This window comes from Aminobacter aganoensis (genome assembly GCF_014206975.1).
In the GTDB taxonomy this organism is placed as follows: Bacteria; Pseudomonadota; Alphaproteobacteria; order Rhizobiales; family Rhizobiaceae; genus Aminobacter; species Aminobacter aganoensis.
The window spans coordinates 1-41,858 of record NZ_JACHOU010000028.1 but is presented as its reverse complement, the minus strand read 5'-3'; the positions used below and the strand labels follow the sequence as shown (position 1 = coordinate 41,858).

Genomic DNA, 41,858 nt, shown 5'->3' with positions numbered 1-41,858 from the left:
CGCGTCTGGACCGGCCACGGCCGCAGCCTCGACTGGCCAACCGCACAAGGCGAAGCCTTCCTCCGCCGTGCCGTCGAAGTGAAGAACGTCTGGGTGCCGTACGGAGACTGAGCATAGGGCTCCTGATGCCCCGGGCTTTTGTCATTTCTTCAGAACGAGAACGATTACCGATGAAAATCTACCTGGCCGGCCCCGAAGTCTTCCTGTCCAACGCCCGCGAGGTGCTCGACCGCAAGATCGATTTGACCCGGCGCTACGGCTTCGTCCCGGTCTCGCCGGGCGACCTCGAGGTACCGGCAACCGATGCCAAGAGGGCAAAGGGGCTGGCCATCAGTTCGATCAACGAGCGCCTGATGATGAGCGCCGACATGATCATCGCCAATCTCACGCCGTTCCGCGGCGTCGCTGCCGATGTCGGCACGGCCTTCGAGCTTGGCTTCATGTGCGCCCGCGGCTGCCCTGCCTATGCATTCTCGAACGTGCTTGGCGACCATTACGCACGGGTTTCATGCCTGCATGACGGCCGTATCGAGCCTGATGCCCACGGCAGGCCGCGCGGACCGGACGGACTGGCGGTGGAAGATTTCGACATGGTCGACAACCTCATGCTGGACGGCGGCATCGAGGCGCGTGGCGGCATGGTCATCACGCGCGAGGTCGCGCCCGCCGAGCTGTACACGGACCATCAGGCGTTCGAGGAATGCCTGAGGCAGGCGGCTGCCAAATTCCTGCTCTGAGGTCCGCGTTGCAACTGGGAGGTATTCTGATGGATCGTGCCGATATCGTCGTGCTTGGAACCTTTGTCGCTGACCTGGCCTTCAAGGCCGAGCGTCTGCCGGTGATCGGGGAAACGCTGCTTGGCCGGGGCTTTGCCATGGGGCCGGGCGGCAAGGGCTCGAACCAGGTCATCGCGGCAGCGCGCGCCGGCGCGCGTTCGGCCATGATCACCCGCGTCGGGCAGGATGCCTTCGGTGAAATGGCGCGGCAGACCTGGTCTGGTGATGGAGTGAACACCTCCCACGTCCTGATCGACGAGACCGCGCCCACCGGGGCCGCGTTCATCTTCGTCTCCTCCGAGACCGGCGACAACGCGATCATCATCGAAAGCGGTGCTGCCGCCAATCTGAGCGCCGCAGATGTCCGCGCTGCCGCCCAGTTGATCTCCGGCGCAAAGGTCTTCGTCACGCAGTTCGAGCAGCCCATCGAGGCTGCCATCGAAGGGCTTCGGCTGGCGCGCAGCCATGGCGTCACGACCATCCTCAATCCTGCCCCGGCACTCCCCGTCGAGGCGTCGATCTACGCCCATTGCGACTACGTGACGCCCAACGAGACAGAGGCCGCGACGCTGACCGGCATCGATACGACCACGGAAGAGGGGGCGGTGCGTGCCGCTGCCCGGCTGGTCGAGCTTGGCGCCGCCAATGCGTTGATCACCCTGGGATCGAAGGGCGCGTTGTTGCATGGCGCGGCGGGTACCCATTTTGTGCCTGCGTTCCGCGTCGCGAAGGTTGTCGACACCACCGGCGCCGGCGACGCCTTCAACGGCGGCTTCGCCGTCGCGATCGCCGAAGGCCGTCCACCGCTCGAGGCAATTCGCTTCGGATCGGCGCTCGCCGCGTTGTCGGTGCAGAAGCCTGGCACGGCGCCATCCATGCCGACACGCGCGGAAATCGACGCTTTTCTCCGCGCGAAGGGATAGAAACCAGGCCGGTCGGACAGCGGATCGGTCAGCGATAGCTGGTGAACGGCTTTGGCGGCGCGGTCCGGTCCGCATTGGTTGCGAAGGAGTTCGGTCATCCTGGCTCCGTAAATGGCATCGGAGAATGTGGGCAATGGCGTGCGGGACTTGCCATGTGCAAGTCGAGGAAACAGCAGTTTCGCTTGGGAATCCGAGCATACCTGAGAACGACATGCTGAACGTACCGCGTGCAAGCTCTCGTGCTTCGACTTGCCAGTCTGCTCGCACAGCTCGACATTACGATCCGAGCTGTCCGCGTGGCCGAGATTTCCCGGACGAGCCACCAGATCATTCTCGGCGACGGCAGCCGCTGCGGCTACGACCATCCCATCCTCGCAACAGGTGCCCGTAATGTCGTGCCGCCCGCCCGACCTTGGTTCATTGCTGCCGCAAACCTGCCGCGCAGCCGCGAATTTGCGCATGGCTTCCGCCCCACAATTCTTCCTGAGAGATCAGCGCATGTGCTCTGCTGTAGAGGGAGTTGCGCGAAAAATCAGGGCGCGGCGGGGCTCTCCGGTTCGTCGTTCACCGAATCGGCGAACTTGCGCATGAGCCGGATGAGCTCGTCGATGTCGCGGGCATCCCAGGTCGCGAAGATGGCGCGGGCGTTCCTCTCGCGCGCGGCGTCGATCTTGTCGGTCATCGCCTTGCCCTTCGGGGTGACAACGGCCTCGTTCACGCGGCGGTCGGCCGCGCTCTGCCGGCGTTCGGCGAGGCCAAGACTTTCCAGCTTGGCGACCTGGCGGCTGACGGTGGTGTAATCGCGACCGGCGCGGTCGGCGAGGTCCACGATGCCGATTGGCCCCAGCCGTTCTATGCCAACCAGCAGGGGAAACAGCGCGCGGTCGAGCGAGATGCCGGCTTCGCGCACCAAGCTCTCGTCGCGCTGGGGCCTGTTCATGATGCTGACGATTTCGACCAGTGCACCGTGGAGCTCACGAATCTGGCGGCTCTCGATATGTGTATTTTTCACATTTTTTCTTGACGGCATTCCGAATCTCCTACTATGTGCATAATACACATAAGGAGGCGACCATGACAAACGGTTTCACTGCGGACGTGCTCATCTGCGGGGCGGGTGCGTCCGGCCTGACGCTGGCGATCGAGCTTGCGCGGCGCGGCGTTTCCTTCCGGCTGATCGAGAAGCGGGAAGGATCCTTCCGGGGCTCGCGCGGGAAGGGCATCCAGCCGAGGACGCAGGAGATCTTCGAGGACCTCGGCATTCTCGACAAGGTGGTCGCCGCCGGCGGCATCTATCCGCCGGTGCGCGCGTATCGCAGTGACGGCAGCCATACCGAAAAGGACATCGGCGAGCGGCCCGATCCGACGCCGGCCGAGCCTTACCACATCGCGCTGATGATCCCGCAATTCCGCACCGAGGAGATCATGCGGGAGCGGTTGGGCGAACTCGGCCACGAGGTCGAGTTCGGATGCGAGTTGGTCGAGGTCGAGCAAGACGCGGACGGCGTCATGGCCCGCCTTGCGGGACCACATGGCGGGCAAACCGTTCGCGCCCGCTATCTCGTCGGGGCCGACGGCGGCCGCAGCTTCGTGCGGGACGCGCTCTGCGTGGGTTTCCCCGGCAAGACGCTGGGCGTGCGGGCGATCGTGGCGGATGTGGAATTGACGGGGCTGGACCGCGATGCCTGGCACCAGTTCAACGACGGCGACATGGAACGCATGGTCGTGATCTGTCCGCTGGCCGGAACCGATCTCTTCCAGCTTCAGGCGCCGATTCCGCCCGACGGCGAAGCCGACCTCTCGGCCGAAGGGCTGGCACGGATGATCGGCGAGCGGACAGGGCGCGGCGACATACCTGTGCATTCGGTCTCCTGGGCTTCGGCCTATGCCATGAACGCGCGGCTTGCCGATCGCTACCGGGTCGGACGGCTGTTCCTCGTCGGCGACGCCGCCCATATCCATCCGCCGACCGGCGGCCAGGGCCTGAACACCAGCGTGCAGGATGCCTACAATCTCGGCTGGAAACTCGCCGCCGTTCTCGGCGGCGGCGAGGATTTCCTGCTCGACACCTATGAGTTCGAGCGGCGGCCGGTGGCGGAATCGATGCTCGGCCTCGCGTCCCGGCTGCTCGATGCGCAGAAGCAGGGTGAAATGCGCCGGGGGCGAGAGGTGCGCCAGCTCGATATCGGCTATCCGGACTCGCCGCTTTCCAGGCAACTGGCCGAACGCAGCGGCAGTCTGCGTCCGGGCGACCGTGCGCCGGACGCCCCGATCATGGGTGCGGCGGGCCAGCCGTCGCGGCTGTTCCAACTGTTCCGGGGGACGCATTGGACGCTGCTCGTCCATGAGGGGGAAAGAGAGATGGTCGGGCCAAGGCCTGGGCTGCATGTCCGCCACATCGGCCCGCAGGGCGACGTCATCGACGCCTGGGGGCACGTCCGCGATGCCTACGAACTGGCGCTGGGCGAGGGCGTGCTGATCCGCCCGGACGGCTATGTCGGCGCGTTCCTGATGCTTGGCGCAGAGCGGACGGCGAAGCTTGAAAGATATCTGGGCCACGTGGGCGTCGGTCCGCTCGAAGAGGAAACGAAGTGAGCGCCGGGATATGTTCGAAGCATGAGGCCGGCCTGTCGGACAGGCTCGACTGGCGGCTGATGCTGCCGCTGTTCGCCATAGTCACCCTCTATGCCGCGGGCATCGGCGCGGTTCTGCCCGTCCTGCCTTTCTATCTGCGTGAGATGGGGGCGAGTCCGCTGGTCTTCGGCATCGTCCTTGCCACCGAAGCATTGAGCCTGTCCGCCGCATCGCCTTTGCTCGGCCAGCTTTCCGACCGTTTCGGACGCAGGCGGGTGCTTTTGGCCAGCCAGGTCGTGGCGGTCGTCAGCCTGCTCCTGCTCGCCCTTGCGCAGAGTATCTTCACCGTGCTCCTGGCGCGCTTCCTGTTCGGACTGACTGCGGGCAACTTCTCGGCTGCGGCCGCCTACGCCGCAGACAACAGTTCGCCGACGACCCGACGCCAGGCGATCGGCGTCGTGAACGCCGCACTCGGTCTCGGCGCGATCGTCGGCGCAGGACTTTCAAGCGTCCTGTCCGATATCTCGCTGACCGCCCCGATCTACATGGCGCTCGCCCTGTCGGCATCCGGCGTCGTCGTGACGACGTTCGGCCTGAAAGGCGGCAAGGTGGTGCGACAGGCCACCGACGAACCCGATCGCGAGCGCATTTCGTTGCGGGCGATCACTGGCCATCCGGTCATCCGCGTGCTCGTCATCGTCATGCTGTGCCATTTCTTCGCCTATGGAATGTATACCTCGCAGCTTCCGATCTACCTTGCCGACCGGTTTGTCTGGAACGGCCACGCTCTCGGGCCGCGCGAATTTGCCTACATCATCGCGGCGGACGGTGTGATCAACATTCTCGTCCAGCTTTTCCTGCTCGGATTGCTCGGCCGGTTCTTCTCGGAGCGCCGGCTGATCATCCTGATCTTCGCCCTTTTCTGCATCGGCTTCCTCACTGCCGGACTGGCGAGCACCATTCCCGTCCTCGCCTTTGCCGTGCTCTGCATCAGCACCGCCGACGCCCTTGCAAAGCCGACCTATCTCGCGGCGCTGTCGGTCCATGTCCCGTCCGAGCGGCAGGGGGTGGTCATGGGAACAGGCCAGGCGCTGGTCGCGGTGACGGATATCGCTTCTCCGGTCATGGCGGGCTTTATCGTCGGGCTGGGCCTCTATGGGGCGTGGATCGGCGCGGTGGTGGCGATCGCGATCACCGGAGCCGTCATCGCAGCCACCCGTCTTCCCCGCCAAAGCGATTCCGAGACCGGGACACCCGCGCCACCAGGATGATGATGCAATCGCGGATCTCGCCGGCCGTGCGTGCGGAACCACGTACGGTCGATCAACTCGGCATCGTCGCGCGAAGGCTGCGAGACGGCGATGACTCCCACTCGACAGTCGTCACGGCGGTTCCTGATAGTTCGCCTCCGATGCGGACCCGTCTGACCAAGGTCCGTTTGCCCACGGATTTATGATTGCGCCGACAGAGGTAAATTATCGAACTGTTAAGCATAAAGCTCTCAAACGTTGCTTAGTGTTTGAATCATTTTGGTTTTCGATGTTGATGAATCGCCGCCCATCCGGGGCTTTCCAACCGTCCCGTCGCTTGTCTATGGTTGTCGCGCCTTTGGCCTTGATGCTGGCGAGTGCGCCAGTGTCGGCCCAGCAGGTCATCCTGAGTGGCGACGCCGATCCTTCGGACCCGACGAGCATCACCGGCGGTGACGATCTGGAGATCGGCCGCACCGGCATTGGCGCCTTGACCATCCTGAATGGCGGTGCGCTGACCAATAGGCAGGGCTCGGTCGGCAGCAATATCGGCGGCGATGGCGCAGTCACCGTCACCGGGCGCGATGGCGCAGGCAATGCCTCCACCTGGACCAACACGGATCTTCTCCATGTCGGCGGTCAGGGCACCGGGACCCTCGACATTCTCGATGGCGGCGTGGTGACGGATAGCGGCGGCTATGTCGGCTATGAGACTGGCAGCACCGGTTCGGTCACGGTTTCCGGCCAAGGTTCATGGTGGAACAATGTTGGTGACGTCGTCATCGGGCAGCTTGGCAATGGAACGCTCGATGTCCTGGCGGGCGGGCGCGTCAGCAGCGAGACCGGCTATATCGGCGCCAGCCCGGGCGGCGTCGGTGTCGTGACCGTGTCGGGCAACGACGGACAGGGCAATGCCTCGACCTGGACCCAGCAAAACAACCTTTACATCGGCGATGAGGGGAACGGCACATTGAACGTTGCCCGTGGCGGCCGCGTCGTGACGAACGGCCGGATCAACATTGGCAATTTCGGTCAGGGCCAAATTACCGTCTCCGACGGCGCCACTGTCTCGAGCAACGACGCAATCGTCGGCGTCGGCGGATATGGCGAGGCGCTGCTGACATCGGGCGGGTCCTGGACCATGACGGACCAGCTTACGATCGGCCTGGGCGGCCAAGGCGTCCTGCGGATCGAGGACGGCGCCCGAGTGATCAGCAACCAGGGCTATGTGGGCGCCAATCCCGGTGGCGACGGCAGCGTCACGGTGACAGGCGCTGGGTCGACCTGGGAGATGACCGGCTCCAATCTCACCTTGGGCAATTACGGCGTCGGCGCCATGGCCATCGAAGACGGCGCCCGGGTTTTTGCGCATAGCGGCGTCTATCTCGGCATGTCGAATGCCACGGCAAGCGGCACGCTGAATGTGCTGGGCACCCCAGGTGCGCGCGGGGTTCTGGAAACCAGTGGTTTCCGCGGTGGCGCGGGCACGGCAAATGTAACCATGGACGGGGGCATCATCCGGGCAATCGACAACAATGCGACGTTCTTCCGCAACTATGGTGCTCAACAGGTCACCCTTGGCGCCGCTGGCGGTATCTTCGATACCAACGGCTACAGTATCGGCATCGCCCCCGAAATGACGGGCGTCGGTGGTCTGACCAAGGAGGGGCTGGGTACGCTGACCTTGAGCGGCGCCAATAGCTATGCCGGCGGCACGACCGTCGCATCGGGGGTGCTGGCAGCGGGGGCGGCGAACGTTTTCAGCGCCGGGTCGGCGCATATGGTTCTCGGCGGCGGCACGCTTGCGCTCAACGGCTTTGATCAGGTTGTCGCGTCGCTGAACAACGCCGGTCGCATGACGTTCGGCCGCGTTCCCGGCACGACGCTGACCGTCGCCGGCGACTATACCGGTAATGGCGGTGCGCTCGAGATTACGGCCGAGCTCGGCACGGACAACGCGCCGACGGACCTGCTCGTCATCACCGGCAACAGCATTCGTGGCAGCGGTGCCACGCTGGTCAGCGTCATCAATGTCGGCGGCACGGGTGGCCTGACCACCGCCGACGGCATCCGCATCGTCCAGGTCGATGGCATCTCCGATGCCGGGGCCTTTGCGCTCGCCGGACCGGCCATCGCCGGCGCCTATCGCTATGGCCTTTACCACAACGGCATTGCCGACCCCGCCGACGGCGACTGGTATCTGCGCTCGTCCGGCCTGGCGCCGACCTTGCCGGTCTACGAGACCTATCCGCAATTGCTGCTCGGCATGGTCGAACTGCCCACCCTGCAGCAGCGCGTCGGCGCTCGCTATTGGACGGAGCTGGACGGTGGCGCCCCGAGCGGCGGCGGCGCTGCGAGCGCCATCTGGGCGCGCATCGAGGGCGCGCATGGCCGCGTCAAATCAGGCGCTTCGACCAGCGGCGACGCCGCCTTCGACACCACAGGCTTGCTGTTGCAGGCAGGCCTCGACGGCCAGCTGGCCGCCAACGCCGCGGGCATCTGGGTCGGCGGGCTGACGGCGCAATATGGCCGCGCCAGCGCCGACATCTTCTCCGGCCTCGGCGACGGATCCAACTCGACCACCAGCTACGGCATCGGCGCGACGCTGAGCTGGTATGGCGAGAACGGCTTTTATGTCGACGGCCAGGCGCAGATAGCCATGTTGCGCAGCGACCTGGATGCCGCCGGCATCGGCAGGGTCGGTGACGGCATTCACGGCAGCGGCCATGCGCTGAGCCTGGAGGCCGGTCGGAAAGTCGCGCTGGGCGACGGCTGGTCGCTGACGCCCCAGGCGCAGCTTGCCTGGTCGTCCGTCGACTTCGACAGCTTCACCGACCGGTTCGGCGCGATCGTCTCGCTGAAGGACGGCGACAGCCTGAAGGGCCGTATCGGCATCGCCGCCAACTATGAAGAAGGGCCGGCCGGAACCCAGGTCTACGGTATCGCCAACCTGACCTACGAGTTCCTCGACGGGACAAGCGTGATGGTGTCAGGCTTGGATACGTCTTTCGCAGCGCAGCGTTTTGGCGGCGAACTCGGTTTCGGCGGAACCTATCGGTGGGCCGACGGCAAATATGCCCTGCATGGAGAGGCGCTTGGCTCCACCAGCTTCGCCGGCAGCCATGGCATCAAGGGAACGGTCGGGTTTGCCATGAACTTCTGAGAGGACCCGGCAACGGCTGGGCCGCGCCTTGGCTAGGTGACTGCGTATGTCGTCTACTAGCCTGCTGGCGAAGTTGACTGTCAGCGTCGGTCATGGCTCTGCGTCCGGAGATACTGAACGAACGGCAGGTTTCGAGCGAAGACGGAAGCAATTCGAACGGCGACATCCGCCGTGATCGCAATGCCGAACGCCATGACTGCCGCCCGTAAAAGTTTGGCCAGTTTACGCGAAAATCTCTGCAAGCTCCTTCACATCGGCGCCTTCCTTGACGTAGCGCAGCTCGACATAGGAAACGGCGACGGCGATCGAGATGATCCCCGAAAGAACGGCCGACAGCATGGTCGCCACCCCGGTGGCGACGACGGCACCGAGCAGAGGCACGATCGCCAGTGGCAGAAGTCCCAGCGCGATCTGAAGGAGCCACAACGACACGTAACTGGCCTCATATCTTGGATTTGGCCTTCGGCTTTGCGGTGTGGATCAACTGGACGCTGCGTTACGCGCTCTATGAGAGCGTCGATCCCAGAGTGATCGAGTCAAACGATCATTGGCCGCATTGGGACCCTAAGACAAATAATTGGATAGGGCGCACCCACTGGTTAGCGATTGTAGCGGGGCTTGCATCGGTCGCCTGCGTGTTGGCTGCAGCGACAGCAGCATATTGCCGGATGAATATCGGTTAGTGGCTCACACCCTCAACCTGCGCCATCCCACGCGCCTAGCTTCTGCTTCCGAGCAAAACCAGCGTTCGCCCTGCGATTGCGAGGTTCGCGTTTCCTCGCAATAACGCTGCCCTTGCACATGATAGATGCGCTGGCCGTTGTTCTGGCTAACGTTGCCTTTGATGTTGCAAACCTGAGCCGGCAGGGCGGCAGCAATGCTGTTCGCAGGCACCCCACTAGAGAGCGCTACAGCGCCAAAAACGCCCCAGCAACATGATACCGGGGAACGCCGGCCATGGCGTCCTGCGCAACCTGTGGCCTTGCGCGGCCCAATGCGTCCTATGATGGCGTTTCGGCGCCATCATGCACGTATAGCGTGATGATGCTTGCCGGGCGGCCAACGAAGCCAAAAACGCTGTTCTAGAATTTGCCGACATTTCGTCCGGTGAATTCATCTAAATAGCTGATTTTGGGTGATTAAGTAAGAATGGCTGGGGAACCTGGACAGTAATCCAAGAAAAATTAAGCCTATGTTTTTGTGCAATATATTGCGCAGTAAGGGTTTTTTAGTCTAGAACTGTTCCGGTTTGATGTTCCGGAATGGTGCTACGGAAGGACCGTGATGGCAAGGCTGACATACTTGGAGCGGCGCGGCGCAACCTATTATGCTCGTGTCGACATTCCTGTGGATTTGGTTCCCCTTTACGGCACCACGACCCGCAAGAAATCGCTGCGCACGAAAGACGAGACGACGGCCAAAACGCGTTTGTGGCCGGTAATCGAGGCTTGGCGCGCAGAATTCGAAGGCACCCGAGCCCGGGGCATTCTGACGGTGGACGATAAGGCCGATGCCGTTTGGCAGCACTACACGGACACTCTTGAGCGCTACGAGCAGGCACAACAGCAGATGCCGACCCAAGCCGAGATCGGCGTGGCAATGGAGCAGGCGATTGAGCGCGTTCAACGTGAAGGCATCGATCACAGCGACCCGTTGGCAATGTTCGATGTATCCCTTGATGTCGCTGCCCTGAAGGATCGTAGGAAGTTCGATGCCAATAGCAGGCGCGTGAAGCTGCTCGCGTTGCGCAAGCATCTCGTGGAAGGTGAAACTGCTCTGATCGACTATGAGGTGGACGACTATCTTGAGCGCAACAAGCTGCTGATCGATCCCTTGTCACCGGATCGGGGCGATATTGCCCGCCGCTTGATCAGGGCTGAGATCGAGGCCCTTGAACGCACTCTTGAGCGCGACAAGGGCAACTATGGCGGCTCTCCGAAGGACCCCATAGTAGTGCCCGCCACCGGCACTATTCGTGAGCAGGCGAAGCCCGGCGAAACCCTCATGGAGCTGTTCGAGCAATACGCTGCCGAAAACCCAAAGGGCATCGCGGCGGATACGATTGCCCAGGCTCGGCGCGATGTCGGCACTTTTGTCGACTACGTCGGGAGCACTTGCCTTGTTCATAGGGTCGACAAGAAGGCCGTCCGTGAATGGAAGGCACTGCTGCTGAAGTATCCAGTGAAGGCGACGGACAGCAATGCCTTCGCAGGGATGAAACTGGCGCAGATTGTCCGGCACAATGAGAAAGTCGGCAAGCCGGTTATCACCGTGCGCACCGTGAACCGCTACCTTGCGGGGCTGAGCGCCTTCTGTAGCTGGTTGGTTGCCCATGGCTATCTGGACGGCAATCCAACGGATGGCATGTTCCTGAAAAAGCCGAAAGATAAGACGACGCTGCCGTTTACGACTGACCAGTTGAATGTGCTCTTCAAGTCGCCGCTGTTCACTGGATGTCAGAGCGCCGATGAATGGCGCAACGTTGCCAGGCCGGGCAACGTCCGTATTCGTGATCATCGTTACTGGGTGCCGCTGGTTATGCTGTTCTCCGGTGCTCGCCCAGCGGAGATTGCCCAGCTTTCCGTTGCGGATGTGCGCCAAGAGCACGGCCATTGGATTATGCATATCACCACGGAAGGCGACGGCGACAAGAGCGTAAAGACGCAAGGTTCGATGCGCGTCGTCCCGGTGCACCCCGAGCTGATCCGGCTCGGTTTCATCAAATATCGCGACGGCATGGAGGAGGCCGGGCACAGTCGCCTATTCCCAGAGGCCAAACGCAACGAGCGCGGCCAGATGATCGCCGAGTTCTCGCGTGAGTTCGGTCGCTACCTTACGCGGCTTGAGATCAAGCACGGGCGCGGACTGTCGCTATACAGCTTCCGGCATGGTGCGGCCGACGCCTTGCGCAGGGCAGGGCATCTAGACGAGCAATTCGGCTTCATCCTTGGACACACTAGCGCGACCATGACTGGCCGTTACGGCATCATGCCACAGGGCATGCTTGAGCGGCGCGTTGATCTGGTGAACTCCATCGCCTATTCCGAGTTGCACCTTGATCACCTCTACTAGGTCTTTGGTGTCAGCCAGCGGTTCGGCACCATGCGTCGAACTTCAGCCCTTCTGTAGATGCGAAGCAAAAATATCCACCTTATGAATGAGTTGTTTCTTTTTAGGTTTATTGGAATCGCAAGAAAAAGAACTATAGAAAATGGAGCTATCATAGATATTATAGATATAATTGAAAGAGCATCACCAAAGGCAACGTAACTGTGTCCCAAGATGTATTCTGACATAAATGAAAAGCAGTAATAATATATAATAATATAGGAAATTATTACAGGCAAAAATAAAATAGATATTACAATAATCGATTTTATTGCGTGGTATGTGTTTGTGGATAGAAATCGAAACTGAATACTGAGGCCATGAGACCATGCGCTAGATGGATCATATATTGTTGCTCTGGCGGAGGCGTTGTCAAAATTTAGTATTTTATCAGAAAATATGCGCTGGTATTCGTTAAGGGTAAAGCAATTTACTAACTCAATAATCGAAAATGAAGAAATCACAGAAAGAGCAAATACTGCGTAGATCTTCATGATGCTGATGTCGGATATCGGCGTTTTTATTCTTATGAGTAGATTTGAGTCAGTTGAAGAAATTATCATTAACAACAAGATAGAATACAAAAGGCCTTTGCCGCAGGCATTCGCGCTCCGTCGTCTTGCCTCAGAAAGGTCGGCGAAAATCTTCTCTGGTTCCACGAATTTCGTCATTGAGCGCATTGCGCGCAAGAACTCGTGCGCGCCTAGCCGGTAAGGAGAAGCTCTTATTTCTTTCATGCCATCCACCTATGGACGAGTCGTGGAGATTTACAATGTTGGGGTATTCGACCTGGCGAGGGTTTGTAAGGCGATTTGAAACTTTATAGGATTACTTTCCTTTTTTTATTGACCGCAAGAATCGCAGTATGAGACAATATTCCTAGGTTCAATCTTAGGTGTTTGTCTGTAGTGCTGCGTAAGGCGTTCAACGGCGTAAAGAAGTCACTTGGTTATGGATCGGAGCAGAAGGCGCTGCCTCTGTCCGATCCTGCCATTGCTGAATTGTTCGGCGTCATTCCGTCCGCCTCTGGCGTGGCTGTTACTGCCAGCACTGCCTTGCGCGTCCCGGCAGTGCTTCAAGCCGTCCGACTTATCTCTGAAACTGTCGGATCGCTCCCCTGCAAGCTCTACCGCGAGGAAGGCGACAGCAAGGAAGCTGCCAAGGACACCGCTTACAAGCTCACCCATAACCGCGCGAACGACTGGACCAGCGCCGGTCAGCTTCGCGTTGACCTAACCGCCGATGCCCTCATGCACGGTGCAGGATACGCCCAGGTTGCCCGCACCAGCGATGACCGGCCTTTCGAGCTTCATCGGCTCGCACCTGGCACCGTGCAACGCCGCTTCGAAGATGACGGCGAGCCCTTTTATCTGGTGCAGCAAGCGAATAACCGGCAGGTGCGCCTGTCCTATCGCGACGTGCTCTATCTGCCTGCCTTCGGCTGTGCATCGCCCATTACGCTCGGCAAAGAGGCCATCGGCGTTGCCATGGTGCTTGAGCGCCATGCGTCACAGTTCTTCGGCTCTGGTGCTCGACCGTCCGGCGTTATCTCCAATGAGGGCAAGGCGCTCGGCGGCGACGACAGCGGCGCGAAGACCATCGGCAACATTCTAAAGTCATTCCGAAACTGGAGGCAGAGCGCCAACGGCGACCCGCTGATTCTCGATGGTGGCTGGAAATTCGACCAGCCGGCCATGACCTCGACCGACGCGCAGTTCCTTGAGAATCGCCTGGAGCAGGTGCGCGAGATCGCCCGAATCTTCGGCGTGCCGCCGCACATGCTCTATGAGCTTTCTCGCGCGACGTGGAGCAACGCCGAACAGATGGCGGCGAGCTTCCTTCAGCTTTGCCTTCGGCCTTGGCTCGACCGTTGGCAGGACGCCTACGCGACTGTGCTTCTGACCGACGACGAGCGCGACGACCTCTATTTCGAATTCGTCATTGATGACCTTCAGCGCGCCGACGCGGCGGGCAGGGCGGAAATCTTCGGCAAGCTGGTCGCTATGCGCGCCATGACCCCGAACGAAGTCCGCGCGGCCATGAACCTGCCGGCCATCGCAGGCGGCGACGAGCTTGCCAATCCCTACACCACGACCAGCGCGCCGGCCGGGAAGATTCCTGCCGGTGACAACGACAACGCCGGTGCAAAGGACGCAGCCTAATGAAGCACGTCGCCTTTTTCGGGGATGGCGAAAAGACCTTCGCCCTGCCGTCTGACCAGATTCAGGAGCTTGAGCGCAAGACCGGAGCGGCCATCGGCGCGATCTACACGCGCGTCATGACCGGGCAGTTTCAATATGCCGACATCATCGAAACAATCCGGCTCGGCCTGATCGGCGGCGGCATGTCGCCGAAGGATGCGCACGAGCTTGTCGAGGCTTACGCTCGACCGACGCCGATCATTGAGGCGTTCCAGCTTGCGGCCGATATTCTTGAGGCCCGGTGGAGCGGCACGCCGGCCATTTCCGAAACTGTTTCGGACTTGCCCCAGGCCGCAGCAACCGGCGACCTCGCCGCCGCAATCCGCGAAGCATATGCGGATGTGCCGGCATGACCGAACGCCTCGAAATCAAGGCCGCGCTCACCGTTGACGACACCGGCGAGATTACCGGCCTCGCTTGGCCGTTCGGCTCGCCTGATCGTGTCGGCGATGTGATCGAAAAGGGCGCTTTCACCGCGCCGACTTCAGTGCCGATGCTGTTTGCGCACGACCAGCGCGACACTATTGGCGTCTGGGACCAGATCACCGAAACCGCCGAGGGCCTCACCGTAAAGGGTCGCTTGCTGGTCGATGACGTGGCGCGCGCCCGCGAGGTTCGCGCCATGATCAAGGCCAAGGCCGTTACCGGCCTGTCCATCGGCTTTGTTACCAAGAGCGCCAAACCCCGCCGCAACGGCCGGACGATCACGGCGCTCGACCTTCACGAAATCTCTGTTGTCGCGGTCCCCTGCCATCCGGGCGCGCAAATCACGACGATCAAAGCCGCCGATGGCGCGGCACCTGTCAAGGAGAATGAAATGGCAAATGAAGCAGTCAACGAGCTGGAAGCGAAGGCTGACCCGGTGATTGAAAAGAAGGAATTCGACGCGCTCAAGGCCCGTCTCGACAAGATCGAGGCCAAGGCCAATCGCCCGATTGCGGCGAACAACAATCATCCGGCCGCCGAGAACGACAATGACGAGCGCAAGGCGTTCCGTTCGTATCTTCGCCACGGCAAGGATGCGACCGAACTCAAGGCGCTTGTCGTGTCGAATGACGCGCGGGGCGGCTATCTCGCACCGGCCGAAATCTCGTCTGAGTTCATTCGCGATCTTGTCGAGTTCTCGCCTATGCGCGCGCTCGCCACCGTTCGCCAGACGGCCGCCCCGGCTGTAACCCTGCCCAAGCGCATCGGTCGCACCAACGCCCTGTGGAAGGGCGAAACCCAGGCCACTACCGGCAGCGAGCCGTCTTTCGGGCAGATCGAACTGCCGGTGAAGGAAATCGGCACCCTGGTCGATATTTCGAACTGGCTTGAAGAGGATGCACCGGCCGCCGAGGCCGAAGTGCGCATGTCGCTTGCCGAAGACTTTGGTCAGAAGGAAGACGCGGCATTCGTCAACGGCGACGGCGTTCTCGCGCCGCGCGGTTTCATGACCGCCGACGATATCGACGTTACGCTCAACGGCCATGCAGCCAATCTGTCGGCCGATGCGCTGATCTCGCTTATGTATGCAATGCCTGCCGGCTATCGGAACCGTGGCACTTGGGCCATGAGCGGCACGACGCTTGCCACCATCCGTAAGCTGAAGGATGGCCAGGGCAACTACCTCTGGCAGCCGTCCTATCAGGCAGGACAGCCCGAAACCATTCTCGGCCGCCCTGTGGTCGAAATGATCGACATGCCGGATATCGAGGCCGACGAGTTCCCGATTGCGTTTGGCGACTTCGCCACCGCCTACCGCATCTATGATCGCCTGTCGGGGCTTTCGGTGTTCTCGAATCCGTATCTGCTTGCGACGGAAGGCCTGATCCGCATTCACGCCCGCCACCGCGTTGGTGGCGACGTGGTGCAGCCGAAGGCGCTGCGCAAGCTCAAGATGGCAACGAGCTAAGGCGGCGACCATGCGTGATCTTGCAAACAATATCGCGGTTGTGAGCGTCATCGCTCCGCAGAGTATAGGCGACTCTCTTACCAGCGAGGCAATTGATGTTCGCGACTTTGGGAGCCTGACAATCGCTATCTCGACCGGTGATGTGGACTCTCCATATGGAGTGAATGTCACTTTTTGGGGTAGCGATGTCCTGGACGCCGAATTTGCCGCGCCCCTCGATCCTGAGCCCACCGGAAAGTATGTCGAGCTTAGGCCAAAACTGGAACTTCCCGCAAACAGCACCGTTCACATCGGCAACGGCACGCATCATCGCTACATCAAAGTCAGGGTTTCCGGCTCCGGCAATGTGAGCGTGGTCGCAATCAAGGGTCGCCCGAGGGTTCGCCCTATTGTGCAGCCTACGTTGGCATAGCGCCATGACCTTCCGGCCCGCAATCGACGAGATCACGCTTGCGCTCGGTGGCCACACCGTCCGATTGCGCCCGTCCTTGCGGGCTGCTTCCCGCCTTGAGCGTGTTCATGACGGTTTCGCTGGCCTGCTTCGGCATGTCAGCGAATTCCATGTTGGCACTGTTCGAACTGCCATCATGGCCACCGCAACCGACCGCCGAGAGGCAACGGCCTTCCTCGACCAGATAGACAGCACGCCGCTCAAGGGCGCTGCCGACGCCATTACCGCACCGTTGCTCGCATTATGCGCCGGGTTCATCCCGGTATCCGATAACGACACCAAGCCCCAATCCAACATCAAGCCGATGCCCTGGCCTGACTTCTACCGCCAGCTTTTCCGCACGGCGACAGGCGCACTCCACTGGGCGCCGGAAGTTGCGTGGAACGCCACGCCGACAGAAATCAATGAGGCCTTCGCCGGCCACATCGCCATGCTTAGAACCATCCACGGCAGCCCCGACGACGCAGATCCCAAGTCGGATGATCCGCGCCAGGAAATTGCCCCTGAGAAGGTAAAGGCCGGGATATCGAAACTGCGCGGTCTAGCCAAGCAGAGGGCAACATGAGCCGCCCACCGCACCTTTGCACCTGTGGCCGTATCGTGCCGCACGGCGTTCGTTGTGAGTGCCAGCGCCAAGCCGCCCGCGAGCGTAACACCCGCCACGATGCACGCCGCGAGAACGCCAGCCGTCGCGGTTATGACCGTGCATGGGAGGAAGCCGCCCGCGCCTTCCTTCAGCTTCCCGGCAATAAGCACTGTGAATGCGGCGCACCGGCAACGCTTGTCCGACATATTGTCAGCATCCGCCGGCACCCCGAGCTTCGCATGGTGCGCGCCAACTGGCGTCCCGGTTGCCGGCGCTGCAATGCCCGCGATTACATTCGCGAAGGTGCGCCAATGACACCCGCCGAAACTTATAGGAACCAACGCCAATGATCCGCCTCTACGAATTCCGTGGCCACCGCTACCTGCTTCGCGAGCTTTCCGAAATATCCGGCGTCGAGCACAAGGTGATCTATGCCCGCCTGAAGGAGGGTTGGAGCGTCGAGCAGGCTGTTTGCATTCCGAGCGTCCAGCAGCGCCGAGCGGGGGTGGTGTTCAACTTTCTGCCTGTCGAGGGGACCGGCGCGGGGAGCACCGCACAAGAGAGTCCCGAAATAACTTTTTCAGAAAAGGCCGAAAACGCATGAGCATCGTGACCCTTGCGCTCGCCAAGGCGCACATGAATGTCGACGGTTCGACCGACGATGACCTGATTTCCCTCTACCTCGACGCGGCCGACGCCTACCTGTCCAATTACATCGGTAAGCCGCTCGCCGACATTGACCCACTGCCGGCTGACCTCAAGCTTGCAGCGCTGAAGCTGGTTGCGTTCCATTACGAGCAGCGCGAGGCCGTCGCTTTCGGCGGCACCATGCAGATCGCGCCTTTCAGCGTGACCAGTATCGCCGATGCCTACCGCGAAAACTGGTTTGGCGAAGATGCCGCCTAAGAACGACAACGGCCTTGCCTCGACCCTGGCTGCTATCGAGCGCGCCCGTAAGGCACCGCGCGCAGCCGTTATGCCGGCGCTTCTTAAGTCCGGTGACGAACTCGCCGACGCACAGCGCTCGCTGGCAGAAAGCTCCCGCGACACCGGCGCGTTGATCGACAGCATCGCTGTCACACAGCCCGGCCAATCGACGCTGCCGTATTCGCAGCCCGGCGGCTCGCGTGTTGCTGGTGAGACGGAAGTGATCGTGACTGCCGGCAACACCGATGTTCGCTACGCGCACCTTGTCGAGTTCGGCACGGCCCAGGCTGAAGCACAGCCGTTCTTTTGGCCTGCCTTTCGGTTGCTTCGCCTGCGCCTTCAGAACCGCCTCAACCGTGCGGCTAGGAAAGCCGTGCGTGACGAATGGAATGGAAAATGATCGAACCGACGCTTGCCCTACAGACCGCCATCCGTTCGGCACTGGTTGCCTCGCCGGCCGTCGCCGCGCTTGTGCCCGTTGATCATATCCGCGCCGGCTCGACGCGGCCGGACAAGCTGCCGTCGATCATCATGAGCGGTGGCCAGACCATTTTTCTCGGCAACGCTTCCGGCTCGCAATATGTCGCGCGCGTATTCCTCGACCTTCATATTTGGGCGCTGGAAGACGGCGCTGACACTGCCAAGGCCATTGGCTTTGCCGTGTCCAACGTGCTGAAGCAAGCGCCCGACGCAACCAGCTTCGCCTTCGATGAATTCAGCCTGCCGGCCATCCGGTGGATGCGCGACCCTAATCCGGCCCAAGCTTACACCCACGGCGTTATCACCGTGGAAGCCGTCATGCGGTGGAGCGTATGATGCGCGCCGGCAAGCTTGATCGCACGATCACCATTGAACGCAAATCCGAAGCCGTTTCGGACTCGGGCGCGGTGGTCGCTGCCTGGACGCCCGTCGCCACGGTGCGCGCCGAGATCGTGACATCGGCGGCATCAGAGTTCCTGACCGGCTTCGGGGAGGCGGAAAGCGGCAACATCGCGTTCCGTATCCGCTATCTCGCCGGCATCACCACGGCCGACCGCGTGACCTATGCCGGACAGGTCTATGACCTCAAGGAAGTGACCGAGATCGGCCGCCGACGCGGCCTTGAGCTTAGGGCGGTGGCTACCGCATGACGCACCTTCGCGGCGTCAAGCCGGCTCTGTCCACCGACCATCAGGCGCTGACCAAGGTCCCTGTCGCCCCGGCGCGGATGAATGATTACGCGCGCGCCGAATGGAAGCGCGTCATGCCGCAATTGATCACCCGCCGGATCGTCACCAAGGCCGATCTTGCTGGCGTCGTGAACTATTGCGTTGCCGTCGGCGTGGTGGACCAGATCACCGAACTTATGGCCGAAATGCCTATTCCCGACCTGAAGCTTGGCGGCTTGCAGATTCGCTACATGCAAACAGCCCGGCAGCTTGCCGCCGAATACGGGCTAACGCCTACGTCGCGTGCTCGCGTCGGTTCTGCCGACGCCGACGATGACGACGACAACCCGCTCGCGGTGACGTGATGGCGAGCACCTATCCCGAATGGCTGTTCGACAATTCGCCGATTCCCGATCCGCTCGGCTACGGGGAGCGCGCCGTTGAGTTCCTTCGCCGCCTGAAGCATCCGAACAGCAGCGCACCCGGCCACGCTTTTCAGCTTTACCGGCCATTTGAGCGTATGGTGCGCGGTATCTATGGACCGCGCCACCCCGACGGCCGGCGCATCGTGGAAACTGCCTTCTGGATGGTTCCACGCGGGAACCGTAAGACCAGCCTCGCCGCTGCGCTCGCGCTCTTGCACACCATCGGCCCGGAGAAGGTTCCAGCCGGACAGGTGATCTTTGCCGCGTCCGACCGCGAGCAAGCCGGCCTTGGTTTCAAGGAAGCCGCAAACATCGTGCGGATGGACAAGCGCCTTGTCGCCGCGACCCGCATCTATGACGCGCACAACAGCGCGAAGAAAATCACCTTCAAGGCGCAAGGCGTCGAGCTTCAGGCTATTTCCAGCGACGGCGCTGCGCAGCACGGCAAGACACCGGCCTTCGTGCTTGTAGATGAAATCCACGTGTGGAAGGGCCGTGACCTCTGGGAAGCCTTGAAGTCCGGCATGGTGAAGACCAGCGGCACGCTTTTGGTGATCGCCACCACGGCCGGCCGTGGATCCGAGAACATCGGCTTTGACCAATACGAATATGCGCGGCGCGTGGCGCGCGGCGAGATCGACAATCCGGCCTATCTGCCGATCATCTTTGAGGCGGCCAACGACAACGATTGGCAGGATGAGGCGCTTTGGCATCGCGTCAACCCCGGCCTTGCGCACGGCTTCCCGAACCTCGACGCTCTGCGCACGGCTGCGAAAGAAGCCGAGCATCGGCCGGCAGATCGTGCCGCCTTCAAGCAATTCAACCTGAATATCTGGCAGGCGCATTCCCGCGACCCGCTGTTCGACATGGCGACCTATGACGCTGGCAAGATGTCGCTCGACCTCGCCGACATGGAAGCGCTGCCGTGTTTCATCGGTGTTGATATGTCGGTGAACGGCGACCTGACCTCCGTTGTCGCCGCGTGGCGGCACGACGATGACCGGATCATCGTGCATCCATGGTTTTTCGTGCCCGGCGACGATCTGAAGGGCAGGGCAGAACGTGACGGCGTGCCTTACGAGCAGTGGCGCGACGATGGCCTGATCACGGTGATAGACGGCCCGGTGATCGAGCCGACAGAGGTTGAGCAGCATATTCGCGAGCTTTGCGCGAGCTTTGACGTGCGCGAGATCGCTTTCGATCCTCACCTTGCACGCATGACCATGCAGCGATTGCACGACGATGGCTTGCCGGCGGTCGAGATGCGCCAAGGGCCGCTCACCATGGGACCGGCAATCGGCACCCTTGAGCGCGTCGTGAACGGCAAGGCGCTTCGCCACGGCGGGCATCCTGTCTTACGCCACCACTTCGATAGCGTCGTGGCCTCGCGAAACGACACCGGCCTTGTCCGCATGCACAAGGGCAAGAAAACCGACCGTATCGACGGCGCGGTTGCTGCCGTCATGGCCGTTGCGCGCGCCGCCGCGAACGACAACCGAAAATCCTTCCTCGACCTGGACCCCGACGAATTCGACCGGCTGACCGCCGACGCAGCATAAGGACCAAACATGAACGACGAACAGCGCCTTGTGGTCGCGCTTGAGGCCCGCCTTAACAAGTATGAGCGCGACATGCAGCGCGCCGGCCGTGCGACCAATGACAACTTCAAGCGCATGGAAGGCCGCGCCAAGCAGTTCTCCGGTAACATGGAGAAGATGACAGGCCGCGCCGCCGATAAGCTCGCCGGTGGCCTGGAAAGCGCCTTTGCGCCCTTCCTGCGCGGCGGCGCGGTCTTTGCCGGCGTCACCGGCGCGGCGATGGCCGTGAAGCAGATCGCCGATTCCGTTGCCGAGGTTGACCGCGAGGCAAAGAAGGCCGGCGTGACCACCCAGGTATGGCAGCAGTGGCACGCCGTAGCGACCGCCACCGGCATGTCGATCGACGGGATGACCGACGCGCTCAAGGAACTGAACATTCGCGGCGACGAGTTTGCCAAGACCGGCAAGGGCAGCGCACAGGCTGCTTTCGAAGCGCTCGGCTACAGTGCGGCGGAAGTAGGCCGGAAGCTCGCCGACCCGAGCCGCTTCCTCGACGAGCTTGTCGAGAAGCTCCAAAAGCTCGATGCAGCGGCGCGCACGCGCGCCCTCGACGAACTGTTCGGCGGCACCGGTGCGGAGGAACTGGCCAAGGCACTCGGCTTGTCTGTCGCCGAGATTCAGAAGCTGCGCAACGAAGCCGCCACCTTCACCAATGAGCAGATCGCGGCCGCAAAGAAGATAGACGCCGAGTTCGCCACCCTGTGGCGCAACGTTACGATCTACGCGAAGCAGGCAGCAATCGAAGGCGTTGGTTATGCCGGCAGCATCATTTCGGCCCTGAGCGGCGAGTGGCTTCCTGGCTATGACAAGCAGCAGAAGGCCTATGACTACCTGTTTTCCGACGAGGCCAAGCTTAGGCAGGCCGAGAAACAGCGCACACGCCTTCAGAAGCAGATAGCCGACCTCGATAACGGTCCCGACTTTGCGACCAAGGTGCTCGAGCTTCGCCAGCTTCGCGCCTCGCTCCAGGCCGTTGAGGAACAAATTGTCTCGCTTGGCGGTGGTAGCGACGAGTTGAAGGGCGCGCTCAAAGAGCTTTCCGACATCACTCAGAATGTCGGCGGCGCGTTCAATCGCAATGTCAGTGCGGCGGGAAACTTCAAGGCCGCCCTGGCCGATCTGAAAAGCCTTGTCCCGGAACTCAAGGCCGAACTCGAAACGCTGTCGCAGACCGACGTTATCGATGCGGCGTTCCGCAAGGCCGCTGGCAGCGCCCGGACTATGGGCGAGGTGCTGGGTGCCGCCGACATCGCCAATCGGGCGAAGTCGATTGCGCGCTTCGGCAAGCACGACAACATGCTCGACCTCATCGGTGCGGCCGAAGGCACAGACAAGGGGCGCGGCTACAACGAGACGCTCGGCTATGGCGCGTTCACCGGTGGTGCGGTGAACCTGACCAGCATGACGCTTGATCAGGTCCTTGGCCTTCAGAAGTCGATGCTGGCGCACCCGAACAACTCGTTCAATTCGTCGGCGGTGGGCCGCTACCAGATCACCCGCCGCACCCTTCATGGTCTCATGGGAGAGCTTGGCCTTACCGGCGATAGGCTGTTCGATGAAGGCACCCAGGACGAACTAGCGCGTGCGTTGCTTCGCCGTCGCGGTAGCGATATGGCCGGCCTGCGCAACGAATGGGAGGGCCTGCGCAACGTCGATGATACGACCATCCAGAACGCCTACAACGGCACTGCGACAGCCTCGCAGCCGCTTGCGCCGACCGATGGGCAGCAAAAGCAGATCGACCTTGCCAAGCAGCAGGCCGAAGCGCGCCAGCGGCTCAATTCGACCGTGCAGGAAGGTTTAGACCTCGCCCGGTTTGAACAGTCGATTTCCGGCATGTCCGCCAGTCAGCAGCGTGTCGAGCTTCAGCTTTACCAGTATCAGCAGGAGGCGAAGCGCGCCGGCATCTCGCTGACAGACGAAGAAATCCAGAAAATGCGCGAGAAGATCGCGCTGACGCAGCAGTTGGACGGTGAAAACCAGCAGGCCAAACAATCGCAGACCGCCTTGCAACAGGCTGGTATGTGGTTCGGCCAGCAATTCACGTCGAGTCTTTCCGGCTTGCTCACCGGCACTATGTCGGTGACGGACGCCGTTCGTAACCTCGCCAATGCTCTTATCGATGCAGCCCTTCAGGCGATGCTCTTGGGGCAGGGGCCGCTTGCCGCTCTGTTCGGGACGGCTAGCGGCGGTGGTTTGTTTGGATCGCTGTTCGGCTTCGCAGATGGCGGCTACACCGGCGATGGCGGGAAGCATCAGCCCGCCGGTGTCGTCCATAAGGGCGAGTATGTGATGAGCAAGGCGGCAACGCGCCGGATCGGTGTAGGCAACCTTGAGGCGCTTCACCAGGGAGCACTGCGTGGTTTCGCCGAGGGTGGGTATACCGGTGACGCGCCAGCCGTGCGCCGTATCCATGTTCCCGCGAACGCCAACACTGCGCCAGCGCCCACGGTGAACATCAACGCCCCCGTTACGGTGAACGCCAGCGGCGGCACGCCGGCTGAAAACGCGGACCTCGCCGCCAAGATCGGCCGGACGATGGAAGCCACGATGCGAGCAACGGTTGTCAGCGAACTCGCTCGCCAGATGCGGCCCGGCAACATGGGCAATACAAGGAGTAGGTAAAACGTCGGATGCGCGCAAAACATCTGCATTGCATCCGACGTTTTGCTATACTGTCGACCTGACAGAGCAAAAGTCCGCCCGGGTTGATAATCGGGTAAGGGCCATACTGGCGCTAGACTATTTCCGCGATAACCGGGACATGAGGGGTTTCCCCGACCGACCGGCGCGATGAGATAGCCAGATCGAACGGAAGATTGAACCGACAGCTCCCCGTCAGAAAATGCACGGACGCCCGGTTTAGTTAGAGCCGACGCTCTCTCAGCGTAAAATCTGCCAACAAGACGGTGCTCTGTGAGTCCCTAGATTGTGGAACCACAACACCGGCCATGTCGCGATTGAAGGTAAGTCGCGCATGGTGCTCGGAACTCGCTACGGCGAGCCCGTAACCGTATTGATCCCAGGATCAGGATTCGGAGGTATTTGCGTGGTCAATGGATACCACCACGCCGGCTTATCAAGCTTAGCCTCTTCACCACTGACGATGCAGACCCATCTAAGAATCCCCTGTCATGAAAGCGGCGATCACCCTTCGCTTTCATGACAGGGGAAAGTCAGCCTCTGCAGGGATTTGGTGGGGTTGCCTACAACAGGCTGACTACAGGTTCGCGCGAAGCGCGAGCAAGGAAGCGAAGCGACCGCGCAGGTGAGCCGAAGGCGAACGTTCGATTTAACCAACTGAATCCATGAAGGAAAAAGCTTGTCCGGACATGCAAGTTGTCTGTAATTTTGCTATACTGTCGTCGTTGAGATCTTCCAATTGAAACACTCTGTCTCTCTGCCGCCCGGAAGGTATCCCCGGGCGGCTTTTTTTGCCGACACCGCACATGATGATAAGTCAGCGTTTACTTATCTAAGTGATTGAATTTATTAAGTTATCTGTCTTGACAGCGATTCCGTGATGACTCACATTCCCGGCGCAAATCAGCATCACAGGAATACAGCATGCCTACTGACAACTACCTGCCGAACGAAACTTATTGGAAGCTGGTGAACGCGCTCGCTGGGATCGAGCCGTCGCCGATGGATGGCGGCCCTAACATTGAGAAGATTCAAGAGGCGCTTGGTGAGATCGGCGGCGTCTGGCCAGCGAGCATTCAAGGCTTGGCGGGCTGACGCTCTTAGATAACTTATTGAAAATACGGCATTCCTTAAAATTCCTAAAAAATCCTAGTGAAAACCAACGTCACTTGTGACTTATAGGTATTCCCCAAATCGAAGCAGGTTCGCCCGGCCGCGTTATGCGTCCGTGGGGCGATGCGCGTCTGTCTGGGAATTCTGTCGGTTCGGGCGTCGATTGGAACCCGCACCCGAACCGACAGATAAGCGAGGCAGGCGCTTCACCTGCCGACACATCGCAGCAATGGAGATCCAGCGATGAACGACACCAATAGCACTTCGCCGAACGCACTGGCAAACAGCCAGGACGCGAGGGCCTCATTTCAGGAGGTCTTGGCTAGCCCCGCAGGCATTGACGCACTCGGGCGCGTTGAAGTGGACGTGGACGGGGCAGATGCATTTGTGGGCGAGATCGCGGCACTTGTGCATGATCCTCACGCTACCGACGAATTCATCATTTCGTCGCTTGATGAGAAGGTGGATAAGATGGAGGGCGCTGTGCAGGCTTTGCGCCATATACGCGACGCCTATATTGACGCCCGTGGCGTCCCCAACCTGATGCTTGAAACGGCTAGGGCACTTCATCGTGCTGAGAGTCGGGACTTGCGCGATACACTCAAGCGTTACCTTGATCTTACCCGGATGTCCGACCGCAAGATGACCGGTGAACTTGTCGAGGCTTTGACAGCAATCGGTATGCCGCGCACCTTCCACGGTCGCGTGATCAACACTTATCCTCTCGCGGCCGTATCGTCGCGTGACTGGATCAAGGGAATGCTCCACGACCTTTCCGGCCGGAACACGATCCCTGCCGATCTGGGGCGATCAGCATGTGCGGTGTAGCGATGGGCGAAGTATACATGGACTACAGCGGCTCGCTCGCTGAAGGATTCAACGCGTAAGCCGCCTGGTAGCGTCTGACCGCAAGCCCGCCGCTCAACCGGCGGGCTTTATCTGTTTAGGGGATTGAAGAAAAAGGCCTCATTCATATAGCTTCCGAAGACGGGCTAAAGAATTGGGGGAATGATGGCACGAAAAGTTAAGGTTTCCGCATCGGCGTTGAATGTTCGACTCCACCCGCATTCGCCGGAAATCTATATGCAGTGGATGCAGTCGATCTATTCCAAGCGATTGATTGCGCAAGTGCATGGGGATCGGCACGGGATGATATCCAGTCTGGATCGTTCCGGTGCGGCGAGCAATGTCATCACCGGCGCAATCACTACTTTTGTCAAATTTGACGGTGATGGAAATTGGTTCAATTCCGAACATATGGCAGAAGCAACTGATGAGGATATTTCAGAGATAAATATCCCGCATAATCTATTTCCAAATGCTGCAGCGTTCTATTTCTATTTCGACGTGCAGGAGCACAAGATATATTTTCAAACTTACTCAAAGGGTAAGGTGCTTACTGCGGGTTCCGCGCTCCGTTTTTTCAATGGGTTATCGGTTCGGTCGGAAGTCGCTAACGAATTCGGTGAGGCAAAAATAACAATTGTTCAAGATAAGTCTTCTCTTGAATCGATGTTTGCAATTAAGCGAATAAAAGAGATAAATATAAAAATCCTTAAGCCGAATACTGACATATTCGACGACAATTTTGAGTCTAATATTGAGAAGCACCTAGAAAGCACTGGCAGTAGGGAGTTCTCAGTGTCTTATAAATCGGAAGGGAATGGATCGATAAAACCCGACGACGATATTAAGAAAATTAGCAAGGTTGCGCTCGAAAACGGAACGGTGGAGGTGGTCGGTCGGGATGAAAGAGGGGCCGTGCGCCTGAATAGCGAGAATTTTCCGAAAGAATTGCACGACCGCTATGACCCCGAACAGCAAAGTGAGCGGAGCGCGTTTTTCGGACTAATTCCTGCCCGCAGAAATGCGGGGCAATAGCGATGATTCGTCGCTGGTTCGCGCCATGGGGAACGCTTTTCAAGTGGCTGAATCGCTATCGACGTGCCTACGGTGGAATAACGGGGATGCTCGCATCCCCGTTCTTCGGGCTTGCGATCTTGATCACCGGCTTAAGCTATTCTCTATGGGTGGAGCCAAAATGGATCGAGAAGGCAGAGAACCTTATCCCTAGTCTTCTCGGCTTCAGCCTTGGAACTTATGCGATCATTTTCAGCATAGTCGGCGGGCGAATAAAGGGTGCTTTGCGGCAAGTTGCAGCGCCGCATGGCGTGAGTTATTTGGAGGCAATTAACGCTGTCTTCTTTCACTACATATTTATCCAAGTGGTATGCCTTGCGTGGGCTTTCTTGTATCAAGGGACTTGGCTATTCGACCTTATGAAGGTCGTGGAAGTGTATGAGCCATCCGCTCGAAAAATATTCCTTTGCGTCAGTTTGGTCGGCTCGTTTATAGGCTGCTTTTTGCTGGTCTATTCTGTCATTCTGATGATTGCCGCTGCACTCGCGGTTTATCGCTTGGCGATTATCAAAGACCCTTCAGGAGAGGCTGGGCGTTAACGGCCTTTGGCGACCATCAATCGGCAAGCGATTTCCTTCTCATTCCAGCGCGTGGCGAACGTATCCGATACTTCAAACCAACTCCCGTTGACGCCCGCTCCGTGATTCTTCCCCATGCACGAGCAATTGCATTCGTGGCCCATGGCTTCCATGCACTTCCTGGCGCACTTCTCTTGCTCCCGATAGGGCTGAATCACGTAGAGCTTGCCGTGGCGTTCTAAGGCGCGATTAACGAAGCTGTTGAACCAGCTCCGGGGAAGCTCCCAGTAGCTCTTGCCGTCGATCCACGTTACCGACGACTTTCCGACCGTGTTTAGCCATTTCCGGTTGTTATCGTCATATGGGAGGCGCACCCGCAACTTGTGGCCCTTCTCATCACGCCGAATAACGACAGGGATCTTGGTCTGGCGCCATACCTGCCTTAGCCTCTCTTGATCCATGCTTTCCCCCACGCAAGAATCGAATTGTGAGGTAGGGAAGATGAGAGCGCAACCTGGCCATTGATCCGGTTTTGTGCGCCGGAAAACTGTTCCGGTTGCGATTTTCGCGTCGGACCTAAGTGGCTGGTTTTATTCAAAAAAAGTTCAGTGGCTGGGGAACCTGGATTCGAACCAGGACTAACGGAGTCAGAGTCCGTGGGTCTACCGTTAACCTATTCCCCAGCAGGCCGAAGCTTGTCCGGCGCCGGCGGGTCGCGTTGGACGCGGCCACCTGTGCGCGCCTTGTAGCCGGAGCCGGGAAATAGTCAACCCCACCGGCTGCGGCAATTTTGGTTTTCAGACCTCGTCCTTTTTGGTGCCCCGGCCGAATTGCGAATGCTCGAAGGCAAGCACCGCCATGATCCCGAGAATGAGCGGGATGATGAGGTAGAACAGCCTGAAGACCAAAAGCGCGGCGAGCACGGCCGCCGGATCCATTTCCGACAGGCCGGTAAGGAACACCACTTCGAGCACGCCCAGTCCGCCCGGCGCATGCGAGGCCTGCGCCACCGCAAACGAGAACAGGAAGATGCCGAGCACGATCAGGTAGCCCGGGTTGTGCTCGGCGGGCAGGGCGAAATAGATGATCGCCGCGGCAGCCAGGATTTCCAGCGGACCGATGATCAGCTGGCGCGCCACGATCGGCAGCGCCGGATAATGCAGGCGGAAGCTGCGGATGGCGAGCGGCTTGAGATGCAGCCAGCTGCCGAAGACGTAGGCACCGACCGACAGCAGCATGGCAACGCCCAGTGCGATCCACCATGCTTCGTAGCTGCCCTCTGTGTAGCGGTCGAGCAGGCCAGGCTCGAGCAGAATCACCACGCCGCCGACGAACACGCTCGAAAGCACGAAGGTGAACCAGCAGATGCCGACGAGCACGCCGACCTCCTGGCCGGTCAGCCCCTTGGAGGCATAGGCGCGATAGCGGATCACCGCGCCCGAAAATACCGAGCCGCCGATATTGTGCGACAGCGCGTAGGTGGTGAAGGAGCAGACGGTGACGAAGAACCACGACACACGCTTGCCGACATGCAGGAGCGCGATGTGGTCATAGCCGGCCAGCGCGCCATAGGCGACGATCGAACTGATCGCGGCGAGGATCCAGCCGTGTAGGGGGATGGCGGTCAGGCCGTCCCAGACATCGTCGAGGGAGATTTCGCGCCATTCATGATAGAGCAGCCAGGCGGATACGGCGACGGCGGCGAGCCCGATGACGGGCCAGATAAAGTCCTTGATCTTCATGCAGCAGCGCTTGCCCGTTCCTTTCGGTCTGGCGTTTCAGTCCCTCGTTGTGGCTATGCGTCCGCCCGCACGACCGGCTCGTCCTCAAGCTTTGCCTCATCGAAGCCGGCTATTCAACCCGAGCAGCGGTTTTCGACAGGCCAGGCAGCGGGCCAGCAGATGGCGCCGTGCCGCGTTGCCAAATTTCAGCGCCGGCGGGCCTTGGTGATCGGGGCCGGCGCTGATAGTCTGGCGCCAACACAAGATGAGATGCGCGTGCAGCGTCCGAAAGGTTCGCGCGGCGCCAGAAGGAAGTTGCAAGGTGAAGGACCGCGAAGCCGACGTCAGGGCGTCGGATGCGGGTGTCTCCGGGGATGGTCCGTCGCGTCAAGGCGGGGACACTCCCCGACCGGGCCGTCAGGCCGCCGTGCGACCGGTCAACGGTCACGGCAATGGGGACGCCGCGCAACCAAAGGGCAAGACCAGGAAAAGGCGCAAGCGCCGCCGCGGCCGCAAGGTTTACGCGCGCGACGGCGTCCAGCCTGCGGCTGGCGGCAAGCCGGCGGAGGTCGCCGCGCCTTTGGCCGGGCCGGCCGTTTCTGTAAAGCCAGGCAATACGGCCGCAAGGGCTGATCTGGCCGAACAGCCGCGCCGCATGCCGGTGTCGGACCTGCCGGTCTTTGCCGCGCTCGACCTTGGCACCAACAATTGCCGGCTGCTGGTGGCCGTGCCCGGCCGGCCGGGCCAGTTCCGCGTGATCGACGCCTTCTCGCGCATCGTGCGGCTGGGCGAGGGGCTGTCGGCGTCGGGCCGGCTCGGCCAGGCGGCCATGGACAGGGCGGTCGAAGCACTCAAGGTCTGCAGCGACAAGTTGCGCAACCGCAAGATCAAGAAGGCGCGCCTGATCGCCACCGAGGCCTGCCGCTCGGCAGCCAACGGCGCCGAGTTCATTGATCGCGTCGAGCGCGAGGCAGGCCTCAAGCTCGAGATCATCGACCGCCAGACTGAAGCGCGGCTCGCGGTCTCGGGATGCGGTTCGCTGGTCGAGCGCGACACTGACGGGGTCGTGCTCTTCGACATCGGTGGCGGCTCCTCCGAGATCGCCCTGATCGATGTTTCGCGCCATCGCTCGCCGCGGTTGGCGAATCACATCGTCTCGTGGACGTCGCTTCCGGTTGGGGTGGTTTCGCTCGCCGAGCGCTTCGGCGGCCGTACGGTGACGCGCGAGATCTTCGCGGCGATGGTCGAGGATGTCGCCAACCGCCTGCGCTCGTTCGACGGGCGGGATCGCCTGGCGCATGTCGTGTCGAGCCCGAAATTTCACCTGTTGGGGACCTCCGGCACGGTCACCACGCTTGCCGGCGTGCATCTCGAACTCGACCGCTACGACCGCCGCCGCGTCGACGGCCTGTGGATGGACGGAACCAGCGTCGACCGCATGGTCGAAAAGGTGCTTGGCTGGGATTTCCAGCAGCGGGTGGCCAATCCCTGCATCGGCGCCGACCGCGCCGACCTCGTCCTGGCCGGTTGCGCCATTCTGGAGGCTATTCGGGCGGTCTGGCCGTCGGAGCGGCTTCGTGTCGCCGATCGCGGCTTGCGCGAGGGCATTTTGAGCGAATTGATGGCCGACGACGGCGTGTGGCGCCGCAACTGGCGAAACGGACAGCGCACATGACCAAGAAACCAAAACCAGCGGTGGGAGCGGGCGCGACGCGCGTTCTCCGCACCAAGATCAAGAAGAAGCACGGCCTCAAGGAATCGTCGCGCCGCTGGCTCGAACGCCACATGAACGATCCTTACGTCCAGCGCTCGAAGGCCGACGGCTACCGCTCTCGCGCCGCCTACAAGCTGATCGAGATCGACGACAAGCATCATCTGCTGAAGCCGGGCATGAAGGTCATCGATCTGGGTGCTGCCCCCGGCGGCTGGTGCCAGGTGGCGGCTGCCCGCACCAACTCGACTGCCGAAAGCCCGCATGTCGTGGGCATCGACTATCTCGAGATGGATGCGGTGCCCGGCGCGCCCGTCCTGCTCATGGATTTCCTCGACGATGCGGCCCCCGCGCGCCTGTCCGAGGCGCTCGGCGGCGCGCCCGACCTGGTGCTGTCCGATATGGCTGCGCCCACGACGGGGCACCGGCGCACCGACCACATCCGCACCATGCATCTGTGCGAGGTTGCCGCCGACTTTGCCATCTCTGTGCTGAAGCCGGGCGGGCATTTCCTGGCCAAGACCTTCCAGGGCGGCACCGAGGCCGAGCTTTTGACGCTGCTCAAGCAGAATTTCCGCACCGTCCACCACGTCAAGCCGCCGGCCTCGCGTGACGAATCGGCGGAGCTCTATCTGCTCGCCAAGGACTTCAAGGGCCGGTCCGAGCCGGACGCCTCATAGCTGCTGCGGCTCGTCCGCTTCGCGCCGGCGCAGGCGGTGGCCGGAAACCGAGCCGCCGGCATCGGCCGCCATGCGTGCGTACATCAGTGCCGGCAGACCCGAAATGAGCGCGACCGTCAGGAACGCGAAGGTGAAGCCGGCCCCGCCGATGGCCTGGCCGGTGGCCAGCGACCATAGTTCCAGTGCGCCGCCGCCCACTGCCACGCCGAGCGCCACCGAGGTTTGCTGGGCGACTGCCGAAATCGCCGTGGCCTGGCCGCTCTGGGCCGCTTCGATGTCGGCAAAGACCAGCGCGTTCGACGACGTGAAGAAGAGCGAGCGCAGGAAGCCTGCCAGGAACAGCACCAGCAGGATCACGAGATAGGGCGTCTGGGATGTGAACAGCGCATTGGCGGCCATCAGCCCGGCTGAAGCCACCGAAGCGACCGTCAGCACCGTGCGGAATCCCATGCTCTTCAGGATTTTTGGCGCGACGAACTTCATCGACAACGCACCCGCCGCCGTGGCGAAGGTGATCATGCCGGACTGGAATGGCGACAGCCCGAAGCCGAGCTGGAACAGCAGCGGCAACAGGAACGGCGCCGCGCCGACGCCGACGCGAAACAGCGATCCGCCGAGGATCGCCGTGCGGAAGACCGGGTTGGCGAAAAGCTTGAGTTCAAGCAGCGGGTACGGCGTCCGCCGTGCGTGGCGGATATAGAGCAGGGCTGCGGCGAGACCGACGGCAATGGTGACGACGCCGACCATGGGCGGAAGCGCTGGCAGGCTGACCACCGACAGGCCGAAGACCACCCCCGAGGCCGCGATGGCCGAAAGGAAGAAGCCGCGCACGTCGATCGGCCGTGTTGCCTCCGGCGGGATCTCGGGCAGGAAGCGCCCTGAAAGCCAGATGCCCAGCGCGCCGATGGGAATATTGATCAGGAAGATCCAGTGCCAGGCAAAAAAGGTGGTGATGAAGCCGCCGACCGGCGGGCCGATGAGCGGACCGACGAGTGCCGGGATGGTCAGCGTGGCCATTGCCGCTACCAGCCCGCTCTTTTCGGTGGTACGCACCAGCACCAGGCGCGCCACCGGCGTCATCATCGATCCGCCCATGCCTTGCAGGAAGCGCGCGAGCACGAATTCGCCGAGCGATCCCGAGATCGCGCAGGCGACCGAACCCAGCATGAAGACGCCGATGGCGACGCGGAAGACCAGCTTGGCGCCAAAACGGTCGGCCATCCAGGCGCTGATGGGGATGAATATGGCGAGGGAGACGAGATAGGCCGTCAGCGCCAGCTTGAGCGCGATCGGGCTCGTGCCGATGTCGGTCGCGATCGCCGGCAGCGAGGTGGCGATGACGGTCGAATCCATGTTCTCCATGAACAGGGCGACGGCAAGGATGAGCGGGGTGGTTCTGTTCACGGACTTTTCCGCAGTGGCGCATGCATCTGGAGGCAGCCAAGCCGCCATCCGCGCTGACCGTTAACATGGATGCGGCAGCCTGTCCGCAGCCAGCACATGCGGCCCGTGCGGTCCAGTCGGCGCGATGAAGGCGCCTCTGCGTCGATTGCGCCTTTGCTGCGCTTTTCATCGGCTTGAAGACGTGGTACCAGCCACCGCCAATCCTGAAAGGGAAAAGACGAGTCGGCGCTGCATACCAGACGGGTCCAGCGTCCTTTCACGCATTCCGAGGTTGGCCATGGCAAAAATCATTGAATCCTCCACCGGCGCTCTGGCGCTGACCTTTGACGACGTGCTGCTGCAGCCCGGCCATTCCGAGGTGATGCCCGGCGAAACCGACATCAGCACCCGCATTGCCGGCGATATCGATCTCAACGTGCCGATCATTTCGGCGGCGATGGACACGGTGACCGAAGCCCGCCTCGCGATCGCCATGGCCCAGGCCGGCGGCATCGGTGTCATCCACCGCAACTTCACCCCGGTCGAACAGGCCGAGCAGGTCCGCCAGGTCAAGAAGTTCGAATCGGGCATGGTGGTCAATCCGGTCACCATCGGCCCGGACGCCACGCTGGCCGACGCGCTCGCCCTGATGCGGACTCACGGCATTTCGGGCATTCCGGTCGTCGAAAATGGTGGCGCCGGTGGCCAGAAGACCGGTCGCCTGGTCGGCATCCTGACCAACCGCGACGTGCGTTTTGCGTCCGACCCGGCGCAGAAGGTGTATGAGCTGATGACGCGCGAGAACCTGATCACCGTCAAGGAGACGGTCGAGCAGGACGAGGCCAAGCGGCTGTTGCACCAGCACCGCATCGAAAAGCTTCTGGTCGTCGACAAGCACGGCAATTGCGTCGGCCTCATCACCGTCAAGGACATGGAGAAGTCGCAGCTCAACCCGAACGCCTCCAAGGATGCGCAGGGACGCCTCCGGGCCGCGGCGGCCACCAGCGTCGGCGACGATGGCTTCGAGCGTGCCGAGCGCCTGATCGACGCCGGCGTCGACCTGCTCGTCATCGACACGGCCCATGGTCATTCCCAGCGCGTGCTCGACGCCGTGGCGCGGGCCAAGAAGATCTCCAATTCGGTCCGCATCATGGCCGGCAACATCGCCACTGCCGACGGCGCCCAGGCACTGATCGACGCGGGCGCCGACGCCGTCAAGGTCGGCATCGGACCGGGCTCGATCTGCACCACGCGCATTGTCGCCGGTGTCGGCGTGCCGCAATTGTCGGCCATCATGTCGGCGGTCGAGGTGGCGCAGAAGGCCGGCGTGACTGTCATCGCCGACGGCGGCATCAAGTATTCGGGCGATCTCGCCAAGGCGCTCGCCGCTGGCGCGGGTGCGGCGATGATCGGCTCGCTTCTGGCCGGCACCGAGGAGAGCCCGGGCGAGGTCTATCTGCACCAGGGCCGCTCGTTCAAGGCCTATCGCGGCATGGGCTCGGTGGGTGCCATGGCGCGCGGCTCGGCCGACCGCTATTTCCAGGCCGAGGTGCGCGACACGCTCAAGCTGGTGCCTGAAGGCATCGAGGGCCAGGTGCCTTACAAAGGCCCTGTCGGTGGTGTCTTGCACCAGCTTGCCGGCGGCCTCAAGGCGGCGATGGGCTATGTCGGCGGGCGCACGCTTGCCGATTTCCGCGAGCGCGCGACCTTTGTGCGCATCTCCAATGCCGGCCTGCGCGAGAGCCACGCCCACGACGTGACCATTACGCGCGAAAGCCCGAACTACCCCGGCGGCATGTGAGCCCCATGATCATGCGGCTGCGGCGTCACGCGGCCGCGCTGAGCGTCGTCACTGCGGCGGTGTTTGCCGCAATGACGCTGCTGGAGTTCCTCTATTTCCGCAGTCTGAGCGGCGGCCTGCCTTCGCTCGACCTGCGTTTCTGGGGGTTCTCCGAGAGCGAGGGTTTTGGCTGGATCGCAGCTCTCGGCCGGCCGGGCGCCGAGGTCATTCTCGTCTGGCACTACCTGACGTTCGACCTTGTCTTCCCTGCGCTTCTTTCGGCGGCACTGATCAGCCTGATGTTGAAGACGGGCGAGAGGCTGCCGCATTTTGCCGTCCTTTCGGAGACGACGCGCTCGGTCGTGGCGCTGGCGTTGGTGCTGCCTTACACGATTGCCGACTATGCCCAGAACATCGTTGTCGCGCGGGTCCTCGCGGACCCGCCATCGGCAGGAGCGAGATCGATGGCGCTCGCCTCCGGCCTGATCGTTGCCAAGTTTGCGTTTCTGGCAGTGTCGGTCGCGGTCATCGCAACCTTTGCGCTTGCGGGCCTGCGGAGCGCAAGGCGGTCAGCAGGCGCCGGCGACCGCAAGGCGCGCTGATCTGCTTATGGCCGGTCTCGATAGTTTCGCTCGAATTCGGCCGCTGCGGTGAATTCGAGGTAGTTCGCAAGCAGCCCGCGCAGGGCCTTGCCTTTGCCGCCGTTGTCCTTCTCGGCCGCGTCCTTGGCGATTTCGGACATGTCCAGTTCCGGATCGGGGCCGACTTGGCCGGCTTCCGGATCCGAAGACGACACGGTTTCGCTCATTCCGTTCAGGGCCTGGACGACGGCCAGGGCGGCCTGCAAGCCGTTTGGACCAGGTACATCACTGCTGGCCTCGGCTTGCTCCAGCGCCTCTCGGATCGTGTCGGGAATTGCCGCCGCTTGGTCGAGCTTTTCCTTGGCCTCGGCTGTCCTGACAGCTTTGAGGTCGTCGGCGATCGTCTCCTTGTCGACGACGTCGATCGAAGACCCTTTCTGTTCGACGAGTGTTTCTTCGACCGACTTGGCCCCGGACGTTGCCGCGTCCAACCGCTGCGACGCCTTGCTGCCGGCCTGGCCGGCCAGGCCTTCCGACGCCGCGTCGTAGACCCTCTTTGCGGCATCGCTTTCCGGTTCAGCGAACGCCTCGAACAGATCGATCGTGCTCATCCCCTGGAGACGGAACCCTGCAGCATCCTCGAGAACTTTTCTGAGATCTCCATCGCCGTTCAGGTAGTCGGACCTGAAACTCTCCAGCACGAGCTTGGCGACAGCGCGGAAGGTGACGCCGTTCTCGCCTGGTTTCGGAATCCGGAAGTCGTCTCCGGTGCCCACCCCGGCAAACTTGATCAGCGCTTGCTCGCGCCACTTGTTGCCGGCCTCGACCTCTTCCGGGTCGCCGTCACTGCCCAAGCCCAGCTTGTCGTTGAGGTAGTCGACAGCCCGCTCGACCATCGAGAACATCACTTCCATCGGCGTCAGGCTGATGCCGAAGTAATATTCGTTGATCGCTTGCATGTCCTTCGGACGGGCCGGTGCAGCCTGCGTCATGTCGCCGGGCTGCTTCACGCCCCCCACAGCCTGGGCATCCTCGCGCATTGCGCGTTCGCGGGCGTAGGTTCCGGCCTGGATGACTGCTAGAGCGGGTTGGTAGCGATTGGCGGTTGCAGGGAGCATCATGTTTCGATTGACCGTTGAACTGCGACGGCACAGTTTCGGCGATGGCCGTAAATTCTCCCTTAAGCAGAATGGAGTTCCGCGTAGATGATTCGGCGATTTGATATGAGCTTGTTGAGGTTGTTCTTATGAATCAGGCTGCCATTTTCTGGCCGATGCTCGCACAGGTGCTTTTGGTCTACATCGCCTATGTCGTGCTGGGCATGCGGCGCAGGCAGGCGGTGCGCGCTGGCGAGGCCCGGGTCAGTCAGTTCAGGACGCGCGCCGCCGAGCCGGAGCTGAGCGTCACGGCCGCCAACAACGTCATCAACCAGTTCGAACTGCCGGTGCTGTTTTACGTGGCGTGCCTGTCGCTCTACGTGACCGAGGGCGCGTCATTCGTCAGTGTCGGGCTTGCCTGGCTTTTCGTCGCCACGCGTTATGCGCACGCCTGGTTTCACCTGACCGCCAACCGGGTCAGGTTTCGCAGCCAGGCCTTCATCCTGGGCTGGCTGGTGCTCGGGCTGTTGTGGGTCTGGTTTGCCCTGCACCTTGCCGGCGCGGTCTGAACCGCGCCGTTCAGGCAGGTCAGGCTTCGATCTCGAACACCGCGATCTTGCGCTTGTCGAACCGGATGGCGATCTCGCCGCGCACCAGCTTGAGCGCCATCTCGCCGAACACCGAGCGGCGCCAGCCTTGAAGGGCAGGGACGTCGGCAGCTTCGCCTTCGGCGGCGATCCTATCGATGTCGTCGCCCGAAGCGAGCACCTTGGGTGCCACGCCTTCCTTCTCCGACACCAGGCGCAGCAGCACCTTGAGCAGTTCGGCCGCCGCGCTCGAACCCTCGGGCGGCTGGAAGGTCTTGGGCAGTTTGGGCATCTGGTCGCGCGGGATCTCGAGCGCCGCATTGACGACGCCGAGCAGGGCGGTTGCCGAGGACGAACGTTCCCAGCCTTTGGGCGTGGTGCGCAGGCGCGACAGCGCGGTGGTGTCGCGCGGCGCCTGCTGGGCGATCTCGTAGATCGCGTCGTCCTTGAGCACGCGTCCGCGCGGTACGTTGCGTTCGCGTGCCTCCCGCTCGCGCCACGCGGCGACGGCCTGCACGATGGCGAGCTCCTGCGGCTTGCGCAGGCGCATCTTCAGCCGCTTCCAGGCGTCTTCAGGATGCGGGTCGTAGGTTGCCCGCGAGGTCAGCACTTCCATCTCTTCGTTCAGCCAGTGCGCGCGGCCTTCGCGCTCCAGCTCGGTGACGAGGTGTTTGTAGACGTCGATCAGGTGGGTGACGTCGGCCAGCGCGTATTCGAGCTGCTTTTCCGACAGCGGCCTGTGGCGCCAGTCGGTGAAGCGCGATGACTTGTCGATGCGGCCACCGGTGACCTTCTGGACGATCTGTTCGTAGGAAACGCTGTCGCCGAAGCCGCAGACCATTGCCGCCACCTGCGTGTCGAAAACAGGATGCGGGATCAGTCCGCCGAGATGGAAGACGATTTCAATGTCTTGCCGCGCGGCATGGAAGACCTTGGTCACCGCTTCGTTGGCCATCAGTTCGAAGAACGGTTTCAGGTCGAGCCCGGGCGCGAGCGGATCGACAAGCGCCGAAACGCCAGGCGCTGCCATCTGGATCAGGCAGAGCTCGGGCCAGAAAGTGGTTTCGCGAATGAACTCGGTGTCGACCGTGACGAAGTTGGATTTTTCGAGAGCGGCAACGGCGGTTTCGAGTTCGTCCTGGGTCGTTATTACATGCATAATATTGCTTTTATCAGAACGCGTTGTCTTTCCATTTCAGTCGAGCGGCCATTCGTCAAGCGCTTGCCGCGTCCGGTAATGAAGTCTAGTCGGCGTCCGGACCGCTCGCCGGGCCGTTTCGGCCTGCCAGGCGGGCGAAAATCGGCGACGTTCGGAGCAAGGCGATGAAGCGGCCGCGCCTGCCGGCCGGCACCGGCGAGCGCGATCCCATGCGATAGACGATGACCGCCACGAACGCGACGTAGACAGCTGCGCTGAAGCTGAAAAGCGCATGCGGCCCCAACTGTTCCATGACGATCGAGGCGACGACCGGACCGGCGATCGCGCCGACCGAGTAGAACAGCATCAGCGCGGCGTTGACCAGCACGAACTCGCCCTTTTCAGCGCGGTCGTTGGCGTGCGCCGCCGACAGCGAATAGAGCGGCATGGCAAACGAGCCGAAGATGAAGATCAGCACGAAGTTGGCCAGCGGCGAATTGCCGGCAAGGAAAACCAGCATCAGCGCCGAGGTCATCGCGCCAACGGTGGTGACGAGCAGCACCTTGCGGCGATCCCACAGGTCGGACATGTAGCCGAGGGGGTACTGGACCAGCGCGCCGCCGATGATGCCGACGCTGACGAAGGTGACGACGTCGGTGACGGACAGGCCGATCTGCTCGGCATAGATCGGGCTAAGCGTCCGAAACGCGCTGTTGGTGACGCCGACGAAGATGCAGCCGATGCTGCCGAGCGGCGAGATGCGCCAGGCGCGCTTCAAGTCGAGCTTGACGTCTTCGGGCGGCGTCGGGTTGGAGCGGTCGCCGAGCGAGACCGGCACCAGCGACAGCGTGATCATGATCGACATGATGGCGAAGATGGTGAAGCCGTCGGCGCCAAAGACCGGGATCATGAACTGCGCCCCGGTCACCGACGCGATGTCGATGATGCGGTAGATGGCCAGCACCCGGGCGCGGTCGTGGTTGGAGACGCCCGAATTGAGCCAGCTCTCCATCACCGTGAACAACCCGGCAAAGCAGAAGCCCGTAGCGAAACGGATGAGCGACCACATCACCGGGTCGATGACCACCACCAGCATCAGCGTCGCGGCGGCAGCGATGGCTGCGAGCGCTGCGAAGGCCCGGACATAGCCGACGGCCTTCATGATGCGGGTGATGAAGAGACAGCCGAGCAGGAACCCCATGAAATAGAAGGTGCCCATCAGCCCGATCGTCGATGCCGAAAAGCCCTCTTGCGCCCCGCGCAGCGCAATCAAGGTGCTTTGCAGGCCGTTGCCGCCCAAAAGGATGCCGGCGGTGATCAGGAGCGGGATGAGGGGGCGGATGGAGGACATTCAGCAACGCGGTAAAAGGTGAGTTGGCTATAGTTACTCCGTCGGGTCAATGCCAGTCGCCCCCTGGCGCGACATATTCCGTCGGCTGCGCCAACGTGGCGAGCGCCGTGACGGTTAGCTTGCGCAGCCGCCGTTCTGACGGATGGCGAAGGGGAGCTGATGATGACGACACTGACGGTCAGCACGAGCATCGATCGAGAGACGGCAGAGCTCATCGGCGACGGCTTGAACGCCTACAACTACAAGACCGCAGGTCCCCACAATGAGCAGGATCTGTGGATCGTCGCACGCGACGGGGATGGCGCAGTGGCAGGCGGATTGAAGGGCTCGTCGGAATATTCGTGGCTTTTCGTGGAATGGCTCTGGATCGACGCGGGCCATCGCAGCCGCGGCCTTGGCGTCCAGTTGCTCGGCAAGGCCGAGGAAGTGGCGAGGCTCCGGGGCTGCATCGGCGTTCATCTCGATTCGTACACCTTTCAGGCCCCCGAGTTTTACAAGCGGCTGGGCTATGAGGAGTTCGGCCGTATCGATGACTATCCGGCAGGGCATTCGCGCATCTGGCTGAAGAAGCGCCTTTAACTCGGGCGTTCTGCGTGGTGGAGCCGCCCGAACTGGTGGCTTTACCTTGACAAAACCGGGCACCCATGCGCTTTTCCCGCCAAATTTCGGCCCGGGCGCATCGGACGCCTCGACGCCGTATGACAACAGCCCGAACCGGAATATTTGCCATGCACCGTTACCGCAGCCACACCTGCGCTCAATTGAGGAAATCCGACGTCGGTTCCGCCGTCCGCCTGTCCGGCTGGGTGCACCGCGTGCGAGATCACGGCGGCCTGCTGTTCATCGACATGCGCGATCACTACGGCCTGACTCAGATCGTCGCCGATCCCGATTCGCCGGCCTTCAAGGTCGCCGAGACCGTGCGTGGCGAGTGGGTCATCCGCGTCGACGGCGAGGTCAAGGCGCGCATGGCCGAAGCCGTCAACGGCAACCTGCCGACCGGCGAGATCGAGGTTTTTGCCGGCGAGATCGAGGTTCTGTCGCAGTCCAAGGAATTGCCGCTGCCGGTGTTCGGCGAACCCGAATACCCCGAGGACATCCGCCTCAAGTATCGCTTCCTCGACCTGCGCCGCGAAACGCTGCACAAGAACATCGTCCAGCGCACCAAGATCATCGCCGAAATGCGCAACCGCATGGGCGCCGAGGGTTTCACCGAATATTCGACGCCGATCCTGACGGCGTCGTCGCCGGAAGGCGCGCGCGACTTCCTGGTGCCGTCGCGCATCCATCCGGGCAAGTTCTTTGCCCTGCCGCAGGCTCCGCAGCAGTACAAGCAACTGCTTATGGTTGCCGGCTTCGACCGCTACTTCCAGATCGCGCCCTGCTTCCGCGACGAAGACCCGCGCGCCGATCGCCTGCCGGGCGAGTTCTACCAGCTCGACCTCGAAATGAGCTTCGTGACCCAGGAAGACGTCTGGAACACGATGGAGCCGGTGATGCGCGGCGTGTTCGAGAAGTTTGCCGACGGCAAGCCGGTCACCCAGCAGTTCCGCCGCATTCCTTATGATACCGCGCTGCGCACCTACGGCAGCGATAAGCCCGACCTGCGCAACCCGATCGAGATCCAGGAAGTCACCAGCCATTTCGACGGCTCGGGCTTCAAGGTGTTCGCGGGCATGATCGCCGCCAACCCGAAGGTCGAGGTCTGGGCGATCCCGGCCAGGACGGGTGGCAGCCGAGCATTCTGTGACCGCATGAACTCGTGGGCGCAAAGCGAGGGCCAGCCGGGCCTCGGCTACATCTTCTGGCGCAAGGAAGGCGACAAGCTCGAAGGTGCTGGTCCCATCGCCAAGAACATTGGCGAAGAGCGCACGGAAGCAATCCGCCAGCAGCTTGGCCTGTCGGATGGCGATGCCGCGTTCTTCGTTGCCGGCGATCCCAAGAAGTTCGTGTCGTTCGCCGGTGCCGCCCGCACCCGCGCCGGCGAGGAATTGAACCTCGTCGACCGCGACCGTTTCGAGCTGTGCTGGATCATCGACTTCCCGTTCTACGAATGGCTGGAAGAAGAAAAGAAGATCGACTTCGCCCACAACCCATTCTCGATGCCGCAGGGCGGCATCGATGCGCTGAACAGCCAGGACCCGCTGACCATCAAGGCCTATCAGTACGACATGGTCTGCAACGGCTTCGAGATCGCTTCCGGCTCGATCCGCAACCAGCTGCCCGAGACGATGGTCAAGGCGTTCGAGATCACCGGCAAGTCACGTGAGGAAGTCGAGGAGCAGTTCGGCGGCCTATACCGCGCCTTCCAGTACGGCGCTCCGCCCCATGGCGGCATGGCTGCCGGTGTCGACCGCGTGATCATGCTGCTCGTCGGCGCCAAGAACCTGCGCGAAGTGACGCTGTTCCCGATGAACCAGCAGGCGCAGGACCTGCTCATGAATGCCCCTGCCGAAGCTCAGCCGCAGCAGCTGCGCGAGCTGTCGCTGCGCGTCGCGGTGGCCAAGAAAGAAGCTTAGAGCGTGTCGCACTTAATCGGTCTCATATCCGGCAGCCTTGAAGAAGTTTCGGCATTGTGTTGGGTCGAAGAGGTCACAGATATCGCCGATTG

The 41,858-nt window shown here is 61.7% G+C and carries 40 protein-coding genes and 1 tRNA gene; 30 read left to right on the top strand and 11 right to left on the bottom strand.

Going from position 1 to position 41,858, the window contains the following annotated elements; genetic code table 11:
- Positions 1 to 170: 170 nt before the first annotated feature.
- Entirely contained in the window at positions 171 to 737 is a 567-nt protein-coding gene (locus GGR00_RS26970; protein ID WP_184702501.1) for a nucleoside 2-deoxyribosyltransferase, read from the top strand.
- 29 nt (positions 738 to 766) lie between these two features.
- Positions 767 to 1,699, top strand: coding sequence for a ribokinase (gene rbsK, locus GGR00_RS26965; RefSeq protein WP_184702499.1), 933 nt, complete (start codon positions 767 to 769; stop codon positions 1,697 to 1,699).
- A 532-nt stretch (positions 1,700 to 2,231) separates the two neighbouring features.
- Here rbsK and GGR00_RS26960 read toward each other — a convergent pair.
- Positions 2,232 to 2,729, bottom strand: a complete 498-nt coding sequence (locus GGR00_RS26960; RefSeq protein WP_055971627.1) for a MarR family winged helix-turn-helix transcriptional regulator — start codon at positions 2,727 to 2,729, stop codon at positions 2,232 to 2,234.
- A 44-nt stretch (positions 2,730 to 2,773) separates the two neighbouring features.
- On the opposite strand from GGR00_RS26960, the gene GGR00_RS26955 reads away from it, so the two are divergent.
- The 3 genes from GGR00_RS26955 (at position 2,774) to GGR00_RS26945 (ending at position 8,686) form a co-directional block, all read left to right on the top strand.
- Entirely contained in the window at positions 2,774 to 4,294 is a 1,521-nt protein-coding gene (locus GGR00_RS26955) for an FAD-dependent oxidoreductase (protein WP_184702497.1), read from the top strand.
- A complete protein-coding gene (locus GGR00_RS26950) occupies positions 4,291 to 5,544 on the top strand; it encodes an MFS transporter (protein WP_055971617.1) in 1,254 nt (417 codons plus the stop codon). The genes GGR00_RS26955 and GGR00_RS26950 overlap by 4 nt, the downstream gene beginning before the upstream one ends.
- Before the next feature lie 364 nt (positions 5,545 to 5,908).
- Positions 5,909 to 8,686, top strand: coding sequence for an autotransporter outer membrane beta-barrel domain-containing protein (locus tag GGR00_RS26945; RefSeq protein WP_184702495.1), 2,778 nt, complete (start codon positions 5,909 to 5,911; stop codon positions 8,684 to 8,686).
- 222 nt (positions 8,687 to 8,908) lie between these two features.
- On the opposite strand, the gene GGR00_RS26940 is transcribed toward GGR00_RS26945, so the two are convergent.
- Entirely contained in the window at positions 8,909 to 9,118 is a 210-nt protein-coding gene (locus tag GGR00_RS26940) for a hypothetical protein (RefSeq protein ID WP_156381121.1), read from the bottom strand.
- Positions 9,119 to 9,373: 255 nt separating this feature from the next.
- A complete protein-coding gene (locus tag GGR00_RS28765) occupies positions 9,374 to 9,580 on the bottom strand; it encodes a sunset domain-containing protein (RefSeq protein WP_082496406.1) in 207 nt (68 codons plus the stop codon).
- Positions 9,581 to 9,970: 390 nt separating this feature from the next.
- Here GGR00_RS28765 and GGR00_RS26935 point away from each other — a divergent pair, with 390 nt between their 5' ends.
- The 5 genes from GGR00_RS26935 to GGR00_RS26915 all read left to right on the top strand — a co-directional run bounded on the left by GGR00_RS26935 (position 9,971) and on the right by GGR00_RS26915 (position 16,301).
- The gene (locus GGR00_RS26935; RefSeq protein ID WP_184702493.1) at positions 9,971 to 11,758 is read left to right on the top strand and encodes a DUF6538 domain-containing protein; all 1,788 of its coding nucleotides are present in this window, start codon (positions 9,971 to 9,973) and stop codon (positions 11,756 to 11,758) included.
- Between the two features lie 944 nt (positions 11,759 to 12,702).
- Positions 12,703 to 13,956 carry a phage portal protein gene (locus tag GGR00_RS26930; protein ID WP_343065657.1) on the top strand — a complete coding sequence of 418 codons (1,254 nt, stop codon included), beginning with the start codon at positions 12,703 to 12,705 and terminating at the stop codon, positions 13,954 to 13,956.
- Entirely contained in the window at positions 13,956 to 14,348 is a 393-nt protein-coding gene (locus tag GGR00_RS26925) for a gene transfer agent family protein (RefSeq protein WP_184702491.1), read from the top strand. Before GGR00_RS26930 ends, GGR00_RS26925 begins: the two co-directional genes overlap by 1 nt.
- Entirely contained in the window at positions 14,345 to 15,889 is a 1,545-nt protein-coding gene (locus GGR00_RS26920) for a phage major capsid protein (RefSeq protein ID WP_184702490.1), read from the top strand. The genes GGR00_RS26925 and GGR00_RS26920 overlap by 4 nt, the downstream gene beginning before the upstream one ends.
- A gap of 10 nt (positions 15,890 to 15,899) precedes the next feature.
- Positions 15,900 to 16,301 (top strand): hypothetical protein, encoded by a 402-nt coding sequence (locus GGR00_RS26915; protein ID WP_184702488.1) that lies wholly within the window; start codon positions 15,900 to 15,902, stop codon positions 16,299 to 16,301.
- Here GGR00_RS26915 and GGR00_RS26910 read toward each other — a convergent pair.
- On the bottom strand, positions 16,288 to 16,452 hold the full coding sequence (locus GGR00_RS26910; protein WP_184702486.1) for a hypothetical protein: 165 nt from the start codon (positions 16,450 to 16,452) through the stop codon (positions 16,288 to 16,290). The genes GGR00_RS26915 and GGR00_RS26910 overlap by 14 nt on opposite strands.
- A 24-nt stretch (positions 16,453 to 16,476) precedes the next feature.
- Between GGR00_RS26910 and GGR00_RS26905 the strand changes: the two genes are divergently transcribed.
- The 13 genes from GGR00_RS26905 to GGR00_RS26845 all read left to right on the top strand — a co-directional run bounded on the left by GGR00_RS26905 (position 16,477) and on the right by GGR00_RS26845 (position 27,239).
- Positions 16,477 to 16,905 (top strand): hypothetical protein, encoded by a 429-nt coding sequence (locus GGR00_RS26905; protein WP_184702484.1) that lies wholly within the window; start codon positions 16,477 to 16,479, stop codon positions 16,903 to 16,905.
- Positions 16,906 to 17,272: 367 nt separating this feature from the next.
- The gene (locus GGR00_RS26900; RefSeq protein WP_184702482.1) at positions 17,273 to 17,530 is read left to right on the top strand and encodes a hypothetical protein; all 258 of its coding nucleotides are present in this window, start codon (positions 17,273 to 17,275) and stop codon (positions 17,528 to 17,530) included.
- On the top strand, positions 17,527 to 17,832 hold the full coding sequence (locus GGR00_RS26895) for a head-tail connector protein (RefSeq protein ID WP_184702480.1): 306 nt from the start codon (positions 17,527 to 17,529) through the stop codon (positions 17,830 to 17,832). The genes GGR00_RS26900 and GGR00_RS26895 overlap by 4 nt, the downstream gene beginning before the upstream one ends.
- Positions 17,822 to 18,253, top strand: a complete 432-nt coding sequence (locus GGR00_RS26890) for an HK97-gp10 family putative phage morphogenesis protein (RefSeq protein ID WP_184702505.1) — start codon at positions 17,822 to 17,824, stop codon at positions 18,251 to 18,253. Before GGR00_RS26895 ends, GGR00_RS26890 begins: the two co-directional genes overlap by 11 nt.
- Positions 18,250 to 18,669 carry a DUF3168 domain-containing protein gene (locus tag GGR00_RS26885; protein ID WP_184702478.1) on the top strand — a complete coding sequence of 140 codons (420 nt, stop codon included), beginning with the start codon at positions 18,250 to 18,252 and terminating at the stop codon, positions 18,667 to 18,669. The genes GGR00_RS26890 and GGR00_RS26885 overlap by 4 nt, the downstream gene beginning before the upstream one ends.
- Positions 18,666 to 18,983, top strand: coding sequence for a phage head closure protein (locus GGR00_RS26880; RefSeq protein WP_184702503.1), 318 nt, complete (start codon positions 18,666 to 18,668; stop codon positions 18,981 to 18,983). Before GGR00_RS26885 ends, GGR00_RS26880 begins: the two co-directional genes overlap by 4 nt.
- Positions 18,980 to 19,366 carry a P27 family phage terminase small subunit gene (locus GGR00_RS26875; protein WP_184702476.1) on the top strand — a complete coding sequence of 129 codons (387 nt, stop codon included), beginning with the start codon at positions 18,980 to 18,982 and terminating at the stop codon, positions 19,364 to 19,366. Before GGR00_RS26880 ends, GGR00_RS26875 begins: the two co-directional genes overlap by 4 nt.
- A complete protein-coding gene (locus tag GGR00_RS26870) occupies positions 19,366 to 20,985 on the top strand; it encodes a terminase large subunit (protein WP_184702473.1) in 1,620 nt (539 codons plus the stop codon). The genes GGR00_RS26875 and GGR00_RS26870 overlap by 1 nt, the downstream gene beginning before the upstream one ends.
- A 9-nt stretch (positions 20,986 to 20,994) precedes the next feature.
- Entirely contained in the window at positions 20,995 to 23,649 is a 2,655-nt protein-coding gene (locus GGR00_RS26865) for a hypothetical protein (RefSeq protein ID WP_184702472.1), read from the top strand.
- A gap of 942 nt (positions 23,650 to 24,591) precedes the next feature.
- The gene (locus tag GGR00_RS26860) at positions 24,592 to 24,762 is read left to right on the top strand and encodes a hypothetical protein (RefSeq protein WP_184702470.1); all 171 of its coding nucleotides are present in this window, start codon (positions 24,592 to 24,594) and stop codon (positions 24,760 to 24,762) included.
- A gap of 261 nt (positions 24,763 to 25,023) precedes the next feature.
- Complete coding sequence (locus GGR00_RS26855; protein ID WP_184702468.1) at positions 25,024 to 25,608, top strand: hypothetical protein; 585 nt, start codon at positions 25,024 to 25,026, stop codon at positions 25,606 to 25,608.
- 180 nt (positions 25,609 to 25,788) lie between these two features.
- Positions 25,789 to 26,661, top strand: coding sequence for a DUF4747 family protein (locus tag GGR00_RS26850; protein ID WP_184702466.1), 873 nt, complete (start codon positions 25,789 to 25,791; stop codon positions 26,659 to 26,661).
- 2 nt (positions 26,662 to 26,663) lie between these two features.
- On the top strand, positions 26,664 to 27,239 hold the full coding sequence (locus GGR00_RS26845) for a hypothetical protein (protein ID WP_184702464.1): 576 nt from the start codon (positions 26,664 to 26,666) through the stop codon (positions 27,237 to 27,239).
- On the opposite strand, the gene GGR00_RS26840 is transcribed toward GGR00_RS26845, so the two are convergent.
- From GGR00_RS26840 to GGR00_RS26830, 3 genes are all read right to left on the bottom strand, one after another.
- Positions 27,236 to 27,679, bottom strand: coding sequence for a hypothetical protein (locus tag GGR00_RS26840; protein ID WP_184702462.1), 444 nt, complete (start codon positions 27,677 to 27,679; stop codon positions 27,236 to 27,238). The genes GGR00_RS26845 and GGR00_RS26840 overlap by 4 nt on opposite strands.
- Before the next feature lie 148 nt (positions 27,680 to 27,827).
- Positions 27,828 to 27,901: transfer RNA gene (locus GGR00_RS26835), tRNA-Gln, on the bottom strand.
- 114 nt (positions 27,902 to 28,015) lie between these two features.
- Positions 28,016 to 28,960, bottom strand: coding sequence for a lysylphosphatidylglycerol synthase transmembrane domain-containing protein (locus GGR00_RS26830; protein WP_184702460.1), 945 nt, complete (start codon positions 28,958 to 28,960; stop codon positions 28,016 to 28,018).
- Between the two features lie 301 nt (positions 28,961 to 29,261).
- Between GGR00_RS26830 and GGR00_RS26825 the strand changes: the two genes are divergently transcribed.
- Complete coding sequence (locus GGR00_RS26825; protein ID WP_055971548.1) at positions 29,262 to 30,614, top strand: Ppx/GppA phosphatase family protein; 1,353 nt, start codon at positions 29,262 to 29,264, stop codon at positions 30,612 to 30,614.
- A complete protein-coding gene (locus GGR00_RS26820; RefSeq protein ID WP_184702458.1) occupies positions 30,611 to 31,330 on the top strand; it encodes an RlmE family RNA methyltransferase in 720 nt (239 codons plus the stop codon). The genes GGR00_RS26825 and GGR00_RS26820 overlap by 4 nt, the downstream gene beginning before the upstream one ends.
- Here the strand turns inward: GGR00_RS26820 and GGR00_RS26815 are convergent.
- A complete protein-coding gene (locus GGR00_RS26815; protein ID WP_055971542.1) occupies positions 31,325 to 32,734 on the bottom strand; it encodes an MFS transporter in 1,410 nt (469 codons plus the stop codon). The genes GGR00_RS26820 and GGR00_RS26815 overlap by 6 nt on opposite strands.
- 277 nt (positions 32,735 to 33,011) lie before the next feature.
- Between GGR00_RS26815 and guaB the strand changes: the two genes are divergently transcribed.
- The gene (gene guaB / locus GGR00_RS26810; protein ID WP_184702456.1) at positions 33,012 to 34,514 is read left to right on the top strand and encodes an IMP dehydrogenase; all 1,503 of its coding nucleotides are present in this window, start codon (positions 33,012 to 33,014) and stop codon (positions 34,512 to 34,514) included.
- 5 nt (positions 34,515 to 34,519) lie between these two features.
- A complete protein-coding gene (locus GGR00_RS26805) occupies positions 34,520 to 35,095 on the top strand; it encodes a hypothetical protein (protein ID WP_184702454.1) in 576 nt (191 codons plus the stop codon).
- A gap of 5 nt (positions 35,096 to 35,100) precedes the next feature.
- Here the strand turns inward: GGR00_RS26805 and GGR00_RS26800 are convergent, their stop codons facing one another.
- Positions 35,101 to 36,114 (bottom strand): hypothetical protein, encoded by a 1,014-nt coding sequence (locus tag GGR00_RS26800; RefSeq protein WP_184702452.1) that lies wholly within the window; start codon positions 36,112 to 36,114, stop codon positions 35,101 to 35,103.
- A 206-nt stretch (positions 36,115 to 36,320) separates the two neighbouring features.
- Between GGR00_RS26800 and GGR00_RS26795 the strand changes: the two genes are divergently transcribed.
- Positions 36,321 to 36,740, top strand: coding sequence for an MAPEG family protein (locus GGR00_RS26795; RefSeq protein WP_055971530.1), 420 nt, complete (start codon positions 36,321 to 36,323; stop codon positions 36,738 to 36,740).
- 19 nt (positions 36,741 to 36,759) lie between these two features.
- On the opposite strand, the gene rnd is transcribed toward GGR00_RS26795, so the two are convergent.
- Both rnd and GGR00_RS26785 read right to left on the bottom strand, forming a co-directional pair.
- On the bottom strand, positions 36,760 to 37,917 hold the full coding sequence (rnd, locus tag GGR00_RS26790; protein ID WP_055971527.1) for a ribonuclease D: 1,158 nt from the start codon (positions 37,915 to 37,917) through the stop codon (positions 36,760 to 36,762).
- An 85-nt stretch (positions 37,918 to 38,002) separates the two neighbouring features.
- Positions 38,003 to 39,247 (bottom strand): MFS transporter, encoded by a 1,245-nt coding sequence (locus tag GGR00_RS26785; protein WP_055971524.1) that lies wholly within the window; start codon positions 39,245 to 39,247, stop codon positions 38,003 to 38,005.
- Positions 39,248 to 39,409: 162 nt separating this feature from the next.
- On the opposite strand from GGR00_RS26785, the gene GGR00_RS26780 reads away from it, so the two are divergent.
- A complete protein-coding gene (locus tag GGR00_RS26780) occupies positions 39,410 to 39,826 on the top strand; it encodes a GNAT family N-acetyltransferase (RefSeq protein WP_055971733.1) in 417 nt (138 codons plus the stop codon).
- 149 nt (positions 39,827 to 39,975) lie between these two features.
- Positions 39,976 to 41,766 carry an aspartate--tRNA ligase gene (gene aspS / locus GGR00_RS26775; RefSeq protein ID WP_055971521.1) on the top strand — a complete coding sequence of 597 codons (1,791 nt, stop codon included), beginning with the start codon at positions 39,976 to 39,978 and terminating at the stop codon, positions 41,764 to 41,766.
- Positions 41,767 to 41,858 lie beyond the last annotated feature (92 nt).

Excerpts from the sequence above, each read along its gene's own strand:
- rnd (WP_055971527.1), bottom strand. The coding sequence starts at position 37,917 with ATGCATGTAATAACGACCCAGGACGAACTCGAAACCGCCGTTGCCGCT.
- GGR00_RS26845 (WP_184702464.1), top strand. The coding sequence starts at position 26,664 with ATGATTCGTCGCTGGTTCGCGCCATGGGGAACGCTTTTCAAGTGGCTG.
- GGR00_RS26920 (WP_184702490.1), top strand. The coding sequence starts at position 14,345 with ATGACCGAACGCCTCGAAATCAAGGCCGCGCTCACCGTTGACGACACC.
- GGR00_RS26865 (WP_184702472.1), top strand. The coding sequence starts at position 20,995 with ATGAACGACGAACAGCGCCTTGTGGTCGCGCTTGAGGCCCGCCTTAAC.
- GGR00_RS26900 (WP_184702482.1), top strand. The coding sequence starts at position 17,273 with ATGATCCGCCTCTACGAATTCCGTGGCCACCGCTACCTGCTTCGCGAG.
- GGR00_RS26910 (WP_184702486.1), bottom strand. The coding sequence starts at position 16,452 with ATGGAATTCGCTGACATGCCGAAGCAGGCCAGCGAAACCGTCATGAAC.
- GGR00_RS26955 (WP_184702497.1), top strand. The coding sequence starts at position 2,774 with ATGACAAACGGTTTCACTGCGGACGTGCTCATCTGCGGGGCGGGTGCG.
- GGR00_RS26970 (WP_184702501.1), top strand. The coding sequence starts at position 171 with ATGAAAATCTACCTGGCCGGCCCCGAAGTCTTCCTGTCCAACGCCCGC.
- aspS (WP_055971521.1), top strand. The coding sequence starts at position 39,976 with ATGCACCGTTACCGCAGCCACACCTGCGCTCAATTGAGGAAATCCGAC.
- GGR00_RS26840 (WP_184702462.1), bottom strand. The coding sequence starts at position 27,679 with ATGGATCAAGAGAGGCTAAGGCAGGTATGGCGCCAGACCAAGATCCCT.
- GGR00_RS26800 (WP_184702452.1), bottom strand. The coding sequence starts at position 36,114 with ATGCGCGAGGATGCCCAGGCTGTGGGGGGCGTGAAGCAGCCCGGCGAC.
- GGR00_RS26870 (WP_184702473.1), top strand. The coding sequence starts at position 19,366 with ATGGCGAGCACCTATCCCGAATGGCTGTTCGACAATTCGCCGATTCCC.
- GGR00_RS26860 (WP_184702470.1), top strand. The coding sequence starts at position 24,592 with ATGCCTACTGACAACTACCTGCCGAACGAAACTTATTGGAAGCTGGTG.
- GGR00_RS26880 (WP_184702503.1), top strand. The coding sequence starts at position 18,666 with ATGATGCGCGCCGGCAAGCTTGATCGCACGATCACCATTGAACGCAAA.
- GGR00_RS26855 (WP_184702468.1), top strand. The coding sequence starts at position 25,024 with ATGAACGACACCAATAGCACTTCGCCGAACGCACTGGCAAACAGCCAG.
- rbsK (WP_184702499.1), top strand. The coding sequence starts at position 767 with ATGGATCGTGCCGATATCGTCGTGCTTGGAACCTTTGTCGCTGACCTG.
- GGR00_RS26915 (WP_184702488.1), top strand. The coding sequence starts at position 15,900 with ATGCGTGATCTTGCAAACAATATCGCGGTTGTGAGCGTCATCGCTCCG.
- GGR00_RS26890 (WP_184702505.1), top strand. The coding sequence starts at position 17,822 with ATGCCGCCTAAGAACGACAACGGCCTTGCCTCGACCCTGGCTGCTATC.
- GGR00_RS26780 (WP_055971733.1), top strand. The coding sequence starts at position 39,410 with ATGACGACACTGACGGTCAGCACGAGCATCGATCGAGAGACGGCAGAG.
- GGR00_RS26785 (WP_055971524.1), bottom strand. The coding sequence starts at position 39,247 with ATGTCCTCCATCCGCCCCCTCATCCCGCTCCTGATCACCGCCGGCATC.
- GGR00_RS26885 (WP_184702478.1), top strand. The coding sequence starts at position 18,250 with ATGATCGAACCGACGCTTGCCCTACAGACCGCCATCCGTTCGGCACTG.
- guaB (WP_184702456.1), top strand. The coding sequence starts at position 33,012 with ATGGCAAAAATCATTGAATCCTCCACCGGCGCTCTGGCGCTGACCTTT.
- GGR00_RS26935 (WP_184702493.1), top strand. The coding sequence starts at position 9,971 with ATGGCAAGGCTGACATACTTGGAGCGGCGCGGCGCAACCTATTATGCT.
- GGR00_RS26830 (WP_184702460.1), bottom strand. The coding sequence starts at position 28,960 with ATGAAGATCAAGGACTTTATCTGGCCCGTCATCGGGCTCGCCGCCGTC.
- GGR00_RS26820 (WP_184702458.1), top strand. The coding sequence starts at position 30,611 with ATGACCAAGAAACCAAAACCAGCGGTGGGAGCGGGCGCGACGCGCGTT.
- GGR00_RS26875 (WP_184702476.1), top strand. The coding sequence starts at position 18,980 with ATGACGCACCTTCGCGGCGTCAAGCCGGCTCTGTCCACCGACCATCAG.
- GGR00_RS26925 (WP_184702491.1), top strand. The coding sequence starts at position 13,956 with ATGAAGCACGTCGCCTTTTTCGGGGATGGCGAAAAGACCTTCGCCCTG.
- GGR00_RS26905 (WP_184702484.1), top strand. The coding sequence starts at position 16,477 with ATGGCCACCGCAACCGACCGCCGAGAGGCAACGGCCTTCCTCGACCAG.
- GGR00_RS26850 (WP_184702466.1), top strand. The coding sequence starts at position 25,789 with ATGATGGCACGAAAAGTTAAGGTTTCCGCATCGGCGTTGAATGTTCGA.
- GGR00_RS26805 (WP_184702454.1), top strand. The coding sequence starts at position 34,520 with ATGATCATGCGGCTGCGGCGTCACGCGGCCGCGCTGAGCGTCGTCACT.
- GGR00_RS26795 (WP_055971530.1), top strand. The coding sequence starts at position 36,321 with ATGAATCAGGCTGCCATTTTCTGGCCGATGCTCGCACAGGTGCTTTTG.
- GGR00_RS26895 (WP_184702480.1), top strand. The coding sequence starts at position 17,527 with ATGAGCATCGTGACCCTTGCGCTCGCCAAGGCGCACATGAATGTCGAC.
- GGR00_RS26960 (WP_055971627.1), bottom strand. The coding sequence starts at position 2,729 with ATGCCGTCAAGAAAAAATGTGAAAAATACACATATCGAGAGCCGCCAG.